Below are 51161 nucleotides of genomic sequence, written 5' to 3'. Positions count from 1 at the left end.
TGCTGCAACTGCCTGATTCTCCCCCACGCCTAAAAACGTTGGTCTCGGTAGACGAGTCCTACGAACTTTGTCGCCAACTCACAGAAAAGTACGCCAAAACTTTTTACCTGGCTACTTTGCTGATGAGTAAGGTAAAGCGCAAGCATATTTGGGCAATCTATGCTTGGTGTCGTCGTACAGATGAACTAGTGGACGGTCCTGTTGCTGCTATTACCACACCGGAAACTTTGGATCGGTGGGAGCAGCAATTGAAATCCGTTTTCTCAGGACAGCCAGAGGATAACTTCGATGTAGCTCTCGTGGATACGCTTCACTCTTGTCCGATGGACATTCAACCCTATCTGGACATGATTGAGGGTCAGCGCATGGATCTATACCGAAGTCGCTACCAAACCTTTGAAGAGTTGTACCTCTACTGTTATCGCGTCGCTGGTACTGTAGGCTTGATGTCAACAGCAGTTATGGGTGTGGATACATCTAACCAAACAGCCCCTTGGTACAAGAGTAAGCCACCCCACAATCCTACCGAAGAGGCAATTTCTCTAGGAATTGCCAGTCAAATGACCAATATCCTGCGCGATGTCGGAGAAGACGCACGTCGGGGGAGAATTTATATTCCCCTGGAAGACTTAGCGAAGTTCAATTACACCGAGCAAGATTTGATCCAAGGTGTTATTGACGAGCGATGGCGATCGTTGATGTACTTCCAAATAGCCAGAACGCGCCAATTTTATGCAAAAGCAGAAAGAGGAATCAGCTATCTATCTGCTGATGCGCGGTTACCCGTATGGGCAGCTCTCATCCATTACAGTGGAATTCTCAAGGTTATTGAACGCAGCGATTATGACGTGTTCAATCAGCGTGCTTACGTGCCGAAAATACAAAAGTTACGTACCTTACCAGTGGCATGGCTGCGAGCACAAGTGTTATGAGATTTGTCATTAGTCATTTGTCATTTGTCATTAGTTGAACAAAGGACAAAGAACAAATGACAAATGACAATTAACTATTGACACTTCAATCTTTACTCTGGTACTATTAGTATTCGTGACCCTGGAGAGGTGGCTGAGTGGTCGAAAGCGGCAGATTGCTAATCTGTTAACATCTTTTGGTGTTCAGGAGTTCAAATCTCCTTCTCTCCGTTATTTCAGCCATTCGTAGAAGATTTTAAATTAAGTCTTCTACAAATTTTTCTACGAATAAAACAGCAGATGTCTAAATCATCTAGCATAGGGAGGAACTGTTTCTACAGTTCCTTCTACATTTTTAAGTACAGTCATTGTTTAAAAATCTACCAAGATAGAATAAGTATAAAGACGTTGTATGATTTACAGATCGGCGCATAAATTATTATCTGAAAATCATGTTGACACAATTTGTATTAAATCAAAACAATCTCCTCAGCACCTTCTCCAAACGCCCACAAACCCCACAACAAGACAAAACAACCCAACGATACGTCAGCGAACAAGACCTCGTTACAGCTTCATTTGAACGGGAACTAGAGCAAAATGTAATCCGCTACATCCTCGGTACAAGGAAATCCGACATCAACTTACTTCTACCCATCAAGAACGCACTGTGGTCGCTGTGGAATAACAGTTGGAACCTAGGAATTAATCATGCAGCAAATGATATAAGAGCGAAGTTTCATAACAACAGTCAATTGGCGGAATTTGCCAAGAAAAAGAACGATGAAATCAAACAACTCAGTGATGAAATAGACCAGATAAATTCTCAGATAGAACGCATTAACATTGATTATAAAAAAGAAGATGGTTCCTATAAACTTAACCGAATACTAAAAGATAGCGGTCGCAAGGGAACCTTCACCGATGACGATCGCAATAAAGCACTGCAAGCAATACAACAAAGTGAGCGAGAACTCAATCAACAAAAACAAGATAAACTTACAAAACTTATAGAATTACAAACTGTTGAATCTAACAAACCCCAACGTATTAGAAAACAAAGGGAAGTTACAACTCCTATTATTAAAACAGAACAAAATCCTGTAGAAAAAACTGGTAGAAAAAGGGTTCGCTCTCAACCAGTACTTACTAACGGCACACCACAATATCAAAGAACCGCCCCCACAAATAACAGGCAAATTGAAGCAATAAATGATGAGTTGGACGAACTCAATAGTAAATACAAGAAACCCAACGGTACTTACAATCTCAACAGGATTCGTGAAGATGGAACCAGTATCAACGACATCAAACAACGTGAAAAATATCTCAACATTGAACGAGAGAAAGTACTCGACGAATTAGAACGAATTGAAAATGCACAACCACGAGTTCCACGTCAACCCCGTGAAAAGAAAGTGCGCGAAATTGGCGAATCAAAACAGCGATCGACACCTCCTGTAAGGAAAGGCAATATTATACCGACCCGCGAAATCAAATCCGGTAAAGGACGAGCAACACAGCAAGTAACATCACGTCGTTACGAACAACAGCAAGCGGGTGGCACCAATCTCGAACAATCAGAATTCGGTCAGATTTACCTGGAACAACGACTCAACAATTTAGCAAAACCACTCGCTCAAAAATACCACGAACAATTAGTCGGTACGAAAGAAAATCCAGGCATCATACCACAGTACTTCAACGGTAACAGTTTAGTAAACGATCGTAAACTGGTGGAGGATATACGAAAAATAACTGGTGAATCTCTATCCGATGATTATAAGCAAGCATACGACATACTAAATAGTGCGGTATCCGAAACCAGAGAAAATTCCAAAGCAGCACAAATCAGACGATTAGAAGAAGACGTAAAAAAAGGTAACAAAGGAGCCGTTTACACACTCGCCGCAATACGAAATCAAAAGTCGGGCGATCGTACATACTCATTAAATGAAGATGAACGTAAAGCAATACAACTGTTAATTGCAGAAGAAGCGCCAGAAACTATTACAGTTAACGAATTACAACAATACCAACAGCAAGCGAAACGTCATTGGCAGCGAACTAAAACAACCAACATTACACACCGCATTGCTCAAACTGAGATGGCACACGCTTACAATCTCGGTCGGTTGGATTACTACATCAATAACGACATTCAGTATGTTAAGTGGAATGTGAGTGGAGAACATCTCAGAAGAAATTTATCCGCAACTAGTGTACGAAAATATAAAAGCGTGCATCGCTTAGAAATACTACACCAACCTCGAAATAAAGACAGTAGAAAAATAGCTAGGAGAAGTGGCGCACTTCCAACACCTGGATTTCAAACACATGGTACTGTCTGTCCTGTTTGTTGGGAGCGATCGCAGCGAGATGAAGGGTTGGGCGCTGGTATTTATCAACTCGCTCAATTGCGCCGCAATCCACAACTCATGCCAGCACTCCACGCTCATTGTGGGTGTTGGTTATCGCCTGTAGATGAAAATGATATACCAAAAATAACAGTACCAATTAATATAGGTAGTTTTTTTGACAACAACGTAGCTAAATGGGCTGGTGCTGGAATACTCGGTACAGTACTCATGTACGGTGCTTTTTGGCGTACCAGAAATCGCCCCATTTTTTCTACCAATCCCATACCAACGCCACGAGTTCCACGTATTGTACGAAGTATTGTTGAAACACTTGATGAAAATCGCGATAATGTAATGCGCGTTGCTGGTAAAGTTGCGAACAATGCAGATGATGGTGATGCTACACCTCTCATTCAACCACCACTACCAATACTCTTCATACCGGAGATAGTTGACATATCGCCAATTGAAGAACAAGTTAACAACGCACTCAACCAACCATATGAAAATAGTAAATATTCAACAGTTGTTAACCAAGTGGTTCGTAACAACATATCAATAGTACATTCATCAAATAACGTAAGTCCTAACTATAATGATGCAGTCAATCAGAGTTTGCGCGATTTGCAACAACGTGTCGAACAGTATGTTAATTACACTAAATCAACACCTAGTTTATTAAAACGTCAAATATTGAGTTCGTATAAGAAAGATTTGGACTACTTAAATAAAACCATAAACAGCTTACAAGATAGTAACGGTATGTTGTACGCTCAAATTCGTAACATTCAACAGCTTATTCGAGATGGAGAACGAACTATATCTACATCGCTACAAATTGATGATGTAAAAGGGGTGTTTGCGTCAACAAGTACGGGACGACAGTTGTACAATGAGTTAGCAGAGTTGGATGCAACCCTACGAAACCGCATTCAATTATTACAACCGAACAGTTATTATGACGAACTCATTCAAATACGCGAACAAGTACTTCAGAACACAGATATAGCAGAAGATTACTTTAAAAAAATTAAAGATATTGTTAGCAAAAACTTTTCTAAAATACGTAAAAACGATAACGTAGGTATAGCACGAAGAGTCGAAGAACTGTTTGATGATGTTTACAATTCATCGAATATTACAATAGATAAATATAAAGAAATATCGGAAGAACTTACAAAACTAGAAACGATATTAAATGTACGTTTGAATAAAGTGTCAAAAAGTATTATTGATGTAGACATAGAACAACTATTGACCAAGCGCATGAATGAAGATGAAGTGTTAATGGCTATGACAGTGTTAGCGTATAGAAAGCAAATACGATTACTTAAAAATAAAATATATAGCATGACTAATTTACTTATTGATAAACTTCAGTAATATGATTTATTTTTTATCTAATATTGGAGAATTTTCTAGAGGTAAAGGTGATAAAGATAAACGCAAACGCAGAAAACGCAACTGGTTGGGGTTGGGTGTTAGTTCGCCAAGGTAGAAAAAATTAAGGAAATAAGAATAAAACCATTTGGTGGTAAGTTAAACAAAGGATTGAGTCATATCACTAGAAATGTAGATCCGCGACTTGGTGTAATGGCTCTTATGGGTAGTTCTGCTGTGCTTGGTGGAGCAATGTTAGCTGGTGGAGAAGCGATCGCTAACAAAATTCGTAATCGTAACAAACGTAAATAACTATGCCTCAAAAAGACGTAAAAATAAAATCCTATGTACGAAAGGGAAAGATAGTCAAAGGACACGATAGAAAAATAGACTTGCGATCGGCACTTATCGGTGGTGGTGTGGGCGCACTTGGAGTTGGTGCGTTAGCAGGTGCTTATATGTTAGGTAAACGAGGAACTGTACCAAAATCGCATTTGGATGATATCAAAGATTTGTTAAAAAACAAACAACATATCAAAGTTGAAGCTCCTTCAGTTACGGTTAATCCGCCGAACATCAATGTAGTAGCACCAGCGTATTCGGAATCTGTAGCCCGAAATATACCTGTTGGAGCAACTAACAATGCGATCGTTAATGTTGGTGAGGAAATAAATATCACCAAGATAGCACTACCAAAGAAAATAAATAAACTCAGTCCTCGTAGCATCGATCGTAAAACCAACGAAGCACTCAACATGAGTGACGATGCTCTGGAGCGCGAGATATCAAAATATGGAGCAAGAACTGAACGTTTCCAGAAAACACTTACAGATGTTACAAATGCCAACTTACTGACGACATACATTGATGAGTTAGGTAAATCAATAAAAGGAAAGAATAAAGGTGGTCGCTACACGCAAGATTATTTGAGACAAGAAATTACCAAGTTACGCGACTATTTTAAGTTACCAAAAGTAGATGTTGAAGATCTAAAAGTCAACTACACACCGGAGAAAGAGTACTATGATAAGTTACGAACACTAGCCAACAGAGATAAAAATATACTCGATATTTATCAAAAAGAATTAAATAAACGTATCGAATCTCGTAAACCAAAAGTTGAAATCGGCGCGGATGATGAATCAATAGAAAGAATGCGTGGTTTATTAGATGACTTTAGTAAACATAATAATTTGACACATTTCTCTATGGGTGATTTACGTCCGAGTAGTAGTAAATCCTTTTTTCTATCAGATATAGCAGAATTCGGCAGACGATTGGGTAGTAAAGATAAACAAAAACGAAGCAATAATTTATTACGTAACACTGCTATAGGTATTGGTAGTGCTGCTTTGTTGGGTGCTGGTTTATATGCTTTAAATAAATCGCGTAAACCTAATTTATCGGCAGTTTCTCAATCCGTATCAAATACAACAACGGAAGTAAAAGCAGACAACACAATAGAACAATTAAAGTCTAGAGTTGAAAGTAAATTGAAGCCAATAAAACGTATTAAATCTCGTTCTGGTTTTACTTCTTTAAACAATGTGAACCGTTCGACAAAGAAGATTAAAGGTACATCTCGTAAATCAGAGTCTTTTACAGCAATCGCAAATCCAAATGTAACTAACAACAAACGTGTAAGATTAAATTTTTCTACCTCCAATTCCTTAGTAACCTTCGCTAGAAAACGTGGAAGTAAGGATAAAACCAAACGTATGTCCCGTGTTGGTGCTGCACTCAGAATAGGCATACCCTCAGTTCTCGCTGTTGGTACTGGTGCGTTAATTGGTGGTAATCTTACTCGCAATCGTACAGGTGCTCTGATTGGTGCTGGATTGATGGGTGGTACATTAACTGGAGCTTCTTATCTGGAACATAAATCTTCACCTTATTCACCCATAGGTAAGAAAAAATGGCGCAATTACCCAGTTGAACCAAAGTTATATGGCGTACCTGTAGAAAAATTATCACTGATAAAAGGACTGGATCAATAATAATGTCTGAGAAAACCAAAGTTAAAGGTTACGTGCGTAAAGGAAAAATAGTCAATTCATACGATCGCAACAAGAAGAAAGTTGCTTGGTCTACTCTTGGTGGTGCGGCTCTTGGTACAATTGCTACAACTATTGGTGCTGTAAAACTGTTATCCAAAGTATCAATACCATCAGAACAAAAAGCTATATTGGGTACTTATGGCACACTGACAGGACTTGTAGGTGGTACTGTTGTGGGTAATGTAATTGGTAGAAAAATGTTTCTTACAAAAGAACAACGCGATCGTGAAGATAAAGCACTACTCAATATGCAGAAGAAGACGATTCCATACCAAGATAAAGATTTGACTGGAATGCAAGGTGCTATAGATAAAGGTGTTCTTGGTGGATTGGTTGGTGGTGCGGGAAGTTTGGGTTATGGTGTTCATAAGTTGATGAAGAAAGTTAAAACACTTGACCCGAACAGTAAAGCAGCGAATCGTTTGCGAAAGTTGGGATTCGGTTTGTATTCAAATAATGAAGGTAAAAGAGTAGTCGGTTTTCTTAGCGATGTGAGAACCATGGGACAATTCGATCCTGAAGTAGCTGGTAGATATGGAACCAAAATGCTCAAGCGTGCTGGCAAGATTGCACTCGTTACCGGAGTATTGGGTGCTGGTCTTGGTTATCTACAAGGTAGACAATTTGCTGACAAACTTAACAAAAAGTTGGGTAAGAAAGACAGAGAAGAAACTGGTAAGCAACGTTTTGTTAAAATTACAAAAGGTGTTGGTGCTGCTGCTTTGGGTGCTGGTATTGGTCTTGGTACTGGATATCTTATAAGTAAAGGATTTGTAAGCACTAAAGGATATAAAGCCAGCATGGAAAAATTGAGAAAGGATGTGTTCGGACAAGTTCGTCATGGTATACACAAGAGAACCAACGCTCGCCTTACAGATGCTGGTAACAAACTTGTAGACGAATATAGAACAAGTATCCGAACTCGACCTGAGATAAAATTGTTAGGAGATGGAAGTATAAATATTCCAGAAATAAATACCAATGATGTACTTCGCGAACAATTCAAACGTAAAGGTGAACGAATTGGTAGAAACATTCAAAGACGTACAGCAAACAGTCACAGGGTTTTGAATAATGTCGAAGATTATTTGAATGACGTGAATCACAAAATGTCAACTCACAATGCACTCGGTTATGGTTCTACTGGTGCCGTACTCGGACTCGGATTATACAAAACTTCATACCGTAAATCCAAACAAAATAAATCAAAATAATATGACAAATATAAATTTTACTAGAACTACTGGAGCCAAAGATAAAACTCCTCGCAAAAAACGTAATTGGTTGGCAACTGGAGTAAAAGTTGCTGCTGGTGCTGCTGCTGTTGGGGCTGTAGCTGGTACTGTATACACGGGAAAAAGAATTGGAGCAATTAATAAGGCGTTCAAGACTGGCAATGCTGCCGCTTATGATGAGTTCAAAAAAAGTCCGGGTTTTGTAAAACGTGTTTACGGTAAAGGATTGGATGTTCTCGAAAATATGGGAAGTTCTGTTTCTAGACAAAATGAAGGATCTCCTGCTGCTGCAATAGGTAAAAACCTTCGCGACCAAGTACGGCGTACTAAAATGAAGTTACGTAAAGGTTTTCTAGAAAGCACCCAACTAAACCAGAAAATTGACGCTCAACGTGCAGCTATTGCTCATACGAAAACTGGTGATTTAGCTGGAGCGTCTGATGAATTTAAAAAAACAATAGTTGACAAACAACGCAAAGCACGACAACAGACAAGAACTCAAGGAGATTTAACTCGAAGAATGCATGAAGAAGTCGGTCAGTATTTCAATACAACAACAGGAAATAAAAGTAAAGGTAGAAAAATAGATCCGCGCATTTTGACAGCCGCATATACAACAACTCCCAAGTTGGGTCAACGTAAAAAATTCTTAGGATTATTCAATATGTATTTTCTATCTGATATAGCTGAATTTGGTCGCGGTAAAGACAAATAAAAACGCCGTCCTTCTATTCGGCGTGATGCGCTGAGAGGTGCTGCAATTGGCGCAAGTCTTTATGCTGTACCAGCAGCAATATCACTTGATACACCCGCAGGCAGAAAACTTATACGAAATGGGTTACAAGCAGGTGGATTAAAACCCTCATTGCGTAAAAATGCAGGATTAATTGGAGCAAATATAGCTATCAATAGCGGTGCAAATGCAATTGTAGGTGGCGGTATTGGTGCTGGCGTAGGTGCTATCAGAAAACGTATGTATGACAATAAGTACGGAAACAATAAATAACCATGTATTTTCTATCAGATTTTGCAGAATTCAAAAACGATGAATCTGATAAAAAAGATCGTCAAATTGGTAGAAAAATAAGGGGTGCTGCCCTCATTGGAGGGTCTGGTGCTCTTGGCGTTCAATCAGTTCGTAGTGGTCTTCCTAGATTACTCGGAGCACGTCTAGAACAACACGGTACCAGTAAGAAAGCCGCAGCCAACATCATCAAAGAAGGATACCTCGATCCAAAATACGGTGGTTCTGAAGGCGGCGTTACAGCGTCTATGAAATTACCAAAAGAATTTCTTGAAAGAAGTAAAGGATATACATTTATTAGTGGTAAGAATCCAAACCACCCATTTTGGAGCGATCGCAATCCTCTGAGTTCTTTAGGTGATGTTGTCACCAGAAAAATCCAAGTACTCGGCTATCGGGGAAGTAAAGCTAGTAAATTGACAGACAAAGACGTGGTTGGTGGAGCGAAATTTATTGGAAATATAATTTCACCAATGCGAAACAAGGCGGTGAAAGAACTCGATAATCTTAACGAAGAAAACTTTCTAAAGTCATTGGACTCAAGATGGGCAAGTTACTACAAGGAAAATCCAGATGCACTACAAAAACAACTGGCTAAAGAAAAGATTTGGAAAAAACAAGAAATTCGAGCTATAGACGATTTGAAGAAAAGAGCGTACAACGACAAGAATAGAGTCAAAGGAATAAGAAAAACTCAGAAGAAATACAATAAACTATTCAAAGAATTTACAGACGATATCAAGAAAGCAGCGACTGAAACAAATAAACATATAAAAGCTGGTAATCTGAAACTCGATCGCAAAATTAAAGGAGAATACGTTCTTCAAAAAAATAACGTATATGCTCACAAGAATAGCTTAGAAGAATTGTTATCAGAATCAGCAAAAGCTGGCAATGTTAAAGCTCAAAGATTATTGAAATTAAGAAAATCGCTAGCAGAGCAAATATTTGAACAAAAAAGTACAAAACAAGTCGGACTTGTTGGTGGTTGGGCATTCAAATTATTGAAATCTCCATTTCTTGGAGCAGCAGGAGTTGGTAAGACAATATATATCCCAGGTACAGACGAATTTTTCAACGACAAGAATCGTTTCTCTTACGACCCAGACGATCCGTTCGGTAATCCACTGAAGTTAGAAAAAGCTGCGAATTCAAAACAAGGTGGAATGGGCGGTAACGCACTCAAAACGAAAGAGAAGTTGCGAGCATTTGGTAACAGATTTAGCGCAACTAAATACTTATTAGAAAAAGAAGGTGATGGAAATTTACTCAAAGGTGCTGCTAAACTTATCAAAGCAAATCCAAGTCGTTCGTTGGCTGGTGCGGCAATACTTGGTGTGGGCGGTCTTGGTGCATACGCTCTCGGTAAGAAGGGAGTGGAATTGATAAAGAAACCTCAAGAAAGAGAAGTAAAAGTCAAGCAATATGTACGTAAAGGAAAGATTGTCAAAGCTTCCAAACGACTGAATCCATTCTTTAATAAATTGAAAAAACAAAATGGCTAACTTCAACAAAAAAGAAGTTAGAGTAAAATCATTTACACGCAAAGGAAAAATTGTCAAAGGACACAACAAATTTATAGAAACGTTTGTCAAGACTGACAAAGACGGTAAACGCAAACTCACCAATACAAGTAAAGTTCTTGTCGGTTTGGGTACTGTAGGTGCTATCGGTGCTGGTGCGGGTTATGGATATTTGGCGAAAATTGGTAAAATTTCCCAATCAAAAGTCAAGAGAGATGCTGCTGGTAAAATAATTGTAGATCTGGAAAACAAACCGTTGAAATTCTTGAATGAGAAAATACAAGTAGATCCATATAGACCACATAACGTGCCAGATCTGACACCAGAACAAACCTTGGATGTCGATCTTCAGATGGAACGCAGTCTAAAGAAAAGCAACCGCCTTACTACAAAAGCTACGGGTGAAGATTTTTGGGATTTGATTGACAGAAGAGATGGAAAAAACAAATACAATCTTGAGATGAGGCAGAATAACGCCAAAGGATTGATTGGCGGTTACGGTAACTACGATCTCGATAGAGACTTGTACCAGAAAATAAACAGCAATCGTAGAAAAACGATTGGTAACAAAAATATCAATGAACTAAAAGAGGCGAGAAAACAACGTAAAGAAATAGCCAAATTACTAAAACAACAACTTGGAGGACGATATAAAGGTGCTGCATTTCGAGCGTTACGAAGATTGATTTATTTCTAACTTTTGGTGTATGGTTTTTGATTGTAGAAATATTTAAATAATTCATTTCGTACAATCTCACTTTTCAAATAGGGTTCTGGATGGTGCTCGGCATCGGGTATCATTATGGAACCTTTTGTTTTGACAGATTGAACGTAATCTTTTGTACCAACAAAATTCAAAGATTTTTTGTCTGGAGTCAATCTAAAATTCGCACTACCGATTGTTGCCAAATTTACCTTAACTCCTTTTTTGTCAAGAATATATTGAACATCTCTTCCTAGATTGCTACCAGCACTAAATCCAAAAATGTTTACTTGTTTGTCCGGGTTCTTCACTGAGTAATTGTAGATCTCTTCAGCTAATTTTGCAGCTTCATTGTTTCTACCAGTAAAAAACGGTTTGTTCAATAATTCTACTCTTTCTGCAATATTCACTATTGTTAATTTTTTATTGTCTGTATCAAACGAGTGCTGTAGAGCTACAACCTTGTGAATTTTTTTGTCTGCATTAGATAAATGGTTGTTTATAAATGCTGACATGAATCTTGCTTGACTGTGAGGATCTGTATTTTTTTGTGCGGCATTTCCTGTCAAACCACCAATGGTAAAAGTAATATCTTTGATGTTCTTGTCGAACTCTTTACCTAATGATGGGTCTACCTTAAGATTTTTAGCTATATCATCCAGATTGTTTACATAGCGCTTCTTCAACACCAGATACGTTGCAGCACTAATTCCCAATGCAGATGCTGTTCCGATGGCAACTTTTAACGCTATATTCTTTTTGTCTTGTTTGCGTTTGTATGCTTTGACGAGTTTTCCTTTACGAGTATATCCTTTAACGTCAACTTGATGAAGTGGCATTACACTATATCCGATAGAAAATATATGATTGGTTTGTTGAGAGCATTACTAAACTCGACTAAATTTTCAAGAGGAACACCCACTTTACCACGTTCAATATAAGAAATAGTTGATTGATCGCAAAACATTGTTTCAGCAAGTGTACGTTGAGACAAACCAGCCTCTTCTCTTGCACGTTTTATTTTGTTTGCGATAAGTTTGCGCGTTGCTTCTAAATGTGGTTTGTTCATTATGTATGAATGTTTTTCATATTTTACTACTTTATACATTATATGCAACATAATGTGTGTAATATGAGAAACAGATAACAAGCATATATAAAAGTGCTGTTTATGACTTATTGATATGTCGAAAATCACATACTTCAATGTTGGAGGTATAGATAACAGCAATTATTCAGTTACTGAAGATGGTGGTATTAGAAAGAAAGCACTCATACTAGTTGAAGGCGAACATACAGATAGTAAGAAGCGCAAACACACATTTGACAAACAATTCATACAACAAGTTGCTCAAAACACGAACGTATTGTTTGAGCAAGGTAATCCTGTCCCCATACTACTCGATCATCAAAAGACTGTTGATAGCACCGTAGGCGAACTCGAAAGTCCCGTTCGTGTTGAAATAATTACCGAACAAAACCTACCAAACAAAAAAGCCAAACATCTTATTGGTAAGTTGGGCATCTTCGCTGATGAAGTTGTTATCAAAGCTGACAATGCGGTAGAAAAAGTAAGCAAGAACATCGTTCGCACGATTAGTGCGGGTATTGATTTAGCTACTAAATGTATCCGCGAAGTTTCACTAACTTCCACTCCTGCAATTGTAGGAATGACACTGTTTCACAAACATTCAGCAAATTTCCAATCATCGGCACTTTCATTTGACGAACTCGAAAACGACGACGATCGAATGGAACAACTGGAAGCTGAATATCGCGAGTTGACTGAAAAACTATGGATCATCACTCAGAACATTCAGTTTGCAGATGATGAAATGCTCAACGGCACTGACCCCAATGAACTTCAAATGCAAGCTGTCGAACAGTTTGTCGATCGCTTTATCGAATTGATTGGTATGGGTCAAGAAAACGAGCAGCAAGAACAACAACAAGACCCTCGATTGCAGCAGAATCAAAGTGGATACAACCCCAACTTTTCACCACAACAACAGCAACGTCCGGCAATGCAAGGTCAAGGTAGATTCACTCAAGCTCCTGTAGCTGCTTTTTCTATGTCTGATATGGAAGCGTTGAACAGTGCCGAGTTTGGCTATCGTCAGGCTATTGGTGGTGCAATCAGAGCAATTCGTACTCGTAAAACAACTGGTAAAACCTTCGGGCAAATTGGTCAACAATTTGGTAAAAAAATGCTGAACGCCAGTCGTGGTAAAGTTGCTGGAATTGGTCGTTTGGGTAAGCGTGTAGGTCAAACCGTAACAGGTAACGGTAAACCAAATGGTTCTATGATGCTGAGCACTAGACAACAACGTCGCGCAGTTAACGCGATCGATAAAGCAGGTGGAAGACAAATGACTGGAAGTGGTAAATTTACACCTTCTAGTAACACTACTACTAAAAATTTACAACATAGAAACAAAAATACATACGTTCCCAATAGTCCACTGTAATTATGAACTACAACGGTCGTCCTCTTGCAGCTTTTTCAATGACAGAATATGAATCTCTTACTCGCAACAACCTACAAGTTGCCAATTTCGGTCGCGGTAAAGATAAATCCAAGCGGAAACGTCGTGGTGCTGGTTTCTACGCTGCTGCTGGCGCTGCTGGTTTAGCAGGCGCTGCCGCAGTTGGTGGTGCTGCTCGTTATGGTGGTGCTGCTGCCAGTACATCATTAGCTAAACGACGGTTAACAAAAGATTTTGAAAATTATACCGATACAAACATTGGTAAAATGACAGCAAAAGGACAAAAAGTGAATATTAACACTGCTAAAAACGCTGCATCAGGTGGTGCTCGCGGTCAATTAGATCGTGATGTAGCTGCTGTTAAGTCTTTTGGTTCCAAAGTCAAAAACTACGATTACAAAGGTGCTCCCGATCGTGCGTGGAATGCAGCTAAAGAAGTTCCCGGTAAAATTGGCGCATCTGCAAAGCGTGCTGGTACTGCACTTACTACTAAAACTGGAGCTGGTAATACAAACGCTGGCGTATTACGTGAAGGTGCTAATAGACTCGGTAACGTATGGAAATCCGGCAAAGTCGGTAAAGCTGGTCTGATTGGCGCTGGTGCTCTTGGTGCAGCAGGTCTTGCTGGTGCTGGATATGGCGCATATAAAATGATGAATCGAAACAAGAAAAAGAAATAAACTATGTTTTTTCTATCTGACCTCTCTACAGTAGAGTTTGGACGAAAAAGAGGCAGCAAAAACAAGAAATTAGGAAGAACGGTATTGGGAAAACTCGGCAGATCTATCTGGAATGCTAATACTGCTGGTGCTGCTGCTAACGGCGCTCAAATAGGAGGAGCAGTCGGACTACTAACTAGCAATCCTAAAAATACATTCCGAAGAACTTTAATTGGTACAGCAGCAGGACTTGGGAGTGGAACAGCACTGGGAATAGCAAGCCAATATCGCAATCAAAACAAATGATTTTTCTATCTGATTGTGAGTTCAGCAGATCGCGAGGAAGTAAAAACAAATTTAGAAAACTAAGGAAATCATTCTGGAATGTTGATACAGCGAATGCTGCTGCTGTTGGTGGAGGTCTGGGATGGGGTCTTGGTAGAGCAGTTGACACCTTCAACAAAACAGGCGCTCTAGGCGAACGATACGGTGTTATTGCTGGAACACTCGCTGGTACTGGACTCGTAATGCGATCGCAATATAAACGTCAAAAATAATTATTACTATCATGGATACAAAAGAAGCACTACAATATAACGCCGATCTGTTGGCTGAAACAATTGAAAACTTCGAGAAAATGTTTGACGCAGGTCAAATCGATGAAGAAAAACTTGAAGCATATACAGCACAAACATACGCTGAATATCAAGCTCGTGTAGCTGAAATTCTCGGTGTAGAAACTCAAGAAGTAGAAGATGTTGAGTATTCTGACGGTGGCGACTATGCTGAATTCTCAGTTGGTTCTCAATATGGTGCAGCTCTCCTCGAACTCGGTGAAGCTAATGGATTTGATGATGTAGAAGAATGGTGTCTCGCTTTATCTGAAGCTACCGGATACGACCCTAACGACATTCTAGATGTCATCACTGGTGAAATCGAACCTTCTGACGAACTTTCCCTTGATGTAGCTGAAGCTCTCGAACTGGATGAAAACGACCAAGCTACCCTTCTCGTATACGGTATCGAAGCTCGCGGTGAAGATCTAGACGATTACCTGGATGAAGCTGAGTCTGAAAATGAAGAAGAGTCCGATGAATCCGATGAAAATGACGCAGATTATTCTCGCGTATCTCAACTCGAAGCTGAAATTGCCGAATTCAAAGCTACTGGTATTGTCAAGGACGAACTCGCCGATATCGAAAGTCGCGCATGGTCTTTGGTTGATGAAGGTCGCGTACCTCCAAACGTGGTAGAAAAATTGCTTGGTAACTTCTCCACAGATAGCGATCGCATTGCCGCTTTTTCTACCGTCTGCCACAAGAATTCAGTCGATGCCGCTACCGAACTGTACGCAATGAACAAAGTATTGCGCGTTCTGGAAACCATGCCTGTTGTTGCTAACTTCGGTTATCAAGCATTGGAAGAAGTTTCCGAAGAAGAACTCGAAGAAGAACAAGCACTCGATGCGATCGCCAACCAGTTTGTCAAAGCTCTGAATACCAACCGCAACTAGGATAATTCATGTCTAACTTCATCCGCTCCAGTTTCTACACTGTAGATCCGCCCATTTTCGCTACAACCAACAGCGAACATCATATAGCCTCTGAATCTGTAAGCATCAGTGCAGCTCATGTTTCCATCAACAACGCTGCTGTAAAAGCTGTTCCTGCTGGCTTGTTTGTTGCTAAAGTAGGTAACGTCAATCGTTTTCTACCACGTTCTACCGTTAAAACTGCTACAAGCACATCCGCTAACACATTACAACCAGTAGTACCTCAAGTATTCATTCCTGGCGATGTACTGTATGTAATTCAACCATACGCCACCATCACTATCACTTCTGTTAGTGCTACTCAAACCCAGACAGTAACGGTTAGTGGTTATACAGCTACAGCTACTGCTACCACTTCCAACACCACTATAACTGCACAAGAAGTTGTAACCGCCATCAACAATACTGCTGGTATTAACCAATTTGTTTATGCGTTGAACTTAGCTAACGTTGTGTACGTGTTCGGTAAAGATGGTGTATCAACTTACGCAATCTCTGAAGGTGGTACTGTTACTTCTACTCTATCTGGTGCTGCACTCGCATTCAACACTACAGCGATCGGTACTATTCAAGGTTACGACTACACCACTGGTACGTTTACGCTTGCCGCTAACGCTACTGTTGCTCTACCTATTGGTGCTGTAGTTGGCGTTCTGGTCGATGAAATTTATGGTTTACACAACCACTCTATTGACTTCACCATCTATCCTAACCACACCATTGCGTTGTATACACAGTCTGCTGCTTGCCGCATTCAACATCTTCCTCACTTTGATGACAATATCCGTAACATCTTCAAAGGTCGGATTCATTTTGGATACAAGTTCTAAACAACCATAGAAGACATGAGGTTTTTGAGTCCTCGATTACTCACTAATCGAAACTTTACCTCATATATATGGCTATTATTCAACAATTTTTAACAGAAAAATTACAAGCTAAAATTGCAGAAAAGTTAATAGATGACACTACGTTTCGTCGTCAACAAAGAAGTGGAACAATTTGGCAATTTATGCCTATTCAAACATACAACACCGAAGATTTTGTTTACTACGTTACTGAAACTGTAAATGCAGTTGCTTCCATTGTCGCTAAAGGTGCTCCAATTCCTACTAGTGGTTACGGTGGATTTGGTAAAATTAACGTCAACGCTTTAAGAGTAGGTAAAGGTCATTTGTTTGATACCTTGGCTCAAGAACAAATGCAAAAGGTTATGAACGAAGCAATGTATAAAGGTGTTGGTGTTATCAGTGGTGTAGATCCCGGTACTGGAAAAATTATTAGCGTTAACGACGCATTAGTTAATTATTTGTTTGGTTCTGTAAAATCAGTCGTTAATGGAGTTATGGATAAATTTCAGCAAATGGCAGTAGAAAGTGTAGCCTACGGATCTGTTACTCTCAACAACGATCCCCTTACTAAGGGTACTGCTGTTCTCAACTTTCGTGAAACAGAACAACCATACGATGCACTTCACTTCCCTGCAACATTAACTGACACAGGTAATACAGCAGATCGTCGTCTCAACAGATGGACTGATTACGCTAATGCGGATGGTATCGGTATGATTGAACAAATGTGTCTCGATTACGTTGACACTAATGGCTTCCTTCCTGATGCTATCTGGATGTCTAACAGAGCTTGCGTTCATCTTCGCAATCAAGAAGCTACCATTCACAAAGCACGGCAAGCTGCTGGTTTAGCTCAGGTTGGTTCTGTTGGTGTTGCAATGTTGAAAGAAATTATGTCAAACAACAACTTGCCACCAATTGTTACTGCTGGTGCTGATGAAACATATGACGTTGAAACCACAACTCCCACAACCACCAATACCCGTTCAAATTTCGTAAATAGAGCGCGTTTCTTGAATGAAAATCGCATTGTATTCTTGAAAGAAGGAGTTGGAGAATTAGGAATGGGAATCACTATGGAAATGCGAAATATTAAACAGGAAGATGGTCGTATTTCTAATGAGAATAGTGCTGTTATGGTGCGTGTTTATGAGAAGTCTAAGATACCAATGTCTGACGAAATCGTATCGTTAGCTGCGGGATGTCCAATCGTACCAATAGCACGTCGCATGGCAGCTAGAACCGTATTCTAAACTGGATATTTGAAGGTAATCAATATTAGTATAAATACTAAATTATGAAGATTTAGATAATTATAAATAAATAATATTACCAAATATTTCAGGTATTAAATGGACGTGTTAATTAATTTCATAAACACTCAATTACAATACTCTCAGAGGGGCTACAATGTCCCTCTTTTGTTATTCATATATCTATAATTCGTACGTTCTATAGGAGCATAAGATAAACAAAAACGGAAAATACGGGAGCAACAGCGCTCACGGTACGATTGGACTTGGAGTATTAGCGTTACGATCGCGCAAGAAACCGCCAATTGTAAAAGCACAAAAAGTGCGTCGTAAAGCATTTGGATTATTTAATAGATATACTGGTGAAATATACCTGTAACTTTTTTCTACACATAACATGATATGCCAGCAATAACGACTCAAGTTATTGCAGACCGTTACAACCAACTTTACAATGCGTTTAACGATGGTGTTCTTCGGAAGTACGACGAACTCAGAATAGATGAAATAAAACAAACATTACTATTAATAATAGCTGAAGGTAGCAATAACTTTAGTGGAGGAGTATCGACGGGATCGGGAGCCAATCAATCTGAAATTAAAGCAGCGATCGAATCAGCGACTAACCTCAACGAACTCGAACAACTATTAAGAGATCTAGCAACCGAAGCCACTTTAATTGAAGTTAAAAATGCGCTAAATATAAAACCCGTTTACCCAATCGACCAACCTACACTCGCGATCGCTAACTCCAATCAAGTTTATTCTCGTAATTTTTCTAACGTTTGTTGGATTAATTTCTTATGCCGCGAAAATACCGATATATCTTGGCATTATTTGGCAAATAAGGTAAACACGAGTAACGCTTATACTTTACTTGCTGGTAATACTGGAAAACTGGAGTTCGGCGAGCGCAAGTGGTCGGGAAGTTTATATTTTTTATCGACAACGGCTGGAGCGAACTTAGAAATTTGGGGATATTCTTACGATGAAAACGTCATAGCGTCTCCACCACCTTTAGATTATTCAACTCTAGATCCTGATGTACAGACTTATAGAAATAATATTTTATCCTATAGCAGTACTATTAATGATAGCAGTCTGATTGCTATCGACACTTTTGTAAAAACTCTTAAAAACAATAATCTCTGGACTAAAATACGAGAACTAGCACCTCTAGCGGGAAATAATTTATCTTCAGCGAGAGTTCTTTTAAAAACGGCTTTCGGAGATACTGTTAATTTAAGTGAATTTTCTACTTCTGATTATTCAGAAGTTACAGGAATATTTATACAGAATAATAAGAAATTCGATATTCGTTTAGCGCCGAGTACTTATTTATCAACTGGCGATCATCATTTGTCGCTTTATGCTGCCAATATTACAGCGACGAATACTCCTACAACTCTGATTGGTGGAAAGTTTTCTCATCTAGGAGACGCTCAAGATTATGATAATAATTTAAGTATTAAAGTCACAAATTTAAATATTATAGGTATTACCTGTAGACCAACGACAGGGACAACTAACGCAAATTATAATTCTTCTCCAGGTTTAATTTTACTTTCAGCTCCGACTTATAACAATAGAATTTTATCTATTTCAAAAACTAATCAATTAGTGACAAATAATTCCACGCAAGAAGGTAATTTTAATAGTACCTACTTATCTGCGGGAGCGGAAAAATATCGAGAAGACAATGGTTCTACCGCAACAGAGATTTATAGGGAATATAGCAATTATCAACTTAGATTTTACTCTATTGGTACGGGTTTTACTTCTACTGAAATTCCAATTTTTAATAATGCAGTTCAAACTCTCATGCAATCTCTAGGTCGAGGAGTATGATTAATAAAAAACAGATTGAAAACTTACTATCAAATATATTAGTTGCCATTCAAAATCAAGGTAGTAATAGTGGTGCTATTGATACTTCTGCTTTAGCTAAAGACAATACTTCCATAGCGATACGCGATCGCCTACCGACACTTATTAATGGCAAAATTCCCGTCGATGCAAGCTTTCCTAATGGAATAGCAACTGACGCGACATTAGGGCAAGTCCGCGATCGCTTCCCCGCAACACTCGGTCAGAAAACAACAGCACAATCCCTCTCAGTCACTTTCCCTAGCGACCAATCGGGATTCTTAATTAATACTGCGATCGCAACAGAAACGGGCATTATCGACCTTCCTGCTGCTGCTGGAACTTACGATATTGTTGTCCCTTCTTCTGGAAATGGGTTGAGGGTTAGTACGATTGCTTTATATTGTGCTAACCCAATTGATTTTAACTTTAATTCTTCCACTGCTGCTAACTCTCATACGGCGATTTCTCCTATTTACAATTTGGAGATTTATTCGCAAAACTTCGTACAGCCAAAATGTTTGGTAACAGATAGAAAGCTAACAATTACAAAAGCTGCTGGAGCAACAATTAAAGGTGAGATTGTGTATTGGCAAAGCGGTGCGGCTCTAGCAGGTGGAACTCAGTTACCACCAGATGTAGCGAGCCAAACTACATTATTACAAATTAAAGATTTAATCAAACCGACTATTAAAAAATCTCTAATTAATATTTCAACAGCCGGAGACAACATAATTATTACTCCTGCGGCTGGTAAATCTATCAATATATCTGGTCTTTATTTTACTTGCGCTTCTAGCGTTGCGATCGTATTAAAAGATGGTTCGACTGCTTTTACTGGGGTTATGCCTTTAACAGACCATGCCAACGATTATTCCTATCCTTTGATATTAAATACTGGTAATTCTTTTGTTATCAATTTAGCGAGTGCAGTATCAGTTCAAGGCTACATTATTTGGTGGGAGGTATAAGTGAGCTTATTAAGAAACGCACTTCCGCCCGGTAAATTGGGCAAGATTAATATTAAAACAAATCAATTACTCCTCGATAAATATTCTGGCGCAACACTTGCGCTTGGATTGAGGAAGCTTAAAAGTGATTATAGTGGTGCTTGCATTAGAGTCAGAAATGAGACAACCAATATTGAAACTGATATTGGTTTTAGTAGTAATAATTCTATAGATAGTACTTCTTTAGCTAACACTGCTATTCTCGCTAATAGTTTTGTAACAACTACCTACGATTTAAGTAAGAACAGTAATCACAATATACAAACCACAACTACAGCACAACCAAGGATAATTAATGGAGGAACTATTGATAGCTGGAATGGGAAACCGACTATTACTTTTGATGGAATTAATGACTGCTTCAGCCATCCAAACTTATCAATTAATGGATTCAGTATATTTGCCGTTCTCAAGATAATAGGGTCAATGTCTGGATACAGGAGTCTTTTTTCAAGTAACAATTTTAATAGTGCTAGTGGAATGATGCTTTTGATTAATACAAATGCTAATAAGTGGGGAACTTACGGTGCTAGCGCTGAGAGAAATGCTAATTCGGGATTATCTTTGAATTCAATCTATTTATTAGAAATGCATCGTAGTAGTAGTGGAGATGGTGTTTTCTACAAAAATAACACCTATGATGGATTATTCAGTGTCACAAACTCTCAAACAGTAGCTCACATTGGAGGAACTAACAGCTTTCAAAATGCCCCTGTACAATTATCAGAATTAATTTTCTATCCATTTAATAACGAAGCCAATAGAGCAGCGATCGCAGCAAATATCAACGCCTACTATTCAATTTATTAATATGATTTATATCCCTATAACTTCAGAATTAATAGCCCAATCTTTATCCAAAGCTCTCTACGAATTATCTCGACCATTATCAACTCAACTTACTGAAGACGTGAGTGAATATTACTGCGGTTGGCTCGTTCACCCCATAACCAAAGAAGTCGTATTAATACTTCCAGAAGACGATTTACTTCCTGTCAATTCTCTTGCCAACGATCGCGCACTCGACAAATTCCTAAAACCCTTCCAGAACGCTCAGAAAATAACGGGAGAGGATATAGAAAAAGTGAGGAATGCGATCGCAACTAATAAGGATAAGCAAATTAAAGTTATAGATTTTCTTCCTCAATACTGGCTTGATTCTGCTAAAACTCAAGAGCAACTGGAAGGGGGGAACTGGTTTATTAATAATATGGGTAATTCAATATGAGCTATTTAAAATCTTCTGTAGAAAAACTAATACAAATTGCAATCGGCTCTCCAAACGATGCTGAGGCAACTAACGATAATGGAGCTTTTAGTATTCAGCAATTTATCAAGAGATTGCTGAATACTAAATTGGCGAAGGGTCAACAAGCCAAAGCTAATTCACATTCAATGGTATTGGCTAGCGACCACGATTCTGTATTAGTAAAAAATACTAATAAGAAATTCCGCGACGATTTCCCTGGAACATCTTTAAATGCTGCTAACTGGACGCTCGTGCAAACGGGTACAGGGCAATCTGTATCTGTTACCAATTCTGATTTAACAATAACTAGTGGAACTACAGCAAATTCAGAAACAATTATTCGCTCCGTTCAAACTTATACGATTCCGTTTAAAACAGAATTCATTGCTTCAATTTCTCAGAGAATAGTCAATCAAGAAATATATTTAGAAATAGTTGATGCTACTGGCGGACACTATGCTCGATTTTTGTTTGATGGTACTAGTAATACATCTTATAAAGCAGACGCCGCAAATAATAATAATTCTTTCTCTATACTTACAGTTACAGGACTTGCTTCTGCTACAAATTCCGCACAAATACTTGAAATAGAAACTTCCTTAGAAGAAATTAATTATTTCGTTAAATCGATAGATACTTCAAATGCAAGAGGGAGTAGTGCCACTAAAAATAGAAGAATCCCAGATCCTAGTTTGGATTACCACATTCAAATAAGAGTAAAAAATGGCTCTACCGCACCAACGAGTACTACTTCTTTAACCATTGATTCTATATTAGTTCAAGACATTGAAGAGATGTCTGCTGAAATTACTGGGGGTCGTGGTGGAGGTGGCAGTAATTTAGCTCTACCAGTTACCGGAACTGTAAATATCGGCAACACTGGAGTTGTTAGCGTAATTAATAGCGCTAGTTTTAATACTGAAAACGTTATGCAAATTTCTGCTAATACTACCATTAGTGGAACAGTGAGAGATTCTGCCACTAGATCTAGAATGACTTTAATTTATTCTACAGATAATCCAGTAACTATTAGATTCATTGAAACTTCTGGCGATTCAACATTAGTACCTTATCCTGATTTAATAATACCTGCCAATTCTTCCGGTAGAGCAGAATTTAAAATTTCTACTCGATACTCAAGAGTGGATATAATTACTGGTTCTCAACCAGCAACTGCAAAAATTTACACAACTTATTGGTCAATTTAATTTTATGCAAATAGCACAATACTTTTCTGCTCTTTTCTATCACGCTACCTGCAATCACTGCGGTGCAAAAATGCAAGTTCTTTATTTAGATGAAAACGGCAATCCTATAGATCCTATGAGCCTATACAATACAGAGCATTGGAATAGCTGGGTTGGTCAATACCTAGGAAAAATTAACGAACATATGAATAATTGTACGGCGGAAAATCATTATTTAAATGATGCTGACGTTTATTTTTCCCCAATTAATACTAACCCCGATACTTGCCAATCTTCTACTGACTGTCCCTACAACGCCGGAGGAAATTAATGCTAACTCAAGCTTACGATCGCGATTACAATTTAAAAACTAAAGTTCTACCAACTATTGCTTCTGGAATTATAACAAGCGCCGATTCTGCCTCTAGTGAGGTAACTGGAGCATCCAACCAGAAAATTATTACAGGAACGCCAACTACCGGATCTGTTGCTGCGATCGCGGGAACTGGATACGGCTCATTTTCAATTCAAGTTTCTGGAACTTTTGCAGGAATTTTACAATTTGAAAAAAGCGTAGATGGAGTCATTTGGAATCCAGCGACTGCTACTAATGATGCGGGATTTAGTGGAACTTCCACAACAGCAAACGGAACATTCTTTGGTAACTTTTCTGCTTCTAGCAACTTCCGAGTTAGAGCCATTTCTTTAACTTCTGGATCTGCAAATATTGCTTTGGCTTTAACCACAGGAAGCGTATCTCAAGGAAGTAGTAGTGGTGGAAGTGGAGGAGCAATTACAGCCAATCTTACAGCTAACTTAGCAGCATCGGGTGCAACTTATGTAATCGATTTCGATCAATATCAAGCCTCTGCTATTTCCATTCAAATAGGATCTGGTCACATTGCTCTTGTAAATTTTGAGGTTAGTAATGACAATACAAACTGGTATTTTTGTCGCCTAAATTCATCTTCGTTTGAGGGAGCAGTATCATCAACTTCTACCAATGGGCTTTACACCGGAAACAAACAAGCACGATATTTTCGATTGAGGTTAACTTCGTACAGTTCTGGAACTGTAATTGCAAATATAAATCTCTTTAACGATTCTTCTATAAGCATTCCTTCAAGCATTGCTTTAAATGATAGTTGGTTGGGTTTTGTAAACTCTTTTGTTGGTGCGGCTTCTTTGCTATCTGCTGGAGCTAATTATATAAGATGGCGATCGCCCAACGTTGCTAACGGTGCGGGACTTGGTAGGGGTTTTGTGGCGACTGGAACCGAATCAATACAGTTGATTGCAAACCGAACTGCAACTGGTAATGGCAGTACTATAAACCTTGGAAGCACCTACAAAGATTTTCAGATACAACTATCACTCAATAGCGGTACTCTTACAGCGCTATCTATTGAAATTCAAATAAGTGTAGATAGTAATAAATGGGGAACTGTCGCCACCTTCACGGATATTGCTGATGGCGGGATTCTATTTTTACTAAATACTCCTACGCAGTATATAAGAGCAAATACAAATACTCTGACCGGGACTTCACCTAATATCAGCTTGAATCTTGTGGGGTGCTAAATGGGGGTACAAATTATTGAGAATGGATTATACATAGATTCAAGTAGCCCTCCACTTTCTCCTAAAAGAGGGCAAATTTGGAAAGAGAGAAACGTTAATGGCGATCTAATTAAACAATGGTTTTGGAATGGTACTTATTGGCTGAGCACCAATCAATTAATTCAAAAAGTGGGTGAAGCGACAGGGGCAGCTTCTTCTTCTAACAGTGCATTGCCCCATTATTTAGTTATTGATAGTACCAGTAATAACTTATTTGTTGAAGAATTTACAGTCATTGGAAGTTCTAATGCTGGATCGATTTATAGTAATACTGATTATTGGAATTGTAATTTAGTTGGATTTGGTTCTATGGGAGTTCTTGAAGGAACCTTAATTTCCTCTATCGATACGAAAAATTGGACAAATTCTGATACTTATAAAATATCGACAGCTAAAAATATCAACTTCTTTCTACAAGTTTCGTCTGCTTCAATAAAGTATAGAATACTGGTACTATCTATAGTAAAAAATGGTAGTGCTCCAGCAACATTTTTTTTAGGACAAATAAAATATAGATTAGCAAGGGTGTAATTAAAATGATAAAATTCAGCTATGATTCTACAGGAATTCTACAAACAATTCATATAAGAATAGACGATTACTTTGCCCAAACTCCTTACAATCCATCAACCAGGCAAATGGATTGGAATTTCATTAGCTATGAACCAACTCGCAATTCTATTAAATCTATTTGGGAAAATTGGGCGCAAGATAAAGATTTAAATTATGAACTCAGAGACCGCCCAGACCTAGCACCGCCACAACCAAAGCCCAATCCCGATTGGAAAAACTTTAATCTAGTAGCAATGACCAATTCTACATACAATCGCATTGCCAATCAAACGACAAATCAAAGATCGGTAACGCGATTTGAAAGTTTATTAATGGACTATTCCAGCAATGCAGAAAATCCTAATTATTTGGCTCTACAAATATTATGGAATTCTCTTATCTCTGGGTTACCTCAAAAACTCACAGAAACAGAAATTAGTAATCTTAATAGTTTATGTAAAAAATATTTTATGAGATTTTCTATAGATTTAAATGGATTGTTTGAAATTGAGGAAAATTAAATGGCTGTACAAACTATCGATAAAAATAATCCAACTGTATTCCAATTCCCCGCAGAACCAACACTATCTGCCGTTGGGGCAACGCAAGCTTTAGACGTAACGCCCTACTCAAAAATAACTTGTTTCTATACGATCGCGTCTATTGGCTCAAACGTTGTCGTGCGGCTTGAGGGTTCCGATGATGGTGTCCGATGGGGAAATTTATCTCCTACAGAAACCGATACGACAAAAACACAAAATGGTACCTATTCTTTTGTTTTACAAGGAATTGCTTTATACAGAATTCGATTTAATTTTGTTTCTTTTTCTGGAGGAACGCCAAATATCAACGTAAGATTTTTAGGAATTAATTAATATGGCTGAATTTCTACAAGTAGCAACTACAAATAATACTATATATATATCCTATCAAAGTAACATTACGGATTACGCTCCTTTGATAGCCTCTTATATTTCTAAATTAGATGCTGCTGGAACTGGTGGAACTATCATACTGGGTGAAGGTACTTTTACTATTGGAAGTACGATAAATTTCCGATCTAATATAACTTTACAAGGGCAATTTCTTGCAACGACAGTCAAAGCAAAAGCTGGACTCAATGCTAATATGTTTGGGTTTTCTCAGGCTGTTAATATTGCTCAAAACGTTGTTATCCGAAATTTACGCATTGACGGCAACAGAAAAGATCCCTACAACACTTCCGGTAACCCAACTGGAAATACAGCAGGTGATGGAATTTCCTTTTATCAAAAACAGCTTGTCGGATACGGTAGCGCAAACGTCGAACAAAATCCAATTTTAGAAAATCTGCTTATCGAAAACTGTGCGGGATACGGCGTAAAATTAGGAGGCTACGGTTACGATTCTGTAGAAAAAAATAACTTTAATATTAAAGGTTTACGTGTTAACAACGTGCGCGTAAATAAGTGCTATATCGGTTTTTATTTGGTAGCAACTTCCGATTCATATCTGTATAGAGCGCACCCTTCTAACTGTGAATTTCAAGGAATGTTTTTGGATGGAGTTGGCAATGTTTATGTAACAGAAACAAAATCTATATACAACGGAAGGCAAGATAATAGTAGCAGAACCGCAGGAATCCGAGTCAAGAATTCCGCACGCTGCCATTTAAATGTTTGCGAACCTCAAGAAGAATATCAGAATGGGATATTGATAGAAAATTGTTCTGATATCGTATTAAATGCGTGCCGAGTTGATGCTAATGGTCGTCCTCCAAACTGGGTTGGTAACTCAGTAAACAATGGAGTTTATACTTATATTCGTGGTTTTGGACTAGTCATAAAAGATTCTACTGAAGTGTTCGTAACTGGACTTTCCGGTACTGACTTCCGCTACAACGGAAGCGATATCACTACCTGTTGGTCTGATTATGCAATTAAAGTTTCTGGCGGTAAAAATATAAAAATTGATGCAATTGTTGGGACTCATTTTGTTGGTAGCTATTTAATAGATTCGAGCAATCCAACTACGAATTTGTTGATGAACGTTAACAACTTTTCTGGTGTAGGTATTTCAACAAATTTCAATACAGATCTTATATTGTCTTCACCTGCTGATAGCCTGAAAACAGCAGACGTAAGCGGTACGAATACCTCAAGCGTAACACTCAATCTTGAGACTGGAAGAAGTACAGGAAATGCTGTTGGGGGTGCGATCGCATTTTGGACAAGCGATCCAATAGTATCGGGAACTAATTTACAAACTCTTACAGAAAAAGCTAGACTATCGCCTTCGGGAGCATTTTTAATAGGCTCTACAACAGATGATGGAAATAACAAACTACAAGTTAATGGTGGCGCAAAAGTTACCGGGACTTTAACGGTAAATAACCTTACAGTCACTGGAACTGTAAGCGGGATTAACAGTGGATTCGACCCATCCCAACCGATCGCAATAACTAATACGACTGCATCAACAAGCAAGTCAACTGGTTCTTTAACTACAGCCGGAGGTCTTGGCGTTAGCGGTAACATTTATGGAAGTAATGGTAACTTTGATGGAACCCTTACTGTAAATAACCTTACGGTGACTGGAACTGCAACTGGTGTTGGAGGTGGAGGAAGCTCTTTCGATCCATCCCAACCTCTAAATATTACAAACACAACTCAATCCACGAGCGCAACGACTGGCGCTATCAAAACGGCGGGAGGCTTAGGAATTGCTCTCAATGCAAATATTGGCGGTACTCTTGGTGTAACTGGTGCTGCTATATTTGCTAGTACTCTTAGCGCTGGTGCTGCTACAGTTAGTAGCCTTACTTCCACTAGTGCGATCGCAGGAATCACGGGATCTTTTTCTAGCACAGTTAACGCAACTGGCGCGATATCTTCTGGAAACAATACAACATCTGGATCTGTACAAGTCAATGGTGCGGCAGCGAGTAACAGAATACTTGAATTACAAACCGCAGGCTCCACGAGATGGAGAATTGTAGCAGAAACGACAGGAGAATCTGGCTCGAACGCTGGAAGCTTTTTCCAGATTCAAGCCTTTGCAGATGATGGAGTTACAAAAACAGGGAATGTATTCTCAGTCGGCAGGGGAACTGGTGCAACGATTAGCTTTGGCGGACCCATACAAACAACTTCAGCACTAACTTTTAGTGGTGGTGCTCCTCCAGAAATTCGACCTTCTGGTGTAGGTGGCACGAACGTTGCGGGAACAAATATTGCATTGCGATCGGGTAATGGATCTGGAAATGCTGCAACCAGTGCGATTATTTTTGCAACTCCTCAACCCATAGCTTCGGGTAGCGGCTCCCAATCTAGTACGGAAAGAGCAAGAGTTACGCAAAATTTTCTTGTAGGCACAACAACAGATCCAACTAGCAATGGCGCTGCTGTCTCTGGCGCTGTTCGAGCAAATCAATTTTTTATCTCAGCTATCAACACTGCACCTGCATCATCAACAACTATAGGAACTGCTGGTGAAATTAGATTTTGCGATGACGCAATTTATTTATGCGTAGCCACAAATTCTTGGAAGCGATCGCTTTTATCTGCTTGGTAGCATTTTAAAACTGATACAATAATATTATTTATACAAGTATATGTCACTAACTCCATCATTCAATCGACCAAAACCAGCTACAACTACAACAAAAAACACTAGTTTCTCTGCTGCTGTTGCTGAAACAGGTGGTAACTTTGTTGTCGATATCATTAGTACGGTAACTAAAGATGATACAGCGACTGTTCAAAAAACTGCATTTCGTATTGTCGTACCTTTAGTATTCCTCAATGATACGTTGACTGTCGATCCTCAAGTGTATAGTTTTTTTGGTAATGCTGCTACATATAGTGTAGGTGGAACAACCCCATCGCTATCAGTGGCTACTAAAAATAAAACTATAAACTTCAACAGCTTCCTAACAGCAGCAGGCGATACAGCAGAAAACGCATAATTCATTTGATAAAGATACCATAGTATTGGAGGTATTTAACAAACTAGAACAATAACTATGGAAAACACCACACAAGTACAAGTCATTCGCGAGTTCATCGACAGACAAGGTAACAGATATCCTGCACGTAAAGAACCATATTTATACGGCGAACTACCTATATACATCAGAGATAATAAAGATTTCGTCGTACCAACAGTACAAACAGTACTATCAACCGAACATATTAATCCCGATAGTAGAATACGTATATTAAACGGTGATAGCGAACGCCGTATTGAAGCAGTAGTTCTTACAGCTAATGTAGTTGATGAAGAAGTAGTTCCGCAAGAAAATGAAGTAGTAGTTGAAGAAATAGTGGTAGAAAAAAAGGATGAGGAACCTGTTTTTCAAAAACCAACTACATCTCGCAAACGTAAAGGATAAACTATGTATTTTCTATCAGATGTTGTCGAATTCAAGCGCGGAAGAGATAAAAAAAAAAGGAAGGTGAAATCTTTAAGTGTAAATCGAGAACAAATAAAAAACGCAAAAGACTCAGTTGAAACAGGATTAAAACCAATCCAAACAGGACAAAAGATTTGGAGTACAGTAAACCACACCAGTAGAGAAATAAGGTCTTGGAAAAAAATACTAGGACTTTAATATGTACACACCAATCTACTGCACCAAAGAAGGAATTGCGCGACGTCTTCGCGGAAAACTCAACGTGCAAACAAACCCAATCGCCGCACCTCCATACAGTCAAACAATTCCGTCTATCAAGGTCGATGACGAACTCACAGACCAACTGATATACGAGAAAGAACAGTTTTTGAACCTCATACTCACACAGTTATATGAGATGCCACTCATTTACGGTCATCCCATACTCGCTGAAATAGTAGAATGTCTCGTTGTATCCGAACTTATCAAGATACATTACACCGGAAGCGGCATGAGTCAAATGGGCGGCGATGTATCTGGTGCAGGCGTGGATATGCGCCAACACGCCTATGCAATGCTACAGATGCTGACACATGGTATCAATATCATGATTCCCGGTCAACCGCCAGCACAAATGATTCCTGGCGTCACTCAACCACAACCAATTTTTCTACCAGGGGAAACAGTTCGATTGAACTATCAAATGAACGACCTCGTAACCAACAGCGCTACATATATCGAACGTAGAAACAATAGTGCAGCGCAATCTGTAAAACGTGTAATTGATTTCGGGTGGTTGTAATGCACATTCAATATAAAGAACTCAACGAATACAGTGAATGCATGAATGGTGTTGCTTCAAAAATACGAACGCTACGTTCGAGCGTTCCAATTATTCAAAACGAACTAAACAATAAATTTCCACAAGCTACACTCGAAGTTAGTGCGGGTTTAGTACCACTTCAGGTAATTCCAAAAAACAAAGAAATAAAAAAGATATTATCATTTAACGAAGCTGTTGTATCCAAACAAGTTAAATTACACGTCCAACCTAGTGTAGTAAAAAAGTACAACAAAATACCCATAACGAAATTAAGCAAAGATATAGTTGAAGCTACAATAAAACATATACTAACTAAATGAGTGAAACTACTATATATAATGATTGTACGACAGATTGTATTGTTAAATATTTGAAAGATGAGTTAAATCGCCGCAATCCAATACCTAATACGTTAATTGTAAATACAACACGCAACTTCGACGATTACAACGTACCCACACAAGATTATCCGGTATTAAAGGTATATAGAGTTCGCTCGCAGTATATGCCTTCCAATAAACGAAAGTCAACGTTACAATTACAGTATGGGTTAGCACTACCCGAACAGTATGGTTTGTTGCCATACTTGAACTGGGTAGATATTAATATAAATAAAATACTTTCATTTGCAATACACGACATTAATATATTTATAGAACCAATGTCAAAAGCGTGTGAATATCGCACATTAACCACGGAACTAGGTATTCCCGTTTACAGTTTTCTACGCTTTTCATTTAACACCACAGAAGGAATAGAAGGTAATTAGCAGTTGCTACTGGTTGCATCAAACAGCGAACTGCATCTTCACGCTCATTCCTCCAACTATGACTATTGAAAAAATTAACCGCACTATCAAAGGTGTAGCAGAACTCAAACTGTTGCGCCTATCCGATAATGCTATTCTTCACCTTCCCAAACCAACTGGATTCACAATCGATAACGCGATCGATCAACGCATTCAGATGACGCAGAATTCTCAAGGTGAAACAACTCGTGCATCTTCTTATATCAAGGGAAGAATGCCTACATTGCGCGTTGTTTATTCGCACCTTCAACCAGAAACACTTCAGTTCAAAATTGGTAACGAATTTGAACCGAAGACTCAGAAGTTGAACGTAGTGAAAGACCTTCTCGTAACACAAGCGTTGTATGCTGCTGTTACCGACACTGCTCGTATTGGTAAGAATGTTGTTATTGACGAACCAACGCAAGCCGCTATCTCTCGCGATAACGAAAGCGTACAATTAGTACAACAACCTTTTTCTACGTTCGATGGAGCCGTGAACGATACATTTGCTGTTGGTGCTGGTTTTGCTCTTAAATTCAGCGATAACTTAGTAACAGCACAGGAAACTGTTTCTATCGTAACCAGCGAAACATTCACTGGTCGAGGTATTGCTGATAACCTAGTTGGCGCACACAAGATTCGTGCTTCACTCATTACTACAAACAACGAAGTTATCATATTTAAAGCTGATAACTTAACACCTAGTTTCGATGGTGCATCAATTGATAGTAATGCTGAATCGGTTGAAATACCTTTCTTCATTAACCAAGTTCCAGGACAATGCTTCCCATACGAATTCTTTTATACTGGTAAGTTTGTTGGTTGTTAACGAACATAAGAGATAGAATAGATTGGAGTATTCTAAACACTACGTTCATTAAGGTTATACAAACATGGAATTCTTTGAAATTAAATATAATGATGGTTCAGTTGTAAAAGTCAAACGTGTAAAACGTGCGGAATTGAAAGACCTCATTACCCTACAACAAGATTTAATTGCAGCATTCGTTCGCAATTATGCAGGTATTGGTTCAGTTATTTCAGATGATACAGTATGGTCAACAATAGAAAAATTAACAACAATGTTACCTGTAGTTGGTGGCGGATTGGTCGAACTCTCCAAATTTGAAGATGACCTCAATCAACTAGCAAAAATATTTTTTACTCAATCTACAGATGATAACGGAATACCTTTAAACATGATTGCCGTTCACGAAGGTAGTGAATGGTACAAACCCAGCCTTATCTCTGAGCTACATCAACTAGATCACATCACCACATCGCAAGAAGGAATAAAAAAAGCCCGACCGGAAACAGTGGAGTAAAGTTCTCCGGCGATTCACACAATATTGAATTCGCACAACTGATTGAAATGTATGGAGGAGTGCAAAACGCACTCCTTCTTTATCAAAACTTCGACAACATCCAAATCAAAGAAATCATGGATGCTACGTGCGAAATTAGAAAAGATCCAGAAGTACGCAATAGAGAAGAGGTAGAAACAGATTGGGCGGCATTCCGTGAGAGCGATGCGTTGGAGGACCAAGTAAAAGTGAACGGACAAGTCACAACAATCAACGAACTCATGGCATTTGAGTGAAGGAAGAGGTAAGGAGGTAGAGGGCAGAGGGCATAAACCCTTGTTACTGAAGCTTTTATCTCAATCCTAATGGTATAGTTACTTCCGCCACGCTGTACTAGTCATGAAAGAAGTAGATGAATTACAACGTATTTTAGTGTCAACTCTTCAAAAGTTACAAATATAAGAGGAGCAGAAGAAAGATATAGCTCCTTCTTCCATCTTTCTTCTTCCTCCTTCCTTCACTATGTACACACAAGACCAGAACTACAACCAAAACGTTACACTCGCGTTCCAGGCTGAAGACAATCTCACGCAGGTTGTAGATAAGGTCAACGAACGAATTGGCGCTCTCCAAATGAAGCTAGCGATCGCCAATTTTGGTTTGGATACGATGGGTAAGAACTTCATCAAGAATGAAGTAGCAGTAACTAAATTCAATGCCACACTCAAAATAACAGATCAACTTTCCCAGAGGTTAGTTGCCGGACTCGGTGCTGCAAAGATATTCACCATATTCAAAAAAGGTGCTGACGATGCGCGTAATGCACTATCGGGATTGAACGATGGTGTGAAAGCGATGAATGCATCTGGTTTCAATAGTGGCATCATCGACCAATTCACCCAACTCAACGACGCGATCGCAGGTAGTTCTTCAGCCTTAGAGAACTTCGGATTGACGGCTATCAGCCAATTCAACCAATACAACAAAGCGCTCACTGAAGTCAAAACACTATTCAAGGAAAATGATGAGTTTGTTGTCAATCTGTCCGGTAACATTCAAAAACTCGTTAACGGCGAATTGAAGAATGCCATTACATCCATACAGGCTCTCAGTGCCAGTTATGAAGCCGCATCTTCAGGTTTTACAGAAGCGGCTGACAACCAAGCCGTAATGGTAGCAGGTTTGAAGTTAGCTAAAGGCGGTGGTGCTGATACTGGAGCCACGATGAAAGTGCTAGCTCAAACCATCAGTGCTTACAATATGGCAGCGTCAGACGCTACGAAAGTAGCAGCAGTCCTCAACCAGACAGTACTTCAAGGTGTTACTACCATTCCCGAACTCAGTAATGGTTTTGCTCAAGCTGCCGTTACTGCGAATGCCGCCAAGATAAAATTAGAAGAATTGGGCGCTTCGGTTGCCGCACTTACACTTCAGGGTTTTAATACTCCAGGTGCGCTAACTGGTTTGGAAGCCCTATTTCGCATCATCATCAACAAGACACCGCAAGCAGAAGCAGCATTGCGCGAATTGAGAGATGAAGGTGGAAAACCCATCAAGTTTGACATTAATGAGATACGCACCAAGGGATTTGCAAATGCCCTCAACGACTTAAACAAAGCAGCAAAAGGTAATGCTGCCGTACTTGCGGAAATCATACCAGAAGCAACAGCATACAATACAGCACTTGCTTTGATGAGCAATAACGCTGAGAAACTAAAGTCTTTTTCTACCAGTATGTTTGAGGTGACAAAAACAGGGAAATTGGCAACTGAGGCACTTGACAACGTATTCGGGATTAAACTGAAAAACCAAGCTGAGAAGTTTGAAGCGATTGTCAATCGCGTTACCGAGTCGTTCATTCAGTTCGGCGAATCATTAGCACCAGTATTTGATGAAGGTGTGAAAGCACTCGAAAACCTCACCAAAATCATTACGAGCATTCCCGATTGGCAGAAACGGGCGATCGTGCAGTGGTTAGCCGCACAAATGGCGATCTCTAAGGTAAATGATGTCATTGGAATACTAACGGGAACTGTACTCAAAGCGTTCGGTGCTTACATGAGTTGGAGAGCAACTGTCTTGTTCATGAATGGTAAGTTACTCGAACAAGTGCAGATAGTGGGAGGACTCATTAAAACAAATGCGGGAATTCTCCCAGTTCTCAAACAAATCATTGGTATCGACCAATCCCGATTGCTCATCACCAGCGAACTGAACATTGTTACCGCCAACAGAACCGAATTGGTGAAAAAATTGTGGAAAGGTGAAGGCGATCGCTTTACAACAATCAAGCAAATACTTGGATTGGATAAGGAACACATACTTGTCACCAAAGAATTAAACAACACCATTGAAGGTCGTCAGAAAATCATTGAAAACCAACTGAAGCAAGACAAAGGTGTCATTGAAGCGACTAAAGGACTGACAGCACTTCAGGAACAACGTAACCAACTCAATAAAGACTCTTTTTCTATCGCAGAACGACAAAGCAAATTGATAGAAAAAGAAGTAGCAGACAAACGCAACCTCAAACAAGCTGAAGAACAGTTACAGAAAGCAATTGGTAACAAAGACTTCAAACAGGCATATGAGGTGCGTCAACAAATACTAGATTTACAACAACAACAATCAATCAATACAAACGAGCAGATTAAACTGCAAGATGAATATAAAACAAAAGAGAAAGAGCAAGCCGATCTCGCCAACAAAATAGCTACAGAAGAAGGTAAGGTGACTGAAGCTAGAACTGCCGCCAAGAACAAGTTACTAGCAAATACACGAGAAAATCTCAAAGTACAAGGACTCGAAGCAGAAGCAGCAGACCTTAACAACAAAGCTTCTCAGATGTCAGCGCGTGCCGAACGATTGCGATCGGCAGCGAAATACGACAGTGCAAAAGCATCCGTACTTATCGAACGTGCTGAGAAAGCAGAAGCTGCTGCCAAAGCTTTTTCTACCCAAGCTCAACAGCGCAATAATGCCGCACAAGCACTCAATATTACACTGAAACGACAAGCGGAAGCTGCCGCTATCAAACAAGCAATCGCTGAAGGGAAATTGATGGAGGTGCAGACGCTCGCTGGTAAAGTGACAATGAAGAACAATCTCCTCAATAACTTGTTCTTCAAAGAGATGAAAATAAGTGGTGATGGAGCGAAGAATGCGATCGCTAACATTAGTAAGTTTGATTTCGGTAAATTGCTAGCACCGTTAATGTCCGGTTTCAGTAAGATAGGTGGACTGTTAGCAAATATCAGTACGAGACTTGCAGCTTTCGCACCCAAACTGGCAGTACTATCCCAAGCAGCGTTACCCCTCATTGTTGCTGCTGGAATCATTCACGACCAGTTTTTCGGTACGACTGCTCAATTGAGACAGATGGAAGAGTCAATGAAGAAGATAAATGAGGAGCAAAAAGAATCTACGATAAAAGCGTTGGAAAAATTAGGTGTAGAAAAGAAACTAAACTTTGAATCTCGCAAGAGGTTGTTGGATTTAAAAGCTGAAGTTGAAGAACTCGATGAATACAAGGGAATTGGTTATGAAATTGGCGAGGCTTTCAAATCAATACTTCCCACAGCGAAAGCTTTACTATCGGCTAGTTTCCCAATATTGAGAGTTTATTACGAAGTCGGTAAGATAATAGGAAAAATTACAAACGAAGCGAAGAAAAAATTAGATGAATTTGTTGGTATGATACGTCTCGATCAAATGGTCGGTACGTTCAATGAAATTGATAAAGCAGTACGTGCAACTGACACCTCTATTGTTAATCTCATCAAATCCACAAAACAAATGAAAGAAGGTTTTAGTGGATTAAAAGATATCGACAAACTTATTAAATCCGCCACAATTCTAGATGCCACACAAATTCAAACTATAAAGAATACAATTGAAACCAACAATAAACAAATCGATACTGAAATTTCTAGTAATGAAAAACGTATAGAAACATTAAATAAACAATTAGAACATTACGATAATTTGAAAGAAGTAGAAAAGAAAAACGCTAGCGAAGGAGATCGTAGACTGGCATCAGAACGAGATAAATTAGCTGCACGTGCTGAAGAATTGAAGACAAAAAAATCTCAAAACGAACAAGAGTTGAAAGATTACGTTGAATATTTACAACAACGAAATCAATTGTTGAAGAGAGTACAAGATAACGACCTTACAGTCAATCCGAAAGACAAACAGAACACAACCACCAAAGAAGACGTTGAGGGGGCTGTGAACGCAATACAAGTCAAATTGCGTAAAGGCTTGCGTCTATCTGAAAAAGACCTCAAGGAGTACTCGAAGAAAGTTGCCGCCATCATGAACGGTACTGGTGAGTACATTACGGAAGTGGACGGAAAAATGAAAACCGTAAAGATCGACACTTCTGAACTCACTCAAGTTCTCAATGAGTTTGACTCAAAAGCTGCTGGTGTATTTGATGGTATCGCTCAACAATATGAAGCCGGATATATCAAAGGTAAAGATGCTGCCGAACGAATCATTAACGAGTTAGAAAAAACGGTCGAAGGCAGTCAGAAGAAGATGAATCAGGCACTCGATGCAGGTTACGTCATTCAGCAATATCAACAAGCCATCAAATTCGCTCAAGAAGGTAGTAAGGAAGTTGTGGAGTTATTGAATACTGAAGCTGAAATAATGAGAGCTAATTCAGAAGCGGGTGTTATTTCTTCACGTAAGGCAAATGAAGAAATACGCAAAATACAGCGTCAGACATTGGAAGAACAAATCAGATCTCAGGAAGAACAACTCAAACTACTGGCAAACATACTACCTCCAGCAATGAAAAAGCAGATGGAAGCTCAGCTTTTTCTATTACAAAACCAATACAATGCTTCACTCATCGACGGACAGAAGAAGAGTATTGAGGAGCAATTCAAAGCACAACAAGATGGTGTCAGCAAACAAATAGCACTTGCTCAGTTGTTGCGCGATCGCAGGGTAACGAGTGAAATAGAAGCGGTAGAAAAAATAGATGGTTTACGTAAGAAACAATTACAGTTACAACAACAAGAACTCGAAAAACAGTTACAGTTTGTCAAGAATGATGTTGAGAAAAAGATACAACTGGAGACTCAGATACTCGGAGTGAAGTCGGAAATCGCCAAACAAGAACTTGACGCAGAACAGCGCAAAATTGACAACAAGTACAAGCTACAACAAGCTAGTATCACCAAAGAAATAGCACTTCTCCAGTACCAGAAAGAAGCTGCAACAATTGGTGAGGAAGAAGCTGTCAACAGATTGGCGGCGTTCCAGAAACGTCAAATACAATCGCAAGAAGCACAATTACGCGAACAACTTAAATTGGCAGGTCAGGATAAAGAGAAGCGACTCGCCATTGAAGCTGAGATATTTGGCAAGCAAGCTGACTATCAGCGATTGCTCACTGCCGAAATCGAACGCGAACACGCTAAACGCATCAAGTTGATTCAGAACCAAACAGAAGCGACCAAACTCGGATACCAGAAGTCAATTCAAACACTTTCTTCTACAGCAGACCTCATACAGGAGGAAGTTAAGTTATATGAAGCTCGTAACAAAGCAGTACTAGCACTCAACGATATTGAATCGGGTAAAGTAGCCAATCAATTACGAATCACAGCAGACCTTCAAAAACGTGCTGACCTGGAATTGAAGTCGGTCGAGTTGCAGGAAAAGAACCGCGAAATCGCCGCCAAACAAGAACGACAGTCGCTCGTCTACCAACAGAAACTGCTCGATCTTGGTTTCCAGCGTCAACAACTGGAACTGAACATTCGCAAACTGGAAAATGAAAGTTCGCGCAAACTCCTCGAACTCGAAATCAAGAAAGCCGAACAATTCAAAGTACGCAAGGAAGAACTAGAATCACTTCAGTTAAAATTGCAAGCCAACAAACAAGAAGCTGTTGGTATTGAAGCGACCAACAAGCTACTCGACAAACAGCGTCAGAATCAACAGGAAATTAACAAGTACGCATTCGAGGAGATGGAAAGCAGACAGGCGATCGCACGTGAAGGTGGACTCATTGACTTACAACTCGCCAAACAAAACCAGATACTTGCCGCATACGAAAAACAAGCACAACAAGCCAACATACAAGCCCAACTAGCAGAAATATCTGGCAACAAGCAATTGCTACAGCAAGAGTTGTTGACCAAACAGTATGAGATGCGTACTACCATTCTCCAAAAACAACAGGAGTTGATGCAGTCCGAACAGGATGATATCAAGCGCAAATTTCAGATGGCTCAGGATTTGGCAGCTACCGATTACCAGAAACAGAAGTTAGCGAAACTGGCAGCTAAGCAAGAACTGCTAACACTCAACTCCAGACAGAAGATAGAAAAAGATATTCTGGAGATGCAAATCAAGAGCAACCGCATAGCTCTCGAACGTCAGAAGATAGAGCAAGCTGTAGCAAAGATGAAGCTAGCAGCAGAAGTCAAGGTACAGGAAGCTGAGACGAAAAAAGTGTTGGCTGATAAAACCAAGACTGACGAAGAAAAAGAAGCATCCAAAGCACAACTGGAAGCTAAGAAATTCGAGTATTCCTCAAAAGGTATGGAAGATATGTTTCTACAACAGAAAGAAGGGCTTCTCAACTACGAGGAAAAGATGCAGCGATATCAGTTAGCACGCAAACAGGGTAACGAACGTCAAGATGCGGAAATCGGATATGCGAAGACCATGTTCGGTCGTGGCGCTCAAGATAATATATATCGTGCAATCAAAGAAGGAATGAAAGATATGTTGGATGGATTAGAAGATACAGAAATGAATACATCTAAGGAATATTACAAAGGTGTATTTAATCCAAATATTATACAACCAGTATTCGAGCAATTTATGAATACTATGTTGGAAAAAATGCCAGTTGTTAATAGTACGCAAACTATAGCTAACGGTGTTGTTGCTCCAAATTTAAAGAAAGCGCGAGAAATTAAAACGCAACAAATAACTAGTTCGCCTAAGTCAAACGAACCTATAGTTGTGAATTTTACGAATACTAATACTATAACAGTGAATGGAACTGATGGTACAAAAGACTTCGAGAAGAAATTAATGGATAGTTCGGTAATGACAACTAAAAAGTTGACTGATGTGTTACGATCCTTGAATACTGAACTAGGTAAATAATTTCGCTCTGCGAGATGTGATGATTGATGAGTACAATGTGCTCTCAATCCAGAAAACCGCCAAACTACTTCATTGGCGGTTTTGTTTACCTCAAATCAATAGCGTAATATTCATCGATTTCCTCAAGAAAGAATAATGCAATTTGTTTTGCTTGTACGAAAATAGCTTCTTGATAAGTACAATTTAGGTTTACATGAGGATATGTGAATTTTTCGGTCATTTTTTTCTCATAATCTTTAATGAGAATTTGCACCACTTTAGGAGGCAAACGATCGCTATCCCAGTACCCGTCAAAATCTTTCAAAGTTATATATTGTCGGTTGATACAACGAACTACAATTGCATCTCCATAACACTTAAATTCGTTCGCCAAGTCAGATACCAATCCTAGCTGCTCTCTGTAAGACTGGTGCCAGATTCCTTGATAGGGGTTTAACCCAACTCCTGCGATCGCAGTTTTACAACTTTGTTCCAACAGTTTATACACAAAATTTAACATTCTGTTGACGGGAGAGTTATCGGAACGGCTGGTAAATCCCCATCCTGAATACCTCAAGCAGGTGAAGAGAGCGGGATAGTAGAGGTAGTATGCTTTTCCCATCAGTCCGTTCAGGCTTTCTATAGAATTCATTTTAAAGATACCGTCACAGAGATAATTTAATTCCGATGTTGCTTTATCCAGGATCTCGTTCTCAATGCCCTCTCGACGGTTTCGCATCAAAAACCGTCTGTTTCTGCGAAAAGTTCCCCAACAAAAGTTTTGCATGATAGCAACTTTCTTTGGTTCTACTGCGAGTGTTTGAGCTTCGATCAAATTAGAATTGTTTTTATAGTTTGGTTCAATTCTACCAACACAGTTCCCGTAGATATCAAAAATGACAACTGGAACTTGCGATTTCAATAATGTTGATAAAGTTTCAGCAGGAATTTCTATTGGTTCAATTGCTAGTATGGCTCTTAATTCAATTAAGAGGTGTAAAGATTGAGAATAATTGTGTTCTGGGTTAATTAAATAAACATAATTGCGATCGTCTTCAGCTAACTCAATTTTAGTGTACGGTTTCAAAAATAAAGTGGGTAAAATCTTTTCCGATTCTAATTTTTTAGAAGGTTTTGGGATTGATATATTTCTCTTATACACGTTCGATTCCTTTCAAACTTTAATCTTGTGGGCTGCTACCACCCAAAGCGATAAGCGCTCTTTCAGCTTGCGCTGTCATGCGATAAGCACTATGTACGGCTTGCGCGCTCGAGCGATCGCGTAGATACTCCCAAATCTGTCGAATTTCAGTACGGAATTCTTGACGGTCGATTGCGGCTTGCTGACGATCTTGTGCAGTTTCTGCGGTTAGACGATCCATTCTTTCATTTGATGATTTAGTCATATTTTCTCCCAGTACCCATGTTCTATTTTCGAGCATAGTATCGCATTATCCATAAATGTCAAGCGTATCCGACTATTCTCTGAGAAAATTATTTTAATTCGCATAATTCTGTGGTAAGCTAGTCCACAAAAGTAAAAGACACCACCCACTTTTACCAATAGGTGATGCGCTTTTGCCAAATATTCCATTTAATTCTGGAGTCATAGTAACATGAATTCGCAACTTTCCGCAACCCTGAAACCAGCTCAAATTATAGATCCTGAAGGAGAGTTAGAAACAATCGTCCAAATGATGGAGATGGCAACCGCCATGATGTTAGATGCTGGACGACGATTGGATGGATTAAAAGAAGGTAGCGTGCGTAAGTTCAACAAAATGGTAGAAAATAGAGGCTTAAGTATCCGAGAAACCAACAAACTCATAGATGCTTGGAAGATATCGGAACAATTGGCTTACATTACTGCCGTTCGACTGGGAATACCTTTACTCCTCAGATTGGGTCAACCTTCCAATAAAGAAGCACTGGAAGCGATCGCCCAACACGAAGTGACTCAACTCCAAGCAACCGAGGTTATCAAGGAATTGCGTGTTGTAAATTCAAAACCCGCACCAGAACAAGTTGAATGGCAATCCCACAAAGACGGCACTCGTACACTTGTACTACGCCTCCCCGATTGTCAGCAAACAATTAACATCGAACAACAGTGGAAAGCCAACCCGCTTCCTACACCTATTTTTCTACAACAAATCCGTCCGCAGGTAGAGGACGTATGTCAAACTGTCGATAAAGAGTTGGATGAATATCTCGAACGACAATCTGAACTGACATCATTATTGGGACAAATAGAAGACGCTCGGTACTTTGTAGAAAAATACGCAAGTCCGAGCGATGCTACTGAGGTGATGATGCTCAATCGTGCGAAAGAGAAATTGGCGACACTTCAGATGCAATTGAATCGATATCAGATGGGAGATGCGCCCATTCCTTCACATTTAGCAGATAGTCTATCTTGTTGAACTTATTACCTGCAAAATAAAACCACCTATTGTAACTACCGTAATACCCAATCATTATTTGAGTGCCTGTATTTACCAAAACGATTACAGCTTGTTCTGGTAACTTATCATTTGGCGTAAACCATTCAATCTCGACTGTTTGTTTTCTATTCATTGTTTGTCTTTCGTCCTCAAAAAAGAACTTAGGCACAAGATTCATTTTTCTCATAGATTCTGCGCCTATTTGATTTGCAACTTGTTCTACCATATCGTCATCTGGTGAAATCCTTACCATAAAATTTTCATCAAAACCACAATAGTTCTGAAACAACATTTCAATGAGTTCATGGCGTTTCATTGTACGATATCTTTTTTCTATACCTCCTAGTTTCGTACATAATTGCTTAATTTGCTTAACAGTCATTCCGTTAATGGCAAATCTCAAACTAACTTCATGTGTGGAACATATGGGTTTCCAAGTTTTCGTCATGTTACATTATTCTCCTCAAACAACTCCCGTTTCAACTGCTCTTTTGGAACACCTTTAGTCCATATTTTTGTTTCCACAGTTTGTATATGAACACCACGTTCGCTGTAGTAAGCTGTATGTCGTGTTTCATAACTATCTGAAGTAACGTTATGTAAATAAGTATCATACATACTATGCGTTCTATCTCTTCGATTCTCACGAACACCAATTTCACGCGCAACATATATAATACCTGTTGGATGTTCGGCTAACGCATACGATACTCGCTTTTCATCACAATCTATGTATTTGGAATATTCGTGTATGAGATAACTATCTAGATTGAAATGATATGTATGTTCTCCTATTTGAGAACTGTGGGTTACCGTTGGTATTTCGGCATTATTCATTATCGATTTCCCATTCTTGTAAATTCAGTCTATCGGCTATTGGTGGTAATCCTTCGTGATAATATAAGAATTGTTCCGAACGATAATTATCCCAATAATCTTGACAAATCACATAATTATTTCTTGTTGAAATTTCCAAGATAGTGTTTTTGTTATGTACGTTTTGTTTCCGGTTTCATAATCATGTGAATTTAAAAATGCGCTCCTCATAAACTCGCGTTTAAATCTTTTTTCTAACACCCATCCTTCTAAATTACAAATATACGTTGTTTGTGAGTCAATTTTCACTGTTATGGGATTATGGTTGCTCATCTTCACTTTCCTCATATTGCATATCATCAAATATGTCACCTTCAGTCCACAAGTTATTCAGATCGCAAAAGAAACTTTGACTGACGTAACGATCGCGTATTGTTAGAAAACAGGTGTGGCGATCTTTGTCGTATTTCACATCACCATCAATACGAGACGATGACATGAGATTGCGAATAATGCGTTCAATATTTTCATCATTCATTTTCCGATACCTGTGAAGCTCTAAAGAGGGTTTAATTGTGCCAATCCTAGAATAGCAAGTTTGTGTTGCTCGCAGAGCCATGTATAGCGCTCTCGTACAGTTCTTGCTCCGAGTAGTGCGTGATGATTATTATTAATGATTTGCTTCTCAACATCTGTCCACCTAGTTTGTATTCCCATATGTCTAAAACCTGGTCGTATGTTTATATTTTACCCCATTTTATAACCATTTTCTATGAATTCTGTATCAATGAAGTATTTGGTCATGTGTTTACACCATTCCCATTTTGTACGTTCTGTAGTATCTCAACCTCCATTCTCTTTGGCTTTCTTCTGATAATTCTGAAACCAAAGATTTGCTTACTTTTTCTTCAAATATTCGACAAACATTTTTGAAAAATGTATTACAGGGATCCGGTAAAAAGCTACCGCTACATTCAAAATTAAGATCGTCTCTTGTCGGAAATATTATTTTTGCCAGATTTCGCCCTTCTCCGTAACGAGGTAAGAATATGTCAAAACAATACTCACTTTGCCATTGATTCTTTGCGGAAACTCTTAACCAGAAATAATATTCAATGAGAGAAGGTTTATTATTAAAACCGTAAAGAGTTCTGGACGGGTAGCTCCAACGATTATTGTACATGGTGTAAACATCATTGGTAAGACATATATAATTAAACTTATAAAGATCGCATTTTAGCAACTTACAATTTTCAGGATAAAGTCTACTGTATTCATTCAAGAAAAGTTCGACACTTTTCCACGCTGAAACAAACCCAATATCATTTTCTACAGCCAAACATTCTTGTTCTACAGGGTGTAAATCATCCCAGGTATCCCAATTGTAATAACTTCTACGAGGATGTCCGCACTCAAAATATATGTGCCAAAATTCAGGAAACATATCAACTCTTTGCATGAAAACTGAACCATCGCTGTAAACATAAATTTCATCTCTATCTGCAATATCATCAGTCCAAATACTATATTCGTAAGCCACACCTATAATTTGAGCATAGCAACCCGCACCGTTCAATCCCGTGTAATTTTCATAATAAGATTTGTAGATTTTAGCAGCTTTACATCTTGCCATTCTTATCTTCTCCTCTCATTGAGTATCACCAACTCAGACCACTCTTGCACTTTCCTATGTTTCCACATATTTACAGTCTGAGTTGTTGTAAACGATCTGAGGTCTGTTACTTTTTCTACAAACTCGTCCTGTATCAGTTGAAACAAATCTCTTTGACCGTCTATCCATCGTAGTTTGAAGTTCAACTCCGGTCTATGTGGAAACTCAATCCTTACTGTTATTTTTGCGCCAGCTATTGGGAATCTTGGGTAGAAAACATCGAAGTAGTATTCTTGCTGCCACTCGTTTTTAGCGTAACATCTCAACCAAAAATCGTATCTGTTGTTTAATTTCGGCAATTTCTCTTCGATGTAATGTACACAAAGGGAACTAGAACATGGAGAATATTTCTCATATTTTTCATTTACTTCGCAGAAATAGGAAAAATCGTATAGATTGCAGACCAGTTGATTGAGAACACTTTTAGAGCACCAGTTGAGAAAACAATGGGCGTTTTTAAAAGCGTGAGCTGTACCACAGTTGTTCAATTCTATAATGTCTACTTTTTCCTCATAACTCAAATTACCCCACGAATAATCTACCCAATAATATTCTTCATAAACCGCCCAAAATTCAGGATAGAAATCTATGGTTTGAACGAAAATAGAATCATCGTCATAAATAGATATTTCATGACAATAATCAAAATGTTTCCCATCTTTAACTCGAAATCTTGACAAAACTAATCTACTCTTATATCCATAAATTAAATCGAATGGTTCGTAGTTTTTCCAGAACTCACTATAAACTTTTGCAGCTTTACACTTCACCATATCAAACAACCTTTCTGATTAATTATCTAATTTACAAAGTTTTATCTGTTGTTACTACAATTATTGTGTTTACTCTTTCCACCATTTTGACTACTGAAAGTTCGTACTGTTCGCGTACTTTCCGATGAACGGGAAGTTTTGTTTTACTGATTTTGTTCATTTTTGATTGTCTACCAATATAATACTGTCCCTTTTTTGCAAATTATGTTACACTGTCATTTGATTCAACAACAGTATTTCTACGTAAATTCTTTACTTTCACATCAACCTCGTCCAAATATGTTCATTGCTTGGATAGCCAAAGTCTTATAGAATATATTTAATTTGCCAGAATATTAATTACGAGTGTGGTTGAATCATTTTGTCAAACCCGCATAAAATACATATAACATTCTTTATATCCGCACCGAATGACCTGCACAATCACTAACAACAACCACATACGTAACCTATACATTGAGTGCCAACAAACCATATGTACGCAATATGGCGTTCCCGAACTATTCACCACCACCATAAACTCAATCAACTACTTGATATTACCAGTCGATTCAACTGAATATAGTCGGGTAGAAACAGAAAAAACTGATATCGTCGATACATTCAACAACCCATTTATCTCACCTAAACTAGTACGTGTTGGATTCAGAGCAAAGGTTGCAAACAATCTCTGGTCGATCCATCAAACACTCAAATTTCTCGCCATCAGTAGCATTGCAAGCGGGTACAACCGATTTATTCCTGTTACTGTGCTCGATTACTGTCACCCCGAAATAACAGACACCACCCATACCGTTCGCAAAGGAATGCTCAAAGTGAGTTCCGCTAGTGGTACGAGTGGTGTCAGTCAAAATGGCGCGCCATTATACACAAATGAGTACGATATTGAATTCGTCGAATTGAACCGTCGTACTATTATGTAGATTCAACATCTTGTAAATACTCTTTCAATATTGACTGACATTCGCATCAATCCATCTTTACTTTTTGTTGCTTTTGGTATTCTCATAAATAATATCCAGTAGATTCTTTATTGACTTCTCATTACGATCTTTTGTTTACGTCAGTTTGTTGAATAATAATCATTCTACGCTGACTCCACTTTTCACCATAAGCTTGATTGCGCCAGTGTCCCCTCCGAGTGTGAGATGTAGGAGAAGCATGAGTGCCACCCAAGTCTTTTCTCGGTTTGTGTGCTTTAACGTACAGATTACCAATCCACTTCGGATTTAACCAAGTGTTCTCTTTTCTTGAAGATTTTGGAACTGAAGTTTTCCCAAAACCACCACCACCATTTTCTTCTCGATCCGACCATTCGGGATAATGTTGAGCGACTAGCAGCGATTGAATCAGTAAAGAACTAATAGTATTGGTTAATTGTGCTTCACTATCGCTTGCACTAAGTCCATCTGGAGTAACAACGTGCGTTTTAAAGTCTGGAGCGATCGCTCCAGAGTAAAACGAGCTATCTTTTGCTTGCGACACCCACAGAATACAATCTTTTTCTATCGGTTCCGGTTTTGCATACTGACTACCATAGAAGATAACGGGTAACTCTTCTCCAGCTTGCGCCTTATAAAACAAAATCCACGATATGGAATTACCATTTGAATCTACAGGAGCTTTATCTAATGGAAGAAACAACAAACCATAAGGAATGAAAGATGGAAGCTCGCTCAATCCTTCTGGTATATCGCAATGTAGAAAAATATCGGCAAGATCTCTATCCAACCAATACGAACTGGCACGTTTCGATATGTAAACATTCATCAATTGAACGCTTAACATCAATAGTACATTTTCATGTAAAGCCATCATCCCTTTAGTACAACACTGTAAACAGAAAACAAACTCCACCATAACGTCAAGCCAATCCTGATATCCTCTAACGGATCTGTACTTGCGTTTAGTTATTTGTCGATACATATCTGACTGTTTGACGCGATCGCGTGCCTTGTCATACAAGCTATCCAAAACCTCTTTTGATATTTCTATCCCTTCCATAATTAATCCAAGCAAACAATTTCTTAATTTTATCCAATAAGCTATAAGTAATATTTATTACTTTCAGCAAAACGCCGTACTTTGTTTATCTGTTCTTGTATTGTATGTTGCTTAACATTATCTTCACTAATTACAACACCACCTTTTCGTATCATTTCAATTAAAGTGTTGCTATTTTCAACAGTTGGACATCTCTTTTTTTCTACCACTTCTTCACCATTTAACACAATACACACCTCCTCTATCGTCCATCCATTTTGCAGCAAACATATAGCTGCTTCATTTCTTTTCATATACCACTTTCAATTATTTCAATCGTATTACCATCTATAATAATTGTTTTACACGTTTTCTCGTAATACTCAACGAGCATTATTTTTAAATGATGCGTTTGTTTCTCTAATTGTTGTACCTTCTCTTCAATAAGAACGCTATCATCGTTATATCTGTACGTTATTTTTTGTGCGAGATACTCTGACTCCCATATGATTTCTACAGGAAGACCACGTTCATTAAAGTTCGTTATTCGTTCTTTATCGTTCTTCATATGTGGTCTTTGTCCAATAGTTCGTTAATAGGAAACGTACAGTTTGCTGGAGGTAGTTCACCTATTAGCAAACTAAAACCATCGACACCACTCACGGGAGATGCGATCTTCTGTGAGATTCTTAATGATACCACGCTTCAACCAACAGTCGTCACGGAGGGCGACACCCCTCATACCTATACGTTTGGGGTAGATAATCAAATACCCATAATAATAACTAATGTAGATACGGTATTCGTTCGAGCTATCGATGTTACAAATCCACAAAACGGCGAATTTGTATTTGATGGAACAAAAATAATCCTGTTTAGTGAAAAACCTATAACACAAGTTTCATACGTTGCGTCAAACACGTCATTTAGAACGCTAGCGGCAACGGGTATTTCGGGGTTGTCGGGTTTGCCGATAGTTGGCAGTATTTCCATCAACGATAATTTTCAAGACCATCCATCTGGTAGTATGACGCTTATTTGCGACCAACGAGATTTAGGTAGTTTGCGATATAGGTTTTCCACAGGTACATTTGTTTCTATTTGCGGGTTTGCATTTATTGTCAACGGCTTTACAGAAGATATTAGTAGTAGCGATACAACAGCAATTGTTAACGTCAGTTTGCGTGGTAAATGGGAAATGTACGCAAACAAACCCATAGCTCTCAACAATCCAAATAGCAGCACGTCTGGTGACTTTCAAGACCCATCATGTCAGATAGGATATGTTGACCCCACCAAGCAAAAATACGTTTCTATAAACGCTCTAGCAGGTCGTGTAGGAGCAACAGTGACGGGTATTACTTTCCAAATAGAAGTTCCTAACGATAGCGATAACGCTACGACAACGATCGCCAACGAACTTGGTAATTACCTAGACATAGAGCAGAGTTTTGTCGATTACAGCAGTCCACAAGCAATAATCTGTAGAAAAATAAACGCAGTCCAATCCTGGAACTACTCGCATAACGATTTACTAGAAGGTAAGTTTTCTACATCTATTAACCGATTACCAGAAGAACCCATAACTAAAGGTGCCAGTGTAGCGGTGCGATCGCCAAATTACAGCGCTCTCGTACCCACAACGATCGCACCATACGTCCCTTATATTCAAGCAGAAGATGTCAACAATATACCCAAACCGACAATTTATAATTTCACGACACCAGACATATTTAATAATGCGGGCAACGTCGTCAATGAGCCAACCCAACAATCTACAGAACAAAAATTCCAACTGAGGAAGGTAGAAAAAAGGAAATACACTACAGGGGATAGCGAACCCACAATACCACCACCTCACGTTGTTAAACTAACATCGTTAGACCAGAATACAGACAGGAGTGGCGCTTCCAAGACTTCTATATATAGAGAAGAGGAAGATGGAATGCCGATTCTCGAAATAACCAGAAGATATGCATTTGCTTATACAGCGTTCGACATTACTAAGTTTAAGTTTATAGGTGAGGATAAAATACCTTATTTAGAAGGCGATCCTTCTCAATTTTGGCAACTCGTTGAGGAAACTTATAAAAATTACATCTACGATGAAAAAACTGGGTATCTTCTCGGATACGACATTCGAGGTAAAAAATATATGAGAGCTAAATTAGAGGGTGATGACCTTTATACTCAGTCTTATCAAATAGCACTTCAAGAAGGTGAAGAAGTTAGTAATTATCAAACCGCTCTATACAACACCTATAAATTTGAGTGGGTTCCGGTTTATGGTGCAAAACGCTACGCTTTAGTGAGACACAAAGACTACTACAAACAATTCGATAAGGAAGAACAATACATTAAGAAATGTAACAAGGACGGTACGTCGTACTGGGAGCAAAACCCGAACTATATCGAACCAATGTTCGCGATCGCCGAAACGGAAGAGTACACGTGTTTCATTTCGATTCCCAATCCGGATAACTTATTAAGAGAAGGTAAAGATCCATTTCAACCGGATGTAATGAGTGGAACTGAAACTTTTAACCGCCAGAAGTTAACAATTCTGCCGTCAAAGAACACGAAGATAGCAAATTACGAACTCGGCGAACCTCCAGAAGAAGACAAATACCTTACATTTGTTTCTAACTTCACAGCTCAAGACCCGCAATTCGCAGCAGTGGTAGAAGAAACCTCAGAATCTGAGTCAACGGGAGTTCCACCCGTTCACACTCGCAAACCACCCAAATACGAGTTAGTAGATGTCAACAACGATAAAAATAAACAAAAAAAGAACGATAAGTACCGTTACGTTATCTGGACTCAACCATACAATGGTGGTTATCCGCGAACTGGTAGTTATAATTTTGAGAAGGCAAAGAACATACAGGACGTTATAAACGCTGTAACCAATCAATTACAAATAGATGATATGCGTAGTACTTTAAGTAGTAGTTGTAGTGTACCATTAAACTTATCGTTGAGGAGTGGAGATAAAGTAACAGTTAATCTAAAAGGTTCCTACTACTATAGACGTGTTATGGGATGTACGCACAGCCTTATTATTGAAGGAATCAACGAATATGGTGTTCCTTTAATCACAAGTAGCGGTACTTCGCTACAATTAGGAATGGATAGAAATATATCAGTTCAGAATAAAAAAGAAGAAGTTCCATCACCACGTTCGTCAGATAGTGACAAACCTACAGGACTTTTTATTGACGATACTAACTTTACATTAGGATCGTTATTATCATCTGATTTACCAAGACGAGGACGTGTAAACGCACAATGAACCAAAACACAGCAATCGAACAACTGAAGAATGAATTGAAACGATTGGTGAGTAATAATGTAAACGTGAAAACTAGCGGTAACAATTATCTGATAACAATACAGGATACCGAAATATCAGTACCCCGCATCAATAATCAGGTTGTTAGAAAAAATAGGTTGAGGTCAAAGTGATTCAATATCAAAACAAAATTCCCACGATCTGATTTTATTCAATAATTGGGATTTGTAATCATTAGGATTTGGTAATTCTTTCAACACTTCGACAGCTTCATTAAACCAATGTGTTTGATTGC

General features: G+C 38.8%; 54 protein-coding genes and 1 tRNA gene (1 of these 55 only partly in view). 40 read left to right on the top strand and 15 right to left on the bottom strand.

The window, feature by feature from the left end; genetic code table 11:
- Positions 1–2: 2 nt before the first annotated feature.
- The 10 genes from crtB to ACKTT2_RS45240 all read left to right on the top strand — a co-directional run bounded on the left by crtB (position 3) and on the right by ACKTT2_RS45240 (position 11187).
- Entirely contained in the window at positions 3–932 is a 930-nt protein-coding gene (gene crtB / locus ACKTT2_RS45285; protein ID WP_407899064.1) for a 15-cis-phytoene synthase CrtB, read from the top strand.
- 123 nt (positions 933–1055) lie between these two features.
- Positions 1056–1142, top strand: a tRNA-Ser gene (locus ACKTT2_RS45280).
- A gap of 221 nt (positions 1143–1363) precedes the next feature.
- Complete coding sequence (locus ACKTT2_RS45275; RefSeq protein WP_407899062.1) at positions 1364–4654, top strand: hypothetical protein; 3291 nt, start codon at positions 1364–1366, stop codon at positions 4652–4654.
- Between the two features lie 168 nt (positions 4655–4822).
- Entirely contained in the window at positions 4823–4963 is a 141-nt protein-coding gene (locus tag ACKTT2_RS45270) for a hypothetical protein (protein WP_407899060.1), read from the top strand.
- 2 nt (positions 4964–4965) lie between these two features.
- On the top strand, positions 4966–6648 hold the full coding sequence (locus ACKTT2_RS45265; protein ID WP_407899058.1) for a glycine zipper family protein: 1683 nt from the start codon (positions 4966–4968) through the stop codon (positions 6646–6648).
- Between the two features lie 2 nt (positions 6649–6650).
- Positions 6651–7922: a hypothetical protein gene (locus ACKTT2_RS45260; RefSeq protein ID WP_407899055.1), complete on the top strand. Its 1272-nt coding sequence runs from the start codon at positions 6651–6653 to the stop codon at positions 7920–7922.
- Position 7923: 1 nt separating this feature from the next.
- On the top strand, positions 7924–8658 hold the full coding sequence (locus tag ACKTT2_RS45255; protein WP_407899053.1) for a hypothetical protein: 735 nt from the start codon (positions 7924–7926) through the stop codon (positions 8656–8658).
- Between the two features lie 150 nt (positions 8659–8808).
- Positions 8809–8949 (top strand): hypothetical protein, encoded by a 141-nt coding sequence (locus ACKTT2_RS45250; RefSeq protein WP_407899051.1) that lies wholly within the window; start codon positions 8809–8811, stop codon positions 8947–8949.
- 2 nt (positions 8950–8951) lie between these two features.
- Positions 8952–10472: a hypothetical protein gene (locus ACKTT2_RS45245; protein ID WP_407899049.1), complete on the top strand. Its 1521-nt coding sequence runs from the start codon at positions 8952–8954 to the stop codon at positions 10470–10472.
- A complete protein-coding gene (locus ACKTT2_RS45240) occupies positions 10465–11187 on the top strand; it encodes a hypothetical protein (RefSeq protein ID WP_407899047.1) in 723 nt (240 codons plus the stop codon). Before ACKTT2_RS45245 ends, ACKTT2_RS45240 begins: the two co-directional genes overlap by 8 nt.
- Here ACKTT2_RS45240 and ACKTT2_RS45235 read toward each other — a convergent pair.
- Positions 11184–12032 carry a hypothetical protein gene (locus ACKTT2_RS45235; RefSeq protein WP_407899045.1) on the bottom strand — a complete coding sequence of 283 codons (849 nt, stop codon included), beginning with the start codon at positions 12030–12032 and terminating at the stop codon, positions 11184–11186. The genes ACKTT2_RS45240 and ACKTT2_RS45235 overlap by 4 nt on opposite strands.
- On the bottom strand, positions 12032–12262 hold the full coding sequence (locus ACKTT2_RS45230; RefSeq protein ID WP_407899043.1) for a helix-turn-helix domain-containing protein: 231 nt from the start codon (positions 12260–12262) through the stop codon (positions 12032–12034). Before ACKTT2_RS45230 ends, ACKTT2_RS45235 begins: the two co-directional genes overlap by 1 nt.
- A 115-nt stretch (positions 12263–12377) precedes the next feature.
- Between ACKTT2_RS45230 and ACKTT2_RS45225 the strand changes: the two genes are divergently transcribed.
- From ACKTT2_RS45225 to ACKTT2_RS45095, 27 genes are all read left to right on the top strand, one after another.
- Positions 12378–13661 (top strand): hypothetical protein, encoded by a 1284-nt coding sequence (locus ACKTT2_RS45225; protein ID WP_407899041.1) that lies wholly within the window; start codon positions 12378–12380, stop codon positions 13659–13661.
- A gap of 2 nt (positions 13662–13663) precedes the next feature.
- Positions 13664–14359, top strand: a complete 696-nt coding sequence (locus ACKTT2_RS45220) for a hypothetical protein (protein WP_407899039.1) — start codon at positions 13664–13666, stop codon at positions 14357–14359.
- Between the two features lie 3 nt (positions 14360–14362).
- On the top strand, positions 14363–14644 hold the full coding sequence (locus ACKTT2_RS45215) for a hypothetical protein (protein ID WP_407899037.1): 282 nt from the start codon (positions 14363–14365) through the stop codon (positions 14642–14644).
- Positions 14641–14895 (top strand): hypothetical protein, encoded by a 255-nt coding sequence (locus ACKTT2_RS45210; protein WP_407899035.1) that lies wholly within the window; start codon positions 14641–14643, stop codon positions 14893–14895. The genes ACKTT2_RS45215 and ACKTT2_RS45210 overlap by 4 nt, the downstream gene beginning before the upstream one ends.
- 11 nt (positions 14896–14906) lie before the next feature.
- Positions 14907–15851: a hypothetical protein gene (locus ACKTT2_RS45205; RefSeq protein ID WP_407899032.1), complete on the top strand. Its 945-nt coding sequence runs from the start codon at positions 14907–14909 to the stop codon at positions 15849–15851.
- Between the two features lie 8 nt (positions 15852–15859).
- Positions 15860–16720: a hypothetical protein gene (locus ACKTT2_RS45200; RefSeq protein ID WP_407899030.1), complete on the top strand. Its 861-nt coding sequence runs from the start codon at positions 15860–15862 to the stop codon at positions 16718–16720.
- A gap of 68 nt (positions 16721–16788) precedes the next feature.
- Positions 16789–17994, top strand: coding sequence for a hypothetical protein (locus ACKTT2_RS45195; RefSeq protein WP_407899028.1), 1206 nt, complete (start codon positions 16789–16791; stop codon positions 17992–17994).
- Between the two features lie 402 nt (positions 17995–18396).
- A complete protein-coding gene (locus ACKTT2_RS45190; RefSeq protein ID WP_407899026.1) occupies positions 18397–19842 on the top strand; it encodes a hypothetical protein in 1446 nt (481 codons plus the stop codon).
- Positions 19839–20831, top strand: a complete 993-nt coding sequence (locus tag ACKTT2_RS45185) for a hypothetical protein (protein ID WP_407899023.1) — start codon at positions 19839–19841, stop codon at positions 20829–20831. The genes ACKTT2_RS45190 and ACKTT2_RS45185 overlap by 4 nt, the downstream gene beginning before the upstream one ends.
- On the top strand, positions 20832–21680 hold the full coding sequence (locus ACKTT2_RS45180) for a hypothetical protein (protein ID WP_407899021.1): 849 nt from the start codon (positions 20832–20834) through the stop codon (positions 21678–21680).
- A 1-nt stretch (position 21681) separates the two neighbouring features.
- Positions 21682–22098 carry a hypothetical protein gene (locus ACKTT2_RS45175; protein ID WP_407899019.1) on the top strand — a complete coding sequence of 139 codons (417 nt, stop codon included), beginning with the start codon at positions 21682–21684 and terminating at the stop codon, positions 22096–22098.
- Positions 22095–23327 (top strand): hypothetical protein, encoded by a 1233-nt coding sequence (locus tag ACKTT2_RS45170; protein ID WP_407899017.1) that lies wholly within the window; start codon positions 22095–22097, stop codon positions 23325–23327. The genes ACKTT2_RS45175 and ACKTT2_RS45170 overlap by 4 nt, the downstream gene beginning before the upstream one ends.
- A 4-nt stretch (positions 23328–23331) precedes the next feature.
- Positions 23332–23637, top strand: a complete 306-nt coding sequence (locus ACKTT2_RS45165; RefSeq protein WP_407899015.1) for a hypothetical protein — start codon at positions 23332–23334, stop codon at positions 23635–23637.
- Positions 23637–24887 carry a hypothetical protein gene (locus ACKTT2_RS45160; protein ID WP_407899013.1) on the top strand — a complete coding sequence of 417 codons (1251 nt, stop codon included), beginning with the start codon at positions 23637–23639 and terminating at the stop codon, positions 24885–24887. The genes ACKTT2_RS45165 and ACKTT2_RS45160 overlap by 1 nt, the downstream gene beginning before the upstream one ends.
- Positions 24888–25457, top strand: coding sequence for a hypothetical protein (locus ACKTT2_RS45155; protein ID WP_407899011.1), 570 nt, complete (start codon positions 24888–24890; stop codon positions 25455–25457).
- A 5-nt stretch (positions 25458–25462) separates the two neighbouring features.
- On the top strand, positions 25463–25999 hold the full coding sequence (locus ACKTT2_RS45150) for a hypothetical protein (protein WP_407899009.1): 537 nt from the start codon (positions 25463–25465) through the stop codon (positions 25997–25999).
- Entirely contained in the window at positions 26000–26353 is a 354-nt protein-coding gene (locus ACKTT2_RS45145) for a hypothetical protein (protein WP_407899007.1), read from the top strand. It begins immediately after the preceding gene.
- A 1-nt stretch (position 26354) separates the two neighbouring features.
- Positions 26355–29030 (top strand): beta strand repeat-containing protein, encoded by a 2676-nt coding sequence (locus ACKTT2_RS45140; protein WP_407899005.1) that lies wholly within the window; start codon positions 26355–26357, stop codon positions 29028–29030.
- Between the two features lie 40 nt (positions 29031–29070).
- The gene (locus ACKTT2_RS45135) at positions 29071–29424 is read left to right on the top strand and encodes a hypothetical protein (RefSeq protein ID WP_407899003.1); all 354 of its coding nucleotides are present in this window, start codon (positions 29071–29073) and stop codon (positions 29422–29424) included.
- Positions 29425–29481: 57 nt separating this feature from the next.
- Positions 29482–29850 carry a hypothetical protein gene (locus tag ACKTT2_RS45130; RefSeq protein ID WP_407899001.1) on the top strand — a complete coding sequence of 123 codons (369 nt, stop codon included), beginning with the start codon at positions 29482–29484 and terminating at the stop codon, positions 29848–29850.
- 220 nt (positions 29851–30070) lie between these two features.
- Entirely contained in the window at positions 30071–30652 is a 582-nt protein-coding gene (locus tag ACKTT2_RS45125; RefSeq protein WP_407898999.1) for a hypothetical protein, read from the top strand.
- Positions 30652–30993 (top strand): hypothetical protein, encoded by a 342-nt coding sequence (locus ACKTT2_RS45120; protein WP_407898997.1) that lies wholly within the window; start codon positions 30652–30654, stop codon positions 30991–30993. Before ACKTT2_RS45125 ends, ACKTT2_RS45120 begins: the two co-directional genes overlap by 1 nt.
- Positions 30990–31442, top strand: coding sequence for a hypothetical protein (locus ACKTT2_RS45115; protein ID WP_407898995.1), 453 nt, complete (start codon positions 30990–30992; stop codon positions 31440–31442). Before ACKTT2_RS45120 ends, ACKTT2_RS45115 begins: the two co-directional genes overlap by 4 nt.
- Positions 31443–31500: 58 nt before the next feature.
- On the top strand, positions 31501–32292 hold the full coding sequence (locus ACKTT2_RS45110; RefSeq protein ID WP_407898994.1) for a hypothetical protein: 792 nt from the start codon (positions 31501–31503) through the stop codon (positions 32290–32292).
- 64 nt (positions 32293–32356) lie between these two features.
- Complete coding sequence (locus ACKTT2_RS45105) at positions 32357–32788, top strand: hypothetical protein (protein WP_407898992.1); 432 nt, start codon at positions 32357–32359, stop codon at positions 32786–32788.
- Between the two features lie 59 nt (positions 32789–32847).
- Entirely contained in the window at positions 32848–33063 is a 216-nt protein-coding gene (locus ACKTT2_RS45100) for a hypothetical protein (protein WP_407898990.1), read from the top strand.
- A 226-nt stretch (positions 33064–33289) separates the two neighbouring features.
- Positions 33290–39907: a phage tail tape measure protein gene (locus ACKTT2_RS45095; protein WP_407898988.1), complete on the top strand. Its 6618-nt coding sequence runs from the start codon at positions 33290–33292 to the stop codon at positions 39905–39907.
- Positions 39908–39992: 85 nt separating this feature from the next.
- Here the strand turns inward: ACKTT2_RS45095 and cas1 are convergent, their stop codons facing one another.
- Positions 39993–40973: a CRISPR-associated endonuclease Cas1 gene (gene cas1, locus ACKTT2_RS45090; protein WP_407898986.1), complete on the bottom strand. Its 981-nt coding sequence runs from the start codon at positions 40971–40973 to the stop codon at positions 39993–39995.
- A 94-nt stretch (positions 40974–41067) separates the two neighbouring features.
- A complete protein-coding gene (locus tag ACKTT2_RS45085) occupies positions 41068–41292 on the bottom strand; it encodes a hypothetical protein (RefSeq protein ID WP_407898983.1) in 225 nt (74 codons plus the stop codon).
- A gap of 210 nt (positions 41293–41502) precedes the next feature.
- Here ACKTT2_RS45085 and ACKTT2_RS45080 point away from each other — a divergent pair, with 210 nt between their 5' ends.
- Positions 41503–42309, top strand: a complete 807-nt coding sequence (locus ACKTT2_RS45080) for a hypothetical protein (RefSeq protein WP_407898981.1) — start codon at positions 41503–41505, stop codon at positions 42307–42309.
- Here ACKTT2_RS45080 and ACKTT2_RS45075 read toward each other — a convergent pair.
- The 7 genes from ACKTT2_RS45075 to ACKTT2_RS45045 form a co-directional block, all read right to left on the bottom strand.
- Complete coding sequence (locus ACKTT2_RS45075; RefSeq protein WP_407898979.1) at positions 42203–42778, bottom strand: hypothetical protein; 576 nt, start codon at positions 42776–42778, stop codon at positions 42203–42205. The genes ACKTT2_RS45080 and ACKTT2_RS45075 overlap by 107 nt on opposite strands.
- Positions 42775–43167 carry a hypothetical protein gene (locus ACKTT2_RS45070; RefSeq protein ID WP_407898977.1) on the bottom strand — a complete coding sequence of 131 codons (393 nt, stop codon included), beginning with the start codon at positions 43165–43167 and terminating at the stop codon, positions 42775–42777. The genes ACKTT2_RS45075 and ACKTT2_RS45070 overlap by 4 nt, the downstream gene beginning before the upstream one ends.
- Before the next feature lie 298 nt (positions 43168–43465).
- Positions 43466–43684 (bottom strand): hypothetical protein, encoded by a 219-nt coding sequence (locus ACKTT2_RS45065; protein ID WP_407898975.1) that lies wholly within the window; start codon positions 43682–43684, stop codon positions 43466–43468.
- A 20-nt stretch (positions 43685–43704) separates the two neighbouring features.
- A complete protein-coding gene (locus ACKTT2_RS45060; protein WP_407898973.1) occupies positions 43705–43863 on the bottom strand; it encodes a hypothetical protein in 159 nt (52 codons plus the stop codon).
- Positions 43864–43954: 91 nt separating this feature from the next.
- A complete protein-coding gene (locus tag ACKTT2_RS45055; RefSeq protein WP_407898971.1) occupies positions 43955–44779 on the bottom strand; it encodes a hypothetical protein in 825 nt (274 codons plus the stop codon).
- Between the two features lie 2 nt (positions 44780–44781).
- Complete coding sequence (locus ACKTT2_RS45050; protein ID WP_407898969.1) at positions 44782–45591, bottom strand: hypothetical protein; 810 nt, start codon at positions 45589–45591, stop codon at positions 44782–44784.
- Between the two features lie 31 nt (positions 45592–45622).
- On the bottom strand, positions 45623–45751 hold the full coding sequence (locus ACKTT2_RS45045; RefSeq protein ID WP_407898966.1) for a hypothetical protein: 129 nt from the start codon (positions 45749–45751) through the stop codon (positions 45623–45625).
- Between the two features lie 250 nt (positions 45752–46001).
- Here ACKTT2_RS45045 and ACKTT2_RS45040 point away from each other — a divergent pair, with 250 nt between their 5' ends.
- Positions 46002–46514 carry a hypothetical protein gene (locus tag ACKTT2_RS45040; protein WP_407898964.1) on the top strand — a complete coding sequence of 171 codons (513 nt, stop codon included), beginning with the start codon at positions 46002–46004 and terminating at the stop codon, positions 46512–46514.
- A 121-nt stretch (positions 46515–46635) separates the two neighbouring features.
- On the opposite strand, the gene ACKTT2_RS45035 is transcribed toward ACKTT2_RS45040, so the two are convergent.
- The 3 genes from ACKTT2_RS45035 to ACKTT2_RS45025 are packed head-to-tail and all read right to left on the bottom strand — an operon-like array spanning position 46636 to position 48142.
- Positions 46636–47595: an AcrVA2 family anti-CRISPR protein gene (locus ACKTT2_RS45035; RefSeq protein ID WP_407898962.1), complete on the bottom strand. Its 960-nt coding sequence runs from the start codon at positions 47593–47595 to the stop codon at positions 46636–46638.
- Between the two features lie 41 nt (positions 47596–47636).
- Positions 47637–47888, bottom strand: coding sequence for a hypothetical protein (locus ACKTT2_RS45030; RefSeq protein ID WP_407898960.1), 252 nt, complete (start codon positions 47886–47888; stop codon positions 47637–47639).
- Positions 47885–48142, bottom strand: a complete 258-nt coding sequence (locus ACKTT2_RS45025) for a hypothetical protein (RefSeq protein ID WP_407898958.1) — start codon at positions 48140–48142, stop codon at positions 47885–47887. Before ACKTT2_RS45025 ends, ACKTT2_RS45030 begins: the two co-directional genes overlap by 4 nt.
- Here ACKTT2_RS45025 and ACKTT2_RS45020 point away from each other — a divergent pair, their 5' ends adjacent.
- Entirely contained in the window at positions 48143–50866 is a 2724-nt protein-coding gene (locus ACKTT2_RS45020; protein WP_407898956.1) for a hypothetical protein, read from the top strand. It abuts the gene before it with no gap.
- Between the two features lie 164 nt (positions 50867–51030).
- Here ACKTT2_RS45020 and ACKTT2_RS45015 read toward each other — a convergent pair whose 3' ends face one another.
- A protein-coding gene (locus tag ACKTT2_RS45015) for a hypothetical protein (protein ID WP_407898954.1) crosses the window boundary here: on the bottom strand, positions 51031–51161 show its 3' portion. 82 nt of this gene lie beyond the right edge of the window; only the last 131 of its 213 coding nucleotides appear in the window; its start codon lies beyond the right edge, outside the window — the gene reads right to left on this strand; its stop codon occupies positions 51031–51033.

This window comes from Scytonema hankhaensis NUACC26 (genome assembly GCF_045865695.1).
Taxonomy (GTDB): Bacteria; Cyanobacteriota; Cyanobacteriia; order Cyanobacteriales; family Nostocaceae; genus Scytonema.
The sequence above is the reverse complement of the archived record's forward strand: the minus strand, read 5'-3'. Positions and strand labels throughout refer to the sequence as shown.

Coding starts and splice junctions, on each gene's coding strand:
- ACKTT2_RS45275 (WP_407899062.1), top strand. CDS start 1,364: ATGTTGACACAATTTGTATTAAATCAAAACAATCTCCTCAGCACCTTC.
- ACKTT2_RS45265 (WP_407899058.1), top strand. CDS start 4,966: ATGCCTCAAAAAGACGTAAAAATAAAATCCTATGTACGAAAGGGAAAG.
- ACKTT2_RS45260 (WP_407899055.1), top strand. CDS start 6,651: ATGTCTGAGAAAACCAAAGTTAAAGGTTACGTGCGTAAAGGAAAAATA.
- ACKTT2_RS45255 (WP_407899053.1), top strand. CDS start 7,924: ATGACAAATATAAATTTTACTAGAACTACTGGAGCCAAAGATAAAACT.
- ACKTT2_RS45245 (WP_407899049.1), top strand. CDS start 8,952: ATGTATTTTCTATCAGATTTTGCAGAATTCAAAAACGATGAATCTGAT.
- ACKTT2_RS45240 (WP_407899047.1), top strand. CDS start 10,465: ATGGCTAACTTCAACAAAAAAGAAGTTAGAGTAAAATCATTTACACGC.
- ACKTT2_RS45235 (WP_407899045.1), bottom strand. CDS start 12,032: ATGCCACTTCATCAAGTTGACGTTAAAGGATATACTCGTAAAGGAAAA.
- ACKTT2_RS45230 (WP_407899043.1), bottom strand. CDS start 12,262: ATGAACAAACCACATTTAGAAGCAACGCGCAAACTTATCGCAAACAAA.
- ACKTT2_RS45225 (WP_407899041.1), top strand. CDS start 12,378: ATGTCGAAAATCACATACTTCAATGTTGGAGGTATAGATAACAGCAAT.
- ACKTT2_RS45220 (WP_407899039.1), top strand. CDS start 13,664: ATGAACTACAACGGTCGTCCTCTTGCAGCTTTTTCAATGACAGAATAT.
- ACKTT2_RS45215 (WP_407899037.1), top strand. CDS start 14,363: ATGTTTTTTCTATCTGACCTCTCTACAGTAGAGTTTGGACGAAAAAGA.
- ACKTT2_RS45210 (WP_407899035.1), top strand. CDS start 14,641: ATGATTTTTCTATCTGATTGTGAGTTCAGCAGATCGCGAGGAAGTAAA.
- ACKTT2_RS45205 (WP_407899032.1), top strand. CDS start 14,907: ATGGATACAAAAGAAGCACTACAATATAACGCCGATCTGTTGGCTGAA.
- ACKTT2_RS45200 (WP_407899030.1), top strand. CDS start 15,860: ATGTCTAACTTCATCCGCTCCAGTTTCTACACTGTAGATCCGCCCATT.
- ACKTT2_RS45195 (WP_407899028.1), top strand. CDS start 16,789: ATGGCTATTATTCAACAATTTTTAACAGAAAAATTACAAGCTAAAATT.
- ACKTT2_RS45190 (WP_407899026.1), top strand. CDS start 18,397: ATGCCAGCAATAACGACTCAAGTTATTGCAGACCGTTACAACCAACTT.
- ACKTT2_RS45185 (WP_407899023.1), top strand. CDS start 19,839: ATGATTAATAAAAAACAGATTGAAAACTTACTATCAAATATATTAGTT.
- ACKTT2_RS45175 (WP_407899019.1), top strand. CDS start 21,682: ATGATTTATATCCCTATAACTTCAGAATTAATAGCCCAATCTTTATCC.
- ACKTT2_RS45170 (WP_407899017.1), top strand. CDS start 22,095: ATGAGCTATTTAAAATCTTCTGTAGAAAAACTAATACAAATTGCAATC.
- ACKTT2_RS45165 (WP_407899015.1), top strand. CDS start 23,332: ATGCAAATAGCACAATACTTTTCTGCTCTTTTCTATCACGCTACCTGC.
- ACKTT2_RS45160 (WP_407899013.1), top strand. CDS start 23,637: ATGCTAACTCAAGCTTACGATCGCGATTACAATTTAAAAACTAAAGTT.
- ACKTT2_RS45155 (WP_407899011.1), top strand. CDS start 24,888: ATGGGGGTACAAATTATTGAGAATGGATTATACATAGATTCAAGTAGC.
- ACKTT2_RS45150 (WP_407899009.1), top strand. CDS start 25,463: ATGATAAAATTCAGCTATGATTCTACAGGAATTCTACAAACAATTCAT.
- ACKTT2_RS45145 (WP_407899007.1), top strand. CDS start 26,000: ATGGCTGTACAAACTATCGATAAAAATAATCCAACTGTATTCCAATTC.
- ACKTT2_RS45140 (WP_407899005.1), top strand. CDS start 26,355: ATGGCTGAATTTCTACAAGTAGCAACTACAAATAATACTATATATATA.
- ACKTT2_RS45135 (WP_407899003.1), top strand. CDS start 29,071: ATGTCACTAACTCCATCATTCAATCGACCAAAACCAGCTACAACTACA.
- ACKTT2_RS45130 (WP_407899001.1), top strand. CDS start 29,482: ATGGAAAACACCACACAAGTACAAGTCATTCGCGAGTTCATCGACAGA.
- ACKTT2_RS45125 (WP_407898999.1), top strand. CDS start 30,071: ATGTACACACCAATCTACTGCACCAAAGAAGGAATTGCGCGACGTCTT.
- ACKTT2_RS45120 (WP_407898997.1), top strand. CDS start 30,652: ATGCACATTCAATATAAAGAACTCAACGAATACAGTGAATGCATGAAT.
- ACKTT2_RS45115 (WP_407898995.1), top strand. CDS start 30,990: ATGAGTGAAACTACTATATATAATGATTGTACGACAGATTGTATTGTT.
- ACKTT2_RS45110 (WP_407898994.1), top strand. CDS start 31,501: ATGACTATTGAAAAAATTAACCGCACTATCAAAGGTGTAGCAGAACTC.
- ACKTT2_RS45105 (WP_407898992.1), top strand. CDS start 32,357: ATGGAATTCTTTGAAATTAAATATAATGATGGTTCAGTTGTAAAAGTC.
- ACKTT2_RS45095 (WP_407898988.1), top strand. CDS start 33,290: ATGTACACACAAGACCAGAACTACAACCAAAACGTTACACTCGCGTTC.
- ACKTT2_RS45085 (WP_407898983.1), bottom strand. CDS start 41,292: ATGACTAAATCATCAAATGAAAGAATGGATCGTCTAACCGCAGAAACT.
- ACKTT2_RS45080 (WP_407898981.1), top strand. CDS start 41,503: ATGAATTCGCAACTTTCCGCAACCCTGAAACCAGCTCAAATTATAGAT.
- ACKTT2_RS45075 (WP_407898979.1), bottom strand. CDS start 42,778: ATGACGAAAACTTGGAAACCCATATGTTCCACACATGAAGTTAGTTTG.
- ACKTT2_RS45070 (WP_407898977.1), bottom strand. CDS start 43,167: ATGAATAATGCCGAAATACCAACGGTAACCCACAGTTCTCAAATAGGA.
- ACKTT2_RS45065 (WP_407898975.1), bottom strand. CDS start 43,684: ATGAATGATGAAAATATTGAACGCATTATTCGCAATCTCATGTCATCG.
- ACKTT2_RS45060 (WP_407898973.1), bottom strand. CDS start 43,863: ATGGGAATACAAACTAGGTGGACAGATGTTGAGAAGCAAATCATTAAT.
- ACKTT2_RS45055 (WP_407898971.1), bottom strand. CDS start 44,779: ATGGCAAGATGTAAAGCTGCTAAAATCTACAAATCTTATTATGAAAAT.
- ACKTT2_RS45050 (WP_407898969.1), bottom strand. CDS start 45,591: ATGGTGAAGTGTAAAGCTGCAAAAGTTTATAGTGAGTTCTGGAAAAAC.
- ACKTT2_RS45045 (WP_407898966.1), bottom strand. CDS start 45,751: ATGAACAAAATCAGTAAAACAAAACTTCCCGTTCATCGGAAAGTACGC.
- ACKTT2_RS45040 (WP_407898964.1), top strand. CDS start 46,002: ATGACCTGCACAATCACTAACAACAACCACATACGTAACCTATACATT.
- ACKTT2_RS45035 (WP_407898962.1), bottom strand. CDS start 47,595: ATGGAAGGGATAGAAATATCAAAAGAGGTTTTGGATAGCTTGTATGAC.
- ACKTT2_RS45030 (WP_407898960.1), bottom strand. CDS start 47,888: ATGAAAAGAAATGAAGCAGCTATATGTTTGCTGCAAAATGGATGGACG.
- ACKTT2_RS45025 (WP_407898958.1), bottom strand. CDS start 48,142: ATGAAGAACGATAAAGAACGAATAACGAACTTTAATGAACGTGGTCTT.
- ACKTT2_RS45020 (WP_407898956.1), top strand. CDS start 48,143: ATGTGGTCTTTGTCCAATAGTTCGTTAATAGGAAACGTACAGTTTGCT.